Genomic DNA, 41785 nt, shown 5'->3' on the forward strand with positions numbered 1-41785 from the left:
ACGGCCTTTTATATGTTTAGATTGTATTTTGGAATATTCTGGGGTAAAGACAGAAGCTATGAGCATGCGCCCAAGGAATCCCCCTTATCCATGACATTTCCTTTAATAGTACTTGCAGTGTTAAGTGCAGTGGCTGGATTTATGCCATTTAGTGAATATGTAACAGCCGATAAGGCAGGTTTCCAGGCCCATTTAAATTATCCGTTGGCAGCTGTTGCTACTTCAGTAGGTCTTTTAGGTATTTCTTTAGCATGGGTGTTCTATAAAAAGGAAAACACCTTGCCCGATGTTTATGCTAAAATTTTTGGGCCATTTTATAAATGGGCAAGCGATAAATTCTATTTCGATGAAATTTATCTGTTCATCACCAAAAAGATAATTTTTAAGTACATATCGGCACCCATAGCCAAGTTCGATAAGAAATATGTAGATGGGACTATGGAAGGTATTGGGAACAAAACCGTATTGGTTTCAAAAACAATTAAAGGCATGCAATCGGGGAAAGTTCAGGATTATGCTTTTGGATTTATTGCCGGTGTTGTGGTGTTGGTAATAGTAGGTATTTATTTATGGTCAAACTAAACAATTAATATGGATACTTTATCACTATTTATAATCATACCGTTACTAACCGTTTTAGCTCTAGTTTTTACAAAAGCACTGAAACAGGCTAGGATAGTAGCCATGGTAGGAAGCATTGTCCAGCTCGCTATGGCAATACGTTTGGTATTTGCCTATTTTAAGGAACGAGCCATAAACGATAGTATTATGCTCTTTACTAAGGATGTGGTTTGGTTTAAGCCATTCAACATACATTATAGTGTTGGAGTCGACGGTATTTCGGTAGCTTTATTATTGCTTACGGCTATTGTGGTATTGGCCGGTGTTTTTATTTCTTGGAAAATGTACAACCTGCCTAAGGAGTTTTTCATTTCGTTAATTGTGCTTTCCATTGGTGTTTATGGGTTTTTTATTTCAATAGACCTGTTTACTATGTTTGTATTCTTTGAAATAGCTGTGATACCCATGTATCTGTTAATTGGTATTTGGGGCTCTGGTCCAAGGGAATATTCAGCAATGAAATTAACCTTAATGTTAATGGGCGCCTCGGCGGTATTACTGGTTGGGATTTTAGGGATTTATTTTAATTCCAATGCCGATGGTGGAGCGTTAACATTTAATATATTGGAAATAGCAAAGGTTGATATTCCTTTTGAAGTCCAGAAGTTATTCTTTCCATTAACCTTTATTGGGTTTGCTGTTATTGGAGCCTTATTTCCTTTTCATACTTGGTCGCCAGACGGTCATGCCTCTGCACCTACAGCCGTGTCGATGTTGCATGCTGGCGTGCTTATGAAATTAGGTGGCTACGGCGTGTTTAGGGTAGCCATGTATTTATTGCCAGAGGGCGCATTGCATTGGTCGTGGTTCTTTATCATATTATCTGTTATAGGAGTGGTTTATGGTGCTTTTAGTGCGATCAAGCAAACCGATTTAAAGTATATCAATGCTTATTCATCGGTAAGCCATTTGGGCTTGGTATTGTTTGCACTATTAATGTTGAATAAAACGGCATGGAACGGTGCCATATTGCAATCATTATCCCATGGGTTTATGACAGCCTTATTCTTTGCGCTAATAGGGATGATATACGAAAGGACACATACGCGGGATATTTCAAAATTAGGAGGCCTCTTAAAAGTGATCCCCTTTATTTCAGTCATTTATGTTATTGCAGGATTAGCCTCTTTAGGATTGCCAGGTTTTAGTGGTTTTGTCGCCGAAATGAACATTTTTGTCGGGGCGTTTCAGGAAGATGATATGTTTATGCGTATAGCCACCGTACTATCCATTTCTGTAATTGTAATCACGGCGGTTTATATCTTACGGGTCGTTGGTATTATGCTTATGGGACCCATAAGAAATGAAGCTTACCTCAAATTGGAACGGGTGACCTGGTATGAGAAATTCGGCATTTTATTATTGTTAGTGCCCATTGTAGGTATTGGTGTGGCACCTCTTTGGTTAAGCGATATGATTATAGATAGTTTACAACCCTTCATTCAAGGTTTGTTATAACCATAAAACATTAAGACTATGAATTTGAGCAGTTTTTTAATAATGAGACACGAGGTAATACTCTTGGCAGTTATTCTATTGCTTGTAATAGGTGAAATTTTTATTGCTCAACGCAAAAAAAACAGCATGGTGCATCTGGCCATATTTCTATTTGGAATACATACCCTAATAGGATTTTTAGCCATTGACTTCGGGAGTATCTTTGGGGGTATGTTTCACACTAATGCGTTAATTCAATTCTTTAAAAATATAATCAACATAGGCGTTTTTATTTTGCTTTTGCAATCGGGCGATTGGTTGCAGGAAAGAATCGTTCAAGAAAATAAAGGGTCTGAATTTTTTATATTGTTATTTTCATCGCTTTTAGGAATGTATTTTATGGTTTCTTCTGGTGATTTTTTAATGTTTTATCTGGGTTTGGAATTATCAACACTGCCTATCGCGGCTTTAGCGGCATACGAAACTTCTAAACGTAAATCCAGTGAATCTGGAATTAAGTTTATTTTATCGGCAGCATTGGCATCGGGTGTGGCATTATTTGGTATATCCATGTTATATGCTACTTCGGGATCTATTTATTTTGCAGATATTATTGGAGGTGGTGTGACAGAGCCAAACCACCTCACCATTTTAGGGTTTGTTTTGTTTTTTGCAGGGTTGGCATTTAAGATTTCGCTGGTACCCTTTCATTTTTGGACCGCCGATGTGTATGAAGGAGCCCCGATTAGCATTACATCTTATTTATCAGTAATTTCTAAAGGCGCTGCTGTTTTTATATTAATGATTTTGTTGTTTACCGTTGCAAAATCGTTAATGGGTATTTGGGAACATATCGTTTATGTGTTGGCCATTCTTACCATGTTTGTTGGTAATTTATTTGCATTAAGGCAGCAAAACATGAAACGCTTTTTAGCCTTTTCGTCGATTGCCCAAGCTGGATTTATATTACTTGGCCTTACAACGGGAAACCAATTGGGTGTTGCTACGGTAGTTTATTTTATACTTATTTATATGTTTTCTAACCTGGCGGCATTTGGAGTTGTACAAGCCATATCCTTAAAAACAGGCAAGGAAAACATGAAGGATTATGAAGGTTTATATAGAACCAACCCTAATTTAAGTTTGGTTATGATGCTAGCCTTGTTTTCTTTGGCAGGAATCCCTCCGGTAGCTGGTTTCTTTGGTAAGTTTTTCTTGTTTACCGCAGCGGCAAGCAAAGGGTATTATTTGTTGGTGTTTCTAGCGGTTGTTAACGTTACCATTTCGTTATATTATTACTTATTGGTAGTAAGGGCTATGTTTTTGCGAGAAAATGATCTGGCAATTCCTTATTTTAAAAGTAATTTGTATATGAAAATAGGGCTTTTAATGACAGCAGTAGGTATTTTGGTTATAGGTTTGTTTAGCCCTATATATGATTATATTTATGAATTAAGTAATCTATATTAGAATATTATGGCATTAACGGGAAAACATACATTTGGCAGTATTGATGATACCAGGGTTACTTTTGTTGAAAAGGGCGTGAGTGCCGAACGTAAAACATTTTTAAAAAAATTGTTGGAGCATAATGGGTTTGAAGTCCTTATTCAGGAAGATAAAAGGAAGACAGAAGAAGACCCCCAGCGCTATACCGTAGCAGTAACCGATATGGTTTTTAACCCTACCATTTGGGTGTTCCAACGTAAACTGGAAACCTTCGATGGCCAAAAAGTTACGCGTGGCTATTGGGAACAGGAAACAGAGGATGCCAAGCCTCAATATTGGAATAACGGTAGCAGTAACCCCAAATAATATTAACCTGTGTCTGTTTCAAAGATGCAGTTTATCAAGTAGTTAATAAATGATATCACAAATCAGCAGTCATTCCGAACGTGTCACACTGAGCGCAGTCGAAGTGAGGTACGAGGAGGAATCTCATAATAATGGGATTTACCTACGTTGAACCTTTCGGTTTCTCGTCATTCGCTTCTCTCTTTCAGGCAATAACAAACATCTAATATTAGCCGTTTTAATTATTTTAAACACTCAATAAATAATACAACCCTGGTTTTATTGGTTGTTTCAATAAGAAATGCAGTAACTAATTATTCCACAGTAAAGCATTTCATTTTTTACTTTATTAATACATTTTTACAGATTTATTTTTAATTTTTATAAATCCTATTAATTCTATAGGAATTATATTGTTATTAAAAAATAATAAAGTTATTTTTGCCCAAACACTAAAAAACGATTAATTGTAAAATGAGCGATATTACAATAAAAGTAACGGATAGGGATGGTAATAAACATGAGGTTTTAGCTCCTACAGATATGGCAATGAATTTGATGGAAGTCGTGCGGTCTTACGAACTGGCTCCAGAAGGCACTATTGGTATTTGTGGCGGTATGGCCATGTGTGCATCCTGTCAATGTTATGTGTTAAGTAATAACAATATACAGGAAATGAGTGATGATGAAGAGGCCATGTTAGCAGAAGCTTTTAATGTACAAAAAAACAGTCGTTTGGGCTGTCAAATACAAATAACACCAGAAATGGAAGGCCTTGAGGTAGCGTTGGCTCCTGAAGATTAAAAGGTTAATTAGTTAAGTTAGGTTTTTGAAGCGTAAAGGAGTAAATTGATGTGAAAAAGAAAAATTATTCAGTTTCCTTTTTCACATCAGTTTTATTTAAACGCATTCAGCCCCGTTATGTCCAAGCCTGTAATTAGTAAATGGATGTCATGTGTGCCTTCATAAGTAATAACACTTTCAAGGTTCATAGAATGGCGCATAATACTGTATTCGCCAGTAATGCCCATGCCTCCTAACATCTGCCTGGCTTCCCTGGCGATCTTAATGGCCATGTCCACATTATTGCGTTTGGCCATGGATATCTGTGCTGAGGTTGCTTTGCCCTCATTTCGAAGGGTTCCCAATCTCCAGGTAAGCAGTTGTGCCTTGGTGATTTCGGTTATCATTTCGGCAAGTTTCTTTTGTTGCAATTGGAACTGTCCAATAGGTTTTCCAAATTGTATACGTTCTTTGCTGTAACGCAATGCGGTATCATAACAGTCCATTGCTGCTCCAATGGCCCCCCAGGCAATACCATAACGCGCAGAATCCAAACAACCCAATGGTGCACCTAGCCCCGATTTGTTAGGCAATAGGTTTTCCTTGGGAACCTTTACATTATCAAAGATAAGTTCTCCCGTTGCCGATGCACGAAGCGACCATTTATTATGGGTTTCAGGTGTTGAAAAGCCTTCCATGCCACGCTCTACAATAAGCCCATGTATACGGCCTTCTTCATTTTTTGCCCATACTACTGCCAGTTGGGCAAAAGGTGCATTACTAATCCACATTTTGGCGCCATTTAGCAAGTAGTGGTCACCCATATCCTTAAAATTGGTAACCATACCACTAGGATTACTGCCATAATCTGGCTCGGTCAAACCAAAGCAGCCCATCCACTCGCCGCTGGCTAACTTAGGTAAATATTTTTGGCGTTGGGCCTCATTGCCATATTTCCAGATAGGATACATAACCAAAGACGATTGTACCGATGCTGTACTGCGAATACCGGAATCTCCCCGCTCTATTTCCTGCATAATCAGTCCATAGGAAATCTGGTCCAGTCCAGCACCACCGTATTCCATTGGGATGTAGGGACCAAAAGCACCTATTTCAGCCAACCCCTCTATAATTTGCATAGGGAATTCGGCCTTTTGGGCATAATCTTCAATAATAGGGGATACTTCCCGTTTTACCCATTCACGGGCGGCGTCCCTAACTAGCTTGTGTTCTTCTGTTAAAAGCTCGTCTAAGTTATAGTAATCTGGTGCTTCAAATAAATCTGGTTTCATTCCTTATGAAGTATTTTGTAATTACATAATTGTAAAATTATGTGCTATTTTATTGTTGAAAATGTAATAATTAGTCAAATTTAAATAAATCAACTGATAAATTTCAAAATATAAATCATTATTTAAATGATGTAAGATAAGGCGGTTTGATATGCTACAATATAGTGTTAGTTTATTTTAAATAAGACTGGAAATTAAGAGTTTAATCTTTTTCATTGAAAAGAATTAAACAACAAAATTAACTTGAGTAGTTATATTTGGAATAAAGTCAGTGTGTTATAAGTGAAAAAAGATTTCTAGCTAAGTTACAATAGCTATAATCTATATAAATTTATAACTTTTGTTCATACATTTTTTAATTTTTTTGTATAAACATTATAACATTATATACTAAAGTATAAGAAGTTAATTATAACTGGTTATTTTGAACAACTTTAAATTCTGATAAGAAGTTAGGAGTTTCAATAGGGGAATACCTGTTAAATAAACGTATAATAAGTAGAGGGTAACAAGAACAGAACGAATTTACCGTGCTAAATGTACTCTTTTCAATATGAGTATTTAAAGGAATAACTTTATTGATTTACATTTGGTTAGATTGAAGTTTTACGCAACTAAAATTTAATGTAATAAAAAATAAGACGCATGCATATTTATAGGATTATAAACCTTTGCTTTTTTATCTTTCTTTTTTTTACATCTTGTAAGGATGAAAAAATAAATTTCAATACCCAAGTACGTCCTATACTTAATAAGAAGTGTATTAGTTGCCATGGAGGCGTTAAACAATCTGGAGGGTTTGGTTTGGTATTTAGGGAGAATGCTTTAGCTGAAACAGTTAATGGTAAGATAGGAGTTGTTCCTGGTCATCCTGAAAAGAGTGAAATGATTAGAAGAATCAACCATAAGGATCCAGAAATGCGTATGCCTCTTGAAGGAGAACCGTTAAGTAAAGAAGAGATAAATATACTTACCAAATGGATTGAACAAGGAGCAGAATGGCAAGAGCATTGGGCTTATTTAAAGCCACAAGAACCAGAAGTAACTACAGATAATTTGGATTGGGGAGTAAACGAAATAGATTATTTTGTTTATAATGGCATGGAAGCGCATGATTTGTCTCCTAACAAACAGGCCAATCCTAACGATTTGGTGCGTCGCCTGTATTTGGATTTAATTGGGGTGCCTCCAACGACCAAACAGGCAAAAACTTTTGTTAGCGATCCTTCCGATAAAGCTTATGAAGCATTGGTAGACACCCTTTTGCAATCGCCCAAATACGGTGAGCATTGGGCCAGTATGTGGTTGGATTTAGCTAGGTATGCCGACTCCAAAGGCTATGAAGCCGACAGGGCCAGGGAAATATGGAAGTATCGCGATTGGGTTATCAAAGCATTTAATGAAGATAAACCTTTCGATCAATTTACCATTGAACAATTAGCAGGTGATTTATTGCCCAACCCTACCGAAGATCAATATATAGCAACGGCATTTCATAGAAATACATTGAATAATGGAGAAGGTGGTACCGATAATGAAGAGTACAGAATATCTTCAGTAATAGATCGTGTTAATACCACGTGGGAAGTATGGCAATCTACAACAATGGCTTGTGTGCAATGCCATAGTCATCCGTACGACCCTATAAAGCATAAAGAATATTATACGTCTTTTGCCTTTTTTAATAATACCGCCGATTGGGATGTGCCTGCTGAACATCCTATATACAGGGAGTTTGACAGTTTAAGTACAACCCAATTAGATGATGTTAAACAATGGATTACCAAAGTATCCTCAGAATCCGAAGCAAATGAATGGGAAGCCTTTCTTCGGATTCAGGAACCTAAAGTGCGTCCAGAGGATTTCGCTGAAACAGTACATACTACGCATTACAACAGATCCAATCAAGATTATATGGAGGTCTATGAGGGAGCATATATTAAACTTCAAAATGTAAACCTGAGTAATATCGACAGGGTCTATGTGAATTATAGGCAATACATGAACGACAAAGGAAAGTTGTTAATTAAAAAGGATAGCCTTAATGGAACTCTTATAGGGGAAACGGTATTGAGCAAGTCCAATGGTTTTAGGAATGAGCCGGTTATGCTTAAAACGAATGAAGAAACTGCTGACCTGTACTTTCAATTTACAAGTAATAATAAAGATTATCTGTGCTTTTTGGATGGGTTTTTATTCTCTGAAAAGCTGCCGATCGAAGATAAAGAAGAAGCTTCCGAAGTCTATCATAAAATAGATGATTTGCTAAATTCAGGGTTTAAGCATTCAACCCCAGTAATGGTTGAAAAACCAAAAGACTTTGGCAGATTAACCCAAGTGTTCGACAGGGGTAACTGGTTGGTGTTGGGGGATACCGTTCAAACCGATATTCCAAAGTTATTTAATGTAAATAACAGGCAGTTTAAAAGTAGATTGGATTTGGCTGAATGGTTGGTGAGTGAAGATAATTATCTCACAGGACGAGTGATTGCCAATCGCTTTTGGGCCAAATTATTTGGAAAAGGGATTGTACTTACTTCAGAAGATTTTGGAACCCTAGGGGAGAAGCCTACACATCCTGAATTACTCGATTGGCTGGCTTTACGATTTTCAAAAGATTGGAATTGGAGCATGAAAACATTAATACGGCATATAGTGCTTTCTGCAACCTATAAACAAAGTGCTGTTATTACCGAGGAGGCCAAGCAAATAGATCCGCATAATCAATGGTTGGCACGAAGTTCGAGAGTAAGATTATCGGCCGAACAAATAAGAGACCAGGCCCTAGCCGTATCTGGGTTATTAAGTGATAAAATGTACGGACCGAGTGTTATGCCCTATCAGCCAGAAGGTGTTTGGACGGTTGTATACAGTAATGATACCTGGAAAACAAGTCCCGGAGAAGATGCCTATCGAAGAGGTTTGTACACCTATTTAAGGCGGTCTAGTCCCTATCCTTCGTTTATAAGCTTTGATGCTTCCGAGAGAGAGACTTGTCTATCAAGACGTATTAATACCAATACCCCAATCCAAGCACTTGTGACCTTAAACGATCCGGTATATTTTGAAGCGGCCATGCATTTGGCGCAACAGATAGAAACAATTGAAGGAGATAATAAGCTTAAGGTCGAAACGGCTTATACCAAGGTGATGGGCAAAAAGATCACACCAGAGAAATTGGGAGTATTAGTAAAATTATTAGAAGATACCAAAACGTATTATCAGGAGAATAAAGAAGAAGCACATGAGTTAGTGAAATCCGATAATTTAGAATTGGCCTCACTTACAATCATGATGAATGTTTTAATGAACATGGATGAATTTATCGTAAAAAGCTAAACGGGTAACTATGGATTTATATAACGAATCACAAAAGAGAAAGTTAGAGTTTACAACTAGGCGACATTTCCTAAAGAAGTGCAGTACTGGTTTAGGCGGTATTGCATTGGCATCCTTAATGGGGCCACAATATATGTTTGGAAGTAATAATACCGTTGAAAGCTTTGATCCGGGAAGGCTTCCGCACTTCTTGCCTAAGGCAAAGCGGGTGATCTATTTGCATATGGCTGGGGCACCGTCGCAATTGGAATTATTTGACTATAAACCGGAATTACAAAAGCTTCATGGATTGGATTGCCCGCAGTCGCTCTTGGAAGGTAAGCGCTTTGCGTTTATCCAGGGTGTGCCCAAAATGTTAGGCCCTCAATTCAATTTTAAGCAGTACGGACAATCGGGAACCTATGTATCGGATGCTTTGCCCCATTTTAGTGAAATAGTTGACGATGTGGCGATCATAAAATCAATGCATACCGATGAATTTAATCACGCACCAGCACAGTTGTTATTGCAAACAGGAAGTGCACGGTCCGGAAGACCGAGTATTGGTGCTTGGGTCACTTATGGTTTAGGTTCGGAAAATGAAAACCTGCCAGGTTATATGGTTTTAGTTTCTGGAGGAAAAAATCCAAGTGCCGGGAAGAATGCCTGGGGAAGTGGGTTCTTGCCTTCCGAATACCAGGGGGTGCAGTGCCGTAATTCTGGAGATCCAATTCTTTACGTATCAAATCCTAATGGGATGAGTCGTGATATTAGAAAAAAATCATTGGAGGCCATTAACGAAATAAATAGGAGTGAATACAAGGAGTTTAATGACGATGAGACTCTGTCGCGTATTGCACAGTACGAGATGGCTTTTAAAATGCAAGTATCGGTGCCCGATGTGATGGATATTTCCAAAGAGCCCGAATATATTCGTGAGATGTATGGCGCCAAACAGGGTGAGGCTTCTTTTGCAAATAACTGTTTGCTGGCCCGAAGACTGGTAGAGCAGGGTGTACGCTTTGTTCAGTTGTACCATTGGGGTTGGGACATGCATGGCGATAGTAAAGCGACCTCTTTAAATGAAGGGTTAAAGACAAAATGTGGAGAAGTAGATCAGCCTATGGCAGCGCTTGTTAAAGATTTAAAGCAGCGTGGTCTTTTAGACGATACCTTAGTCGTTTGGGGAGGAGAGTTTGGAAGAACCCCAATGCGTGAAAACAGAGGTGGTCGTATAATGCCTTATTACGGAAGGGACCACCATACCGAAGCTTATAGTATCTGGATGGCCGGTGGTGGTGTTAAAGGCGGCATTTCCTATGGGGAAACGGACGAAATAGGATATTACGGTATCAAGGACAGAGTGCATATACACGATTTGCAAGCTACCATATTAAATCAATTGGGAATTAATCATGAAAAGTTTACTTATAATTTTCAAGGTAGGGATTTCAGGCTAACCGATGTACATGGTCATGTTGTTAAAGATCTACTTATATAATCTAAAGAAAGGATATCAATGAAGCAAACCAGGCGTCAGTTCATTACAACAGCGAGTGCAGCAGGAGCAGGCTTAGTTTTAAGTAGTATGAAATTACCTGAAAACGTAGCTCCAAAAAGAGGGTTTTCACTTAAAATATATGCAACCCGATGGGGATTTAATGGTTCCATGGATGCGTTTTGTAAAGCAGCTAAAAAGGAAGGCTACGATGGTATTGAAGATTGGTTTCCCAGTAATGAAGCAGGTGAGCAGGCGTTATATGAGGCATTGGATAAGTACAATTTAAGATTTGGGGCTTTAACCGGTAGTGGAGGAGCTAATTTTACTGCCCATAAAGAAAGTTACAAGGCTAATTTAACAAAGGTAATTTCCAGAAAGCCGGATTTTATAAATTGTCATGCTGGAAAAGACTTCTTTACTTTCGATGAGAGTAGGGAGCTTATGGAATTTGCCATTGAGGAATCCAAAGTTTCAGGCGTGCCCGTGTACCAGGAAACCCATCGTGGACGCATGTTATTTGCGCCCCATATTTGTGGTCACTTTATAGATGCTACTCCAGAACTCAAGTTAACCTTAGATATTTCGCATTGGTGTGTTGTGGCCGAAAGCTTGTTGGAAAACCAGAAAGAAACGGTAGAAAAAGCATTGAAGCGTACCAGCCATATCCATTCCAGAATTGGACACGAGGAAGGGCCTCAGGTTAGCGAGCCAAGAGCGCCAGAATGGCAAAGGGCTGTCGATGCGCATTATGCTTGGTGGGATAAAGTAGTAAACTATAAAAAAGAAGCGGGAGAACCCTTAACAATGACTACCGAGTTCGGGCCTGCAAACTATATGTGGACTATGCCGTATACGCGTCAGCCACTAGCCGATCAATGGGCTATTAATGTGCATATGATGCAGGAATGGCGTAAAAGGTATTTGTAAACTGGTTATAATCGAAAATAATTCCTCGAGGCTTTGCCTCGGGGTTTCCGTTGAAATAGTCATTCCCATTTGGTCACTGAGGATACTCGAAGTGATAATGGGAATCAAAATAAAATTTAATTCATGACATTTTTTTTAGAGTCAAATATCTATCAGTTTTTTGGAAGGTTTCACGCCATGTTGGTGCATTTGCCTATTGGTTTTATCATATTGGCTGTAGTTTTTGAGCTGCTTGCGTTAAAGAAAAAAATAGATTTAAACCGGGCCATTTCCTATGCGTTTTTAGCAGGGGCTTTATCTGGTTTTATTTCCATTATTTTGGGTTTAATGCTGGCTTCCGATGGCGGTTATAATGAGGCGACGTTGAATACCCATAAGTGGACAGGAATTACCATGACCCTCACGGCATTTCTGCTCTTTTTTATAAAACGAAAGCAGAATACCATATTATGGGCCAAGAAAAGTTATCCTTTGTTAATGGTCTTGGTGGTAACCTTGTTATTTGTAGCTGGGCATAATGGTGGGAATTTAACACACGGATCCGATTATTTGTTGGAACATGCCCCAAATCCTATTAGAACTTTAGTAGGGATGAAGCCCATTAGGGATCGTGTAACAGATTTGGATGAAGCATTGGTTTATGAAGATGTTATTCATCCTATTTTTGAGGCCAAATGCAATGTGTGCCATAATAGCGACAAAGCTAAAGGCGATTTGTTGTTAACCGATCCCGAGAGTATTATGAAAGGCGGTGAGAACGGCGAGGTAATTGCCACTGGTAATGCTAAGGAAAGTGAACTCTATAGACGGGTTACGTTGAGTCCTACACATAAAGAATTTATGCCAACCGAGGGACGAACGCCACTTACCAAAGAGGAAACGATGTTAATACAATGGTGGATTGATGAAGGTGCTCCTTTCGATAAAAAGGTTGTAGCACTTAATCTTACCGATCGTACCAAAGCCCACCTAAGGGATGTGGGTATCGGTTTAAAGCAGACCTTTATAGAAAGTCTGGATTTAGAAGTGGTTGATGATAACATTATTGAGGCTATTGAAGCAGAAGGTTTTAAAATAAAACCGATTACGGGAAACAGTACTTTACTGGAGGTTGCCTATTCGCCTTATAACAAAAGCCCTATAACGGCTGAAAAACTAGAGGTGCTTTTAAAAGCTAAAACCAATATTGTATGGCTTAATTTCTCTGATATAAGATTGCAGGAAGCACTGATTCCTAAATTAGGACAATTGGAAAATCTTGTAGAACTTAGAATTAATAATACCAATTTAACCGATGAAGGCGTAAAAGCATTAGCTTCCTTAAAGCATTTAGAATACCTTAATGTTTACGGAAACCCCATTACCGATGCTAGTGTTGAAAGTTTTCAGAAATTAACAAGTTTGCAAAAAATATACCTGTGGAAAACAGGTGTTTCTGAGACTGGTGTTCAGGAATTAAAGAATGCCTTAAACCATGTGAATGTTGTGCTTGGTCTATAGAATTCATAATTACATTTTTAAATAGAAGTCTTTTGTAAGATCTATATAATCTTGCGTGTATTGGTGCCTTTCAACCTCAATAGTCAATGTTTTGGTTTGAATGGCTTCTTTAAAAAATGAAAAGGCAATTAAGCTACGTTTAATTTTAGAAGAAGGGTTGCCCTTAACATGTAAAATACGGTTGGGGAAAAGCTTGTGTTTTGATGCTAGTGTGATAAACTGTTCCTCTTCTTTATAAGGAATAATAACAGAGAAAACCCCAGATCCTGAAAGTAATTTTGAAGTACTTTCAAGTAAATGTCCAAAAGGAAGAGCGTCTTGAAATCTGGCTAAATCCCGTTGATTGTTATTGGTTTTATAGTCTTCAGCATAAAAAGGCGGGTTACAAACAATAAGGTCGTATTGGTCCTCAATTTCATTAGTAAATTCTTCTAGAGAAGCATGGTAACAAAACAGGCGATCATTCCACGGCGATTGCTCAAAATTATCGACACACTGTTCGTAAGCACTGTCATCAATTTCAATGGCATCAATAACTTCGGCATGACTACGTTGTGCCAGAATGAGAGATATAATGCCAGTGCCAGCACCAATATCCAATATGGAAAAAGGGTTCTTTTCAATTGGTGACCAAGCACCCAAAAGGACACTGTCGGTACCAATTTTCATGGCACATTGGTCTTGTTTAACAGCAAAATTTTTAAAGACAAACGGTTTTTTGGACATCAAAAATAAATTTGGCCCAAAAGTATTGATAAATAGAAGGATTAAAAAAGTTAGGGGGCTTTATGTTTAAAATGTTGAAAAAATTGTTATTAAAGTATGTTAAATTTTATAATTTAAACATCTGTTTTAAGTTATATTTACGTAATTGTTAAAAAAAATAGGATGAAGCTTTCGGATAAGGTTGTAACCAAAATGAATAACTTGTTGATGTTGAACTATGAAGTTGAAAAGATGTACTTGGATGCTTTCGATATAGTTGAAGATGAAAGACTGAAAGTTTTTTTTAGGGAGCGTGCTTTTGAAAGAAACGAGTCTGCCAGAGCATTACGAGGACAAATTATTAAATTGGGATTTGAGCCCAAGAGTTTTGATCGCTTAAATAAGTTAAGTAACCGCTATTACATCATTTGGAAAAATATTAGGCCTTTGCTTAAGGAAGGTAATATACCAGAATTATTAGATCAAGTTTGTAGTGTTAAACAATGGAGCATGGATAATTATAATAGCTTACTACAGGAAATTAACTTGCCACTGTCTTTGTGTAAACTATTAGCGAGTCAAAGAGATTTATTACAATCCAATATGCATACCATTAAGGCCAGAGAAGCTTTGGTGATTTAGTTTAGGGAATTTCTTAATTTCCTTTCTATAAGTATAAATCGATTAACCCTTCCGGTGTTTCAACAAGAATGGTTTTATTGTCTCTGTCTACTTTTACAATAAATTCATCGTTCATAGGAATTAAGATTTCGGTGCCATTGCTGTCAATTTCAAAAAGCGCTTGAGCCGTTGAGTCGTTTATGCCTTTTATAATACCTACTTTGCCATAATTTTTATCGTTAATAGTAAAGCCGATAACTTCGTGAAAGTAAAACTTATTGCCTTCCAACTTAGGCAGTAACTCTAAGGGCAGGTATAGGTCACTTTTCATAATGGCATCGGCATCGGCTTCGGTATCAACATCTTCAAATTTTATACGAAGCAGTTCCGATTTATGTAATTGGGAATGTTCAATAAAAAAAGGAACAAGATTATTGCGCAGGTTTAAAAAAATAGCGTCTAAATGGTCGTAAAGCTCTGGTTGGTCTGTATCGAGTTTAGCCAATACTTCGCCTTTAAAGCTGTACTTTTTTACAATTTTGCCTAAATAAAAACAATCGTCTTTTTTCATTTTATGTCTGTTCGAGTGAAGTTGGGAACTATATAAATGTGTCAAATTTATTACATCTCGACTGTGCTCGATGTGACACTATTTAAATAAAAAAAACCCTGACGGTACCGTCAGGGTTAAAAGTATAAAAAATAATTTTTTTATTCTTCTTCGTTTGTAGCTTCAGCTTCAGCAGCAGGAGCTTCCTCTTCTTCAGCTTCTTCTTCAACAACTGGAGCAGCGGCAGCAATTCTAGCTTCGTTAACTGCTTTTTCAGCAGCTAAGGCTTCAGCTTTTGCTTTTGCTTCAGCTTCTGATAAACCATCAGCTTTCGCTTGAACTTTTGCTGCTTTTTCTTCTAACCAAGCATCGAACTTCGCTTGCGCTTGTTCTTCAGTAAGTGCGCCTTTTTTAACGCCACCTGCAAGGTGGTTTTTTAATAAAGCACCTTTGTAAGATAAAATGGCTTTAGCAGTATCTGTTGGTTGTGCACCATTTTGCAACCATTTTACAGCACCATCAACACTTAAGTCAATAGTTGCAGGGTTGGTGTTTGGATTGTAAGTACCTAATTTTTCTAGGTATTTACCATCTCTTTTTGATCGTGCATCTGCTGCTACGATCCAGTAAAAAGGTTTTCCTTTTTTACCGTGTCTTTGTAATCTAATCTTTACTGGCATAATAATTAATTAGTTGAGGTTCACGACCTCGGGTTATTAATAAGGGCGCAAAGATAGTGCATTTTTTTGATTTCCAGCGTAATGTTTTGATAAATTCTTAAGCGAACTCTTAGAATAGCAAGCAAACAGGACTAGGTAATTCAGTTTCGTGTAAATAGCTAAGTGTTCCGTTGGTCTTATCGATACTAAAAACAGTTATGTTATTGCTTTTTTGATTGGCGACCAACAAGAATTTTCCAGTGGGATCCAAAGAAAAGTTTCTAGGCCAATCCCCATGAACACTCATATTTTGTATTTTTTCTAACGTTCCGCTTATGGTATTCCGTTTAAAAACAACTATGGAATTTTCACCCCTGTTAGAACCATATACAAAGCGCTCGTCTTTAGAAAGATGAATGTCTGCACAATAGCTTTTACCTTTAAAATCATCGGCGAGGGTCGATATGGTGTCAATAAGCTCAAAGCCATCTGTTGTTTTTTTGGCTGCCGTAATAGTGGAAGAAAGTTCATTGATAATATAAAAATACTGACCATCCTTGGTCATGGAAAAATGTCTAGGGCCAGAGTTGGGCTGCATAGGAACGATCGATGGTGAGACCATTTCATACTTGCCATCTGAAAAACGATACTGGTAAACACCGTTTTTTCCTAAATCGGAAGCAAAAAGATCATCTTTTAAAAATTGAGCCGAATGTGCATGGGATACGATACTGTCTGTATTATGTTCAAGGACTTGAAAAGCATCATTAAGTACACCATTATCTTTAATTGTATATAATGAAAAATTGCCACCTGCATAATTAGAAACCACAGCTTTATCCCCAGCTTCATTTATGGCAATATGGCAAGGGCCAGCACCATGACTTCCAACAGTATTGAGGAGGGACAGCATGCCGTTGGATTCTACTTTGAAAGCAGATACTTTGCCAATTTTTATCTCATTAACGGCATATAGGTTTTTTCGGTCTGGAGAATACGATAAAAATGAAGGGTCTGTTATTTTTGCGACTAGCTGCAATTTGCCTAGCTCACCAGTTTCCGTATTAAATTGAAATTGGTAAATGCCTTCGCTGTCTCCAGAGGTGTAGGTGCCAACGTATAAAGGTACTGTTGGGTTTGAACAATTGATAAGGGACAGGGCCGCAAGGCATAAAAAAGCTAATTTAATCTTCATGGTTTTAAATTTGAAAGGTCATAAAAGTATTAAATAATTTCGACAGGAAGGGAACGATTCATAAACGGAATTTTATTGATCTGTAGAATAGATAAGGTAAGATAGGCTGTTTTGGTCCAAGATAAAAAAGCTATATTTAGTTTTTTAATCAAAATCAATTCTGTATGAAGTTCTTTGTTCAAGCCTTGTTAAGCACTACTGTACTTTTAATTATGTCATGCACCACAAAAGTAAAGCAGGAGGTGAAGGCCAACAAGCCAACAAATTTTGTTATCGTTTTTGTGGACGATATGGGCTATGGTGATGTTGGTTGTTATGGAGCAACAGGATTTACCACGCCCAATCTCGATAAAATGGCTGCAGAAGGGATGCGCTTCACTAATTTTTATGCAGCGCAACCTGTTTGCAGTGCATCCAGGGCAGGTATTTTAACTGGGTGCTATCCTAACCGAATAGGTATTTCGGGAGCTTTGTTCCCTCATAGTGATACGGGGTTGAATCCCAATGAAATAACCATAGCAGAAATGTTAAAAGCAAAGGGTTATGCTACTGGAATATTTGGTAAATGGCATTTGGGGCATCATAAAAAGTTTTTGCCTTTACAACACGGTTTCGATGAATATGTAGGTTTGCCCTATTCTAATGATATGTGGCCTATCGGGGTTGATGGAAAGCGACTACCAGCCGATAAAGGAACCGGGAGGCACCCAGATTTACCTTTAATCGAAGGCAATGAGGTTAAAGAATATATTACCACATTAGAAGGGCAGGACAAGTTAACAACGCTCTATACAGAAAAGGCTGTTGATTTTATTAATCGTCATGCCAATGAACCGTTCTTTGTATACCTACCACATAGCATGGGACATATTCCTTTGGGGGTGTCAGATAAATTTAGAGGGAAAAGCGAACAAGGGATGTATGGTGATGTTATGATGGAAATTGACTGGAGTGTGGGTGAAATAGAAAAGGCGTTGCAAGCTAATGGTGTTTCAGAAAATACGGTTTTTATTTTTACGACAGATAATGGGCCTTGGCTAAACTACGGAAATCATGCTGGTTCGGCTGGTGGTTTGCGAGAAGGTAAGACAACCAGTTGGGAAGGCGGACAACGTGTGCCCTTTATTGTTAAATGGCCAAAAGCAACACCGTCAGGAACTATTTGCAATCAGTTGGCTTGTGCCGTAGACATCCTACCTAGTTTTGCTAAAATTGCTGGAGCCCAATTGCCAGAACTTAAAATAGACGGTGTAGACATTACTGAACTTTGGGAAGGCAAAACAAATGTAAAGCCGCGTGAGGATATTCTTTTTTATTATGGCAAGAACAACCTTAATGGGGTGCGTAAAGGGAATTGGAAATTGGTTTTACCCCATACATGGCGTTCGTATAATACAAAACCCGGAAAAGACGGATATGGAGGCCCCAGAGTACAAATGAAAGTCGAAACACCAGAACTCTATAATATGATGCGTGACCCAGGGGAGCAATACAACGTTATTGATTATCACCCTGAAAAAGTTGAAGAGCTCATGCAGGTGGTTGAAGCGGCCCGCATAGAGTTAGGAGATCTTAATGTAGGAGTTGCATCTGGTGCCGGGACAAGGGAGATTGGCAGGAAATAACAGATCCTTATAGACGACTTAAAAACGAAGCACAATTATTGCATGTTTTATTTAAACTGAAACACTTAGGAGCAATAAAAGAGGTGCTATAAAGCGATATGGTTAGAGATAATCGTATCTATGTTAAATGAGCCATACTGTGTTTTGGAGTGAATTAGTTTTTTCATGACCAGATTGGTCAAAGTTTCAACCTTTGTATTGTGAGCTGCCTTTGAATGGTTATAGAGGTAGGCTTTTATTTTATGTTTTACTTCAGTTTTTAGTTCAATTAGTAAGTTTCTTAAAGGTGCCTTTTGAAGCCATTGTTCAAATGCTAAGATTTCTTCATTAATAATAATGTTTATGGTGTCTATTGCTGCTAGTCTATTGTTTTTGTTTTTTTCTAGCTCACTTGAAATGGTGTCTATATCATGATAAATTATATTTTGGGATTGGATTTTCGTTTGGTCCATGTTACAAGGAACAGCCAAATCGATAAGAAGTAATTTCTTTGTTGGGTTTGCAACTTCTTTAATGAGATGTCTAGAGTTACTTACCGCACTAATGATGATGTCAAAACCGTTAAAGTTATTCGAAACAATGTTATCCCAAGCATAGGTTTTGCAATTATTTTTATTGGCCAATAACAGTGCTTTTTCATTGCTTCGGTTGCTAATGTAAATGTTCGTAAATTTAAATTTGTTATTATACTTAAACAGCTGTTTAACAATATTGCCTGCTCCAATGAATAATATTTTTTTAGATTTTAAAGATTCCATGTTGTAGGTGTCTTTAATAGTCTTTAAGGATTTATAAGCTACCGAAGTGGTGCCGTCCCTAAAGTTGGTTTCATTGCTTATTCGTTTATGGGCCTTAAACACAGTTTGGAGTGTACGTTCCAAAACAGACCCTTGTAATTTATATTGCATTGCATACTGATAGGCCTTTTTTATTTGATGTATGATTTCTGCATCACCAACCACCATAGATTCCAGGCCAGATGAAACATGTAAAAGATGCTTAATTGTTGGTTTGGTTTTATTGCTGCTAATAAAGACATCTTGAGTCGATTTTGGGCAACCTTTAAAATCAATAAAAGCATTGAGTATTTCTGTAGTTGAGGTATTTGTGGATTCAAAATATATTTCGGTTCTATTGCAAGTGGCCAAAATTAATAAGCCTGTTACATCAGAAAAGTATTTGCAGATTAACTTGACCAAATCTTCTTTTTCTTTTTCTGAAACATGGAATTGCTCCCGTTGGGAAACAGATGCTGTTTTATGGGAAATCCCAATAAACTTAAACGTTTTATCTCTAGTGTTTTTCATTTCAGGAATTTGAAAGTTTTTAATTTCCATAAGGAGAAGAATTGTGTTTACTATAATTTATTAGTTTTTGTTAAGGATGAATTAATACATATTAACTTAAATATCTTAAATTGATTAAACCAATACCTACTAATTTTAAACCTTTTGTAATAACAGCCAAACTCAGGTAAAGTAAAATTTGTATTGTTGCAATATAATATCTAAACAGCTTTAATTCAATGACATATGTCATGTTTAATAAGCCCGGTTTACATGTGGGTTTTAAAGGTGCTAAATTGCTTCCAACTTTTAAATTAAACAGCATATTGAAGCGAACCATTTTATTTGACCAGTGTTTTCATATAATTAATTAAAAGCCATCTGTCTTCTTCTTCTGTTATTTTCTTTTCAAAACTGGGCATATCATCTCTGCCCAATACACTTTTATAGTATAGGCTACCATCAGTTTCCTTTTTAAATGAATCCTCTGCAAAATCTGGAACAGGAGTGTCCACACTAGAAGCTTTTGTGCCATCTCCTCTTCCTTTTTTGCCATGGCATGATTTACAATGTTTAGTGTAAAGAATACGCCCTATGTTTTCATCATCATTGACATTTAAATAGGGGTTTTCCATGTTTTGATATTTTTTGGGTACTACCCAGGGTTTTTCTTGGTTAGGGACGGCCATAGACATTAATATTAATACCAGACTTCCTGTGAATAGCAAAACGGTAATAAATAAAGACTTTGTTTTCATGATTATAGTATTTTGTTTAGTATGATTTTGAATTTATGATTTCTATTTTGCTTATTTTAAAGAACATATAAATGATATAGAAAATAATAAACCAAATAGAAAAAATTAATGCACTAATTATAAGTATAAGTGGGATAGGAGCATTTGCTGCGGCGGCCCACAAAGATCTTTTTTCTTGAAATTGATCTGGTGGTAGTGAGGGAACTCCCCATTTTTTTATGGTTTCAATAGTTAGGTCGTTATAAAGATCGGAATCAATTACTTTAACCAAAATGGTGACATTGCCTTCGGAATCGCCAGGAAGGTCATTAGGAAACTCAATTTTTACCGTGCCATTTTCATCGGTTGCATTAAATATGTCTCCAATTGGTAAATTGCTAAAGGATCTCTTTACATAAAAATAAAGTTCAAGATCTTCAATTGGTTCATTGTTGCTATTGGTTGCTGTAGCTACAATAAATTTAGAATCTGTATCGGCAACAAAGTCGAGCGCTATTTTTGCATCTTCCATACTTTCATCTTCCTGACCTAAAACCATATGAAAGTTGAAAAAAATAAATAGTAGCGACCATGATATTTTTAAAATCCAAATGATATTAATAATCGTTGTTTTCATTTTTGAAAATTTAGAATTGGATGACGTTTCGAAACATGTTCATGCTTTTGAATTGGTATAATGGGGAATAGTTTAATAAGAACTGTAATAATTAATAAGAACCAAGCAAATGAAGCAAGTGTAATAGTCCATTCTTCCCAAGTAGGGTTATAGTGCAAGTAAGATTCATCTACACCTTGTATTGGTAAATAAGGATGCTGTAATGATGGAATAACTATTAAAAATCGTTTAAACCAAGCTCCTAAGATTATAAATGTAGAAATTATGCTTATAGGTAACGACCTGCGCATGCCTTTAAAAAGTAATAATACAATTGGTAATACGAGACCACCTAACTGGACAAACCAATACATTGGAGCATATTTGCCTACAAACAATTCAGTGATATGTTCTCCTTCAACACCAACCATTTTGAATGCAGGCCCTAGATATTCGTTAATGTTAAAATATAAATACACTAATGACAGTAAAACCAAAAGTTTGCCCATTTTATCAAAATGGGATTCTGTGATATAAGCATTAAGATTTATGAACTTCCTTATAAAGTACATAGCTATTATAATGGCAGCGGCACCGGCCATAAATGCACCCGAAACGAAGTAAGGTCCTAAATTGGTGCTGTCCCATCCTGGGCGCCAGGTGGTTGCGAATAGCCATGATGTAACGGTGTGTATGGCAAATGCCACAGGAAGTACCGAAATGGCCAAAATTTTAGTCACTTTTTGAAGCATGGCCACTTGCTTTGGGTCATTGTGCCAATTAATAGCCATAATTCGGTATAGCTTTTTTTTCCATTTAGGAACCGCTGTTAATCGGTCGCGACAAAGGGCAACATCAGGAAGTAGCGACGTGTATAGTAATATTAAACTTATCACCAAGTAGGTAGAAATAATGATGACATCCCATATAATAGGCGATTGAATTCTTAAATATTTAATAACATAAAAGAATCTATCTGGTCTTCCCATGTCAACAATTATGATTACAATGGCACATATAATGGCCGATACGGCAATGATTTCAGAAATTCTTGTAAGGGGTTTTGACCACTCATTTTTATTGAGCTTTAAAATGGAACTAAATAAAGAGCCTACTAGGCTAATTGCAACAAAGAACACAAAATTAGATATGTAAATGCCCCATGAAGTATAATCTCTCATTGCAGTAACTATCAATCCGTATTTTAACTGTCGATAATAGCCATACGTTCCTATTAGGATGACAAGAATTAAAAAGCCTACCCATAGTTTATAACTCAGAGAGGTTTTTAAAATATGTCTTAACAGATCTTTTTCTCTTCTGTCGTTAAACTCTTGTTTATGTTCGCCTTGCTTGCTCATGACGTTTTGTTTTCAGAATTTTCTTTTTCAAAAGGGAATAGTCGGTCAACAGGCGGTAAATAATAAACCCGGGGTTTTGTTCCAAGTTCTTCCATGTATCGGTAACCGGCTTTATCTCTTAAAAGGGTACTTAACCTAACTGTTTCTTCCCCATTTGTTACAGCGTCTTCAAGTTCATTTCCAAAATAAATGACACCATTGGGGCATGCAGAAACACAATGGGGTAGCTTATCTTGACGAAGCATATCAGGACAAAAATCACATTTAGCAACGGTGCCATGTTTGCTGGGAAGGCTGGTTTCGGGCGAATAAGGAATATCTAGTTTGCCTTCAGGAGGATTTCCCCAATTGAATACCCTTGCAGAATAAGGACAGGCAGCCATGCAAAAGCGGCAACCTATACAACGTTCATTGTCAATGAGCACAATGCCATCTGTACGTTTAAAAGTGGCGCCAACGGGACAAACTTTTACACATGGGGGGTTATCACACTGGAAGCATTTTTTTGGCATCCAATAAGGTGAGGATTCTTCATTGTCTTGCATTTCAAGAACCTTTATATAAGGCCTGTCTGGAGTTAGGTTATGATGTTTGTCACAGGCTTGAACACATTTTCTGGCATTCTTACATTTACTTAAGTCTACAACCATTACAAATTTTTTACCAGGAATACCCTTTCGGGCTTCTTTTGGAGGGGCCCCATGATACAAATGCTCCATAGCTTCAATTTCTGAATTTGGCACTTGAACAAGTTTGCCATCGGGAGTTAATAAGGTTGTTTTCTCAGTCGATTTGTTCTTGCAAGATGAAAGTGAACTAAACGCTAAACCTGATGCCGCAAGAATGCTTCCGGTAGATATTTTTTTTAAAAACCCTCTTCTAGAGTCTGTTTTGTGTTCATTGTCTTCCATGATTCATGTAATTAATTAAACTAATAGCCATCTAGATTACTAAATATAACATCTAAAAGTCTAATATTTAATGACATATGTCATGTTTGACTTTTTAGGATTTTGATGGTTGTTATTAATGTGTTGTTTGAAAAAAGTACGACTACAAAAAAAACCGAACGGTAGGTTCGGTTTTTTAAAAATCTAAGAAAAAATAGTTATTCGGCTAAGGTTCTCATGTAATTTACTATGAGCCATCTGTCTTCATCGTCTGGCATTTTTTTTGTGAACTCAGGCATGTCATCTTTTCCAAATGATGTTTTATAAAATAAAGTTCCGTCTGTTTGTTCTTGGTATTCTTCACTGGAAAAGTCTCCCAAATCACCAGTCATTTCAGTTGCTTTAGGTCCATCGCCATACCCTTCTTTGCCATGGCAAGATTTACAATGTTTGTTGTATAACGATTTACCAATGGCTAGATCCTCTTCAGGGTCGGTTGGGTTTTCCATTTTAACATATTTTTCAGGAACCTTCCAATCGTCCTGGAAAACTGATGTGAAAGAATATAAACTAAATAAAAAAATGCCTATAAGTGTTAATGTTTTTAATGTTTTCATAATTCAAAAATTAAGATTTAGATATTTTAAATAAGTTGACAAATAAATATATAATGATGCCCCATATCCCAATAATTATCAGATTAGGAAATAGTAATAAAAACAATGGTGTTTTATTTCTTGGTGACCACATAGTTCTGTCATCAAATGTAGTGTCCTCTATTATTGGAGTGCCAAATGGTGCATGTGCCAGTGCTTTTACGGTTCCGTATTCGTCACTATCGCTCAATACAACTTCAATAATCAAATTCCCATCAATGCCGGGGATGTCATTGTTGACAGCTACAGTAATTGATCCGTTTTCATCGGTCATATTAAATTCTTTGCCAATTTTTAAAGATTTAAATAACCTTTGCACTTGTACATTAAGTAATTGATCACTTAATACGCTATCTTTTTCAGTCTCTTTAAGTGTGGCGCTTATGTAATTGATACTGTCTTTGGTTTTTAATTTTGTTTTAATGGAGGCATCTTTAAAGCTAATGCTTTTGGAGGCTTTTTTATATGCATCACTCCCTTTAAATGTAACCACAAAATGATAAGTGCTGGTCGTGTCTGATTTAATTGTGCTGAAATCCTTCAAAACAAATTTGCATTCTCCGTGCATATCGGTTTTTGTGGTCCCTAATTTTATTTTTTCGTTATCTAATTCATTAAAAATGGTTAAATCAATATTAGGAACATCAATATTTTCCCGATTTACTCTTGAAAATGCTTTTATGTTGAAAAAGGATACACTATCCATAATTTTAGTGTAATCTATTTTTAGTCTTACAGCATTTTTTTCGGCGGTTTGTGCATAAATGGAATGTAGCCCGGAAGCGGTTATAAAGATTGTGGTAAATACCAGAAAAGCAAAAGGATATTTTAGCATATTTCTCATGATTCTGTATTTTTCTTAATGCTTGGTATGTTGTTTTCGTCTGCAGTTCTTTGAATTGGGATCACGGGTAAATAACGAACGAATAATGTAATAATTAATAAAGCCATAGCTAAAGTAGCAATGGTGATTATCCACTCATGAGCACTGGGAAAATAATGATGCCAAGATTCAGGAACGCCTTCTATAGGTAAAAATGGATGCAAAAGCGTAGGGATGACAATTATATAGCGTTTCCACCAGGAACCAATAACCACCATTAATCCCACAAAAAACATAGGTAAAGGCTTTCTTCCTTTATTGAATAATAAAATAACTAGGGGTAACAATAGACCAATAATTTGGGCAAACCAAAATAAGGGAGCCCATTCACCAAAAACCAAGGAATTTAAATGGATGTCTTCTTCAACAGGAGCTGTGAATATGGGGATTAAATACTCATTGATATTAAAATAAAGGTAGGTTAGGCAAGCTAGAGCCAAAAATTTACCCAGTTTATCAAAATGATAGTCTGTAATATAATTGTTTAAACCTCGCACCTTTCTGATAATAAAAACCATAGTGACCAATGCTCCTAAGCCAGCAACAAATGCTCCTGAAATAAAATAAGCTCCCATATTGGTGCTGTCCCATCCTATTCTATAAGTGGTAGAAAATAACCATGCATCGATGGTTTGTAATATAATACTAACAGGGATAATTAATACGGCTATAATTTTAATGGATTTTTCTTGTATCGCTTTTTGGCTTTCACTTCCAGTCCAGTTTAAAGAAAGTTTTCCGTACCATTTACTAAATTTTGGTTTTGTCTTTTTATAGAAAGTTTTAAGTATTGCCAAATCGGGTAATAGCGGAAAATATAATAACAGAAAACTTAGTGCTATAGTTGTTGGAATAATAATAACATCCCAAGTAATAGGAGATTGTAGTCTTGCATGGATAAATAGATTTAGCAATCTGTCTGGACGTCCCATATCTATCATAATGGTTAAGCCGGCCATTACAATAGATGTAAACGTTATGATTTCTGCGATTCTAACTAAAGGGGTTCTCCAGGAGTTGTTTGTTAATCTTAAAATAGCTACGGTAACAGACCCTACAAAACTTGTCGCCACAAAAAAGACAAAGTTTGAAATATAGATGCCCCAGAGGGCATAATCTCGCATGTTTGTAACGACCTGCCCAGTTCTTACTTGATCGATATATGCGATTAACCCAAGTACAATAACAATAATTAAAAAAATAACCCAAATTGTACCCCGGTTGCCAAATTTTCGGGGTGCTAAATTGTCCAGAAGGGTGTTATGATTTTTCATAATTATTCAGGCTTTTCAACAGATTTGGGCTTTTCAACCGATTCAAATTCGCTGTAGTTTTCCAAGCCTTTATCAAAATCGACCAATCTATTTACTGGAGGTAAATAGTAAACGCTGGGAGCGGTGCCCAATTCTTCCAATAACCTATAACCTGCTTTATCCTTAAGTAGTTTGGTAAGACGCAATGTTTCCTCTCCATTGGTTACTGTATCTTCATATTTATCCCCAAAGTAAAATACACCGTTTGGGCAAGCTGTTACACAATGAGGTAATTTGTTTTCATGAATTTGATGAGGGCAAAAGTCACATTTATCCGGAGTACCTTTTCTGCTGGGGACACCTGCGTATTCAATAGATGGATTTTCATGGCCCATATCCATCATATTAAGTGTAATTTCACTCATTTCACCTTGTTCCGGTTCGCTCCAATTAAAAACCCGTATGGAATAGGGGCAAGCCGCCATGCAAAAACGACAGCCTATACAACGTTCATTGTCAATTAACACCAATCCATCCCTTCTTTTAAATGTAGCATCGACAGGGCAAACCGTAACGCAAGCTGGTTGGTCGCAATGCATGCAAGTTCTTGGCATCCAGTACGGTGCTGTATCTTTAGATTCTTGCATTTTGTGAACCTTAAGCCAGGCATTTTCACCTGTAACATAGTGGTGTTTATTACACGCGCTTACACATTTTAAAGCATTCTTACATTTGGCCAAATCAATCACCATAACAAATTTACGATTGGGTATACCTTCGCGTACATTATATTTGGTGTCATGATGATCGGCATGTTTTACCGCGACTACATCCGAGGCGTCTACTTGAATTAATGAACCATCTGTAGTCATTAATTCTACCTTATCCTCGCTATTGGTTTTATTTGAAGCGTTTAATTTTTCTGAAAGGTGTGATAATCCAAGACCTCCAATAGCAGATACAAATCCTAACTTAAGGCCATTGTTGAGAAATTTACGTCTGGAGTTTTTTTTATTATGTTCCATAATAAATGAAGTTTCAGCTCTACTTTACTGGTGTTTTCCTAGCCATTTAAGAAAGGATCTATTAGATAAATCTTTCTTGATAATTTTTGATTTTTTTATCGTACTTATCTTAACCTTTACAACAGTGCCATCGGGTTTTAATAAGGTTTGGTATTCTTCTTCATCCTGGGTTTTAATGGAACTATTATATGGACTGCTTATTCCCAAAAAAGGCAACAATAAACTACCTCCAAAAATTGGTAAAAAGCCTCTTCTAGAAAGTTGATTTTTTCTCCCAGATTTCTTTTTCATCATATCTTAAAAATTATAGTTTCGGGTAATATTAAATCCAATTAAAGTCCCGCCATTAAGAAAATCGTTGGTGTTTTTCATATAATTTTGTTGAGGTAATATACCATTGAAGTTGGTTATAAAAATTTGAAACGTATGGGCCGACGTAGAAAATTCTGCGCCAAAACTAAACCCAGTAATGTTGTATTTGTTATCATTTAATTGGGTTATGGGCATACTAACATCGCATATTAGGGCCGTTTGGGAACTCACTTTATATCGTCCACCACAGGCTACGGAAAATCGGTCGTTTTCATCTCCAGTGTTTACGGCATTAAAATGAGATAAGCTTGGTGCGATTTGTAGCGAAAGCTTTGAATTAAACCTTTTGGCAATAATTAGCTGATGGAAGTAAGAATACCGGTCTTGTTTTTTTAAAAAGGGACCGTTGTCGGCATCAGGAGGTATATAGTCGCCATTAGGGTATTTCACGTCAAAAGACCGACCATCAATGGCTATGTTTCCATAATAACTCATGCTTACGGGCATACTTCCAGATCGTGTTTGATTTAATAAACCAACTTTTAAATTAAAGTCGCTCATTCTATTTTTTTTGGTAATACCATATCCTACGGTTACCCAATCTAAAATGGCATAAGACAAAGCAATTCTAATATTTGAATTTGCGCCATAAATTCCAGCTAATGAATTTTCCTCCTCTATAAGCCCAAACCTGTGTTGCATAATGACCTCTAAAGTGTTTTTATTGAATAGTACGTTAGAGGCATTATCAATTAGCGTAGCACTTTCAAAAGCAGGACGCGCAGGTTTTTCTACAATGGAGTCTTTAGCTTTTTTTTGCGAAAAACACATAACGGGAATAATTAACAAGACAAACAGTAATATTTTATACTTTTTCATTGTAACGTCTTTAGGGTTAGTTATTTTCGGCACCATCATCTATCCACTTTTTAATTAAAGCTATCGATTGAGCATCTACGTTTCTATGGCCGTTATCTGCCAATTGAGTGTATAGTTTGCTTGTACTGCTATTACCGGGATTAACATATCCTGAAGTTAAAGAGGCGTATTCGTTTCCAGGTGATAAATCTGGATTTTGCCCGGAAGGATTATGGCATTGCGTACAATTATATGTTACAAATATTGGTGCAATATCATCGGCAAAAGAAACTACCGTTCCAGGAGGGATAACCACATCATCTTGACCCACAGCTTCAGGAAACTCATCGTAATAGCATGAGAACATCAAAAGTGGCATGCTACTAAGGAGAACTATTTTTAATAGTTTTTTCATTTTTTTCATTTTAAATTTTTAACAATGAAGTATTCAAAACTTTTAATAAACTATTAATTAATTTTGTAGGGCTTCAATTGAATTTTTCAACAATGCCTCGGCATATATTGGATTGTGAATACCATTACTTTGATCTTCTTCCAAAGTCTTGTAATTCCAAATGGCTTGAGCATGGCTTACAGGGACTACAAGTGGGTTTGAGCTACTTGCATTTCCTCCATTACCGCCTTGTACGCTTCCGCTTTCAGAAATATATCCTTTAGTGACTAATAGGTCATGTAACGTTTGATAATTTGTCCATGCTGTAATTTGTTCTGGGATTGCTGTCATGTTGTTATGGCATTCAACACAAGTGTTTAAAGTTGGTTCCCAGGTGTGTGAACCATCAGTGCCATCGGTAGTTTCACCCATATGGCATGATGTACATGATGCGCCAGTTTTATGAGCTGCAGTTCCTCTGCCAGGATAACCAGTGGTACCGGCTATGTTGGCTCCCATGATACCTTCCAGCATTGTTGATTGTGGGCCGTGGTGTGGGCCAAATCGCCTACTTGTGATGGTAACATCGCCTGTTCCAGATGGAATAGGGTAGGAATTTCTTGGTTGGTGACAATTTATACAGGTATTGCTTAATCCTAAAGGATCTGCGTTACTAGTCATATCAAGAGAGACCATTGGGTCTATATATAAATTAATGGGATGAATATTCCTCAAGGCGTAGTCATTGCCATCATTTTCAAAATCAAAAGATCTATGACCTTTTTCGGGAGCATGGCAACCGGTACATGTTATATTATGTGACACTTGATAACCATCAAAATTTGCCGAAGGAATTTCGTTTCCATATTGGTCTAAAACAGGATCGTTGTTGGCATCAACCTCAATATACATTCCCGATAATAAATCTATATAACCTTCATTGTTATGGCATCGGGCGCACCTGCCACTCTCTCCTCTTGCCCAGGAAGTTCCGGTAGCATGGCCGGATAGAACATAAGCATCTTTTATTTCGTTTCTGTGTTCGCTGGCGTGGCAGTCAATACATTGTTGAACACCAACCCCATCGATCCCATCAACGCCATTAACCCCGTCAACCCCATCGATACCATCTTGACCTGGAATTGCGGTGTAATCACTTGTACATTGGAAAAACATTAAACTTGATGTAATTACTATCAAGTTAACGATGAGCTTTAAATTTTTCATGACGATATGTGTTAATGATAAGATTTATGGAAAATAAAAATTTAAGAGGCTTTAAACTATGATATATGTCAGGTTTTGGGTTTCTTTTATTTTAATATGGAATATTAATGCTTTGGGGTATAGTGCTTTATGTGAGAATTGGCTTGGACGTGCCAGAACATGGCGCGCTAAAAAGGTTACAAGTTATAACCTGTTTAAAACTCTTTATAACTTCATTGTTGAAAAGTATAAAATCTGTGTATTTTTATACACTTCGTTTTTGCTCTTAACGAATAAATAAACCAACAGATAGACAATTACTTATGTATTTAATTTTCGATACAGAAACTACCGGATTACCAAAACGATGGGACGCTCCAATTACCGATGTCGATAACTGGCCCAGATGTATACAAATAGCATGGCAATTACATGATGCTATGGGGAATTGTATCGATCATCAGGATTATTTGGTACAACCGGAAGGATTTAATATTCCTTACGATGCCGAAAAGATACATGGTATATCTACCGAATTGGCCCAAGAGCAAGGGGTGCCTTTAGCCGAAGTTTTAGAGAAGTTCAATGCCGTATTAGGAAAGGCCAAATTTATTGTGGGGCAAAACGTAAAGTTCGACCTTAATATTATGGGGGCAGAATTTGTGCGTGGTGATGTGGCCAACCCATTGCAGGAGCTCCCGGTATTGGATACCTGTACAGAACATACGGCCGAATTATGTAAAATTCCCGGAGGTCGTGGTGGTAAGTTCAAACTGCCTACCCTTACCGAATTGCACGAGTACTTATTTAGCGAGCCTTTTGCAGAAGCCCACAACGCCACGGCCGATGTTGAAGCAACCACACGTTGCTTTTTGGAGTTGGTACGTTTGGGGGAATACACTAAAGAAGCCTTGGATGTTGAACCGGATTATTTTGAAAAGTTTTCGGAAGCAAACCCCAATACCATTCAGCTTATTGGTTTAAAGCACATCAATTTAAAACAAGAGAGTGCTAAAATACGAGAGCGATTAAAGGAGGAGGAAGATACTGGAATTTCAAAGGAAGAAATCAAGCAGAATGTATCCGATTTAGCCGATGTCAATTTTGCGCATTTGCATAACCATTCGCAGTTTTCGGTGTTACAATCAACTATGAGCGTCTCCGATTTGGTGGAAGCGGCAGCAGAACATAATATGCCAGCTGTAGCTTTAACCGATCATGCTAATATGATGGGGGCTTTTCACTTCGTGAATGCTGTAAACAAGCAAAACAGTAGTATTAAATCTAGTATAGAAGAAGCCGAAGCCAAAGGGGAAACTTCTGAAAAAAAGCTTATAAAACCTATTGTAGGCTGTGAATTTTTTGTTTGTGAGAACCATCAAGATAAAACCAGAAAGGACAATGGCTATCAAATAGTGCTGTTGGCTAAAAATAAAAATGGGTACCATAATTTGGCAAAACTGTCATCACATGCTTTTGTGGATGGGTTTTACTATGTGCCTCGAATCGATAAAAAATTAATTCAACAGTATAAAGAAGACTTAATCGCACTTACAGGAAACCTATATGGTGAAGTTCCCAGTAAGGTGTTGAACGTAGGTGAAAACCAGGCCGAGGAAGCCCTGTTGTGGTGGAAAAATGAGTTTGGAGATGATTTGTATGTCGAATTGATGCGCCATAACCAAGAAGATGAAAATAGGGTTAACCCTACCTTAATTAGTTTGGCTAAAAAACATGATGTTAAGTTAGTTGCCACAAACAACACCTATTATCAAAGCCAAGACGATGCCAATGCGCACGATATTTTGCTTTGTGTTAAGGATGGCGAGAAACAAGCAACGCCTATAGGTCGAGGTCGGGGGTATCGTTACGGATTACCCAACCAAGAGTATTATTTCAAGTCTCAGGAAGAAATGAAACAATCGTTTCGGGATGTTCCTGAAGCCATTTTTAATGTTCAGGATATAGTCGATAAGGTAGAAGCCTATCAATTGGCACGTGATGTCTTGTTACCGGCATTTGATATTCCTGATGAATTTAAACATGAAGAAGATTTAGTTGATGGTGGCAAACGCGGGGAAAATGCCTATTTGCGTCACCTGACTTACGAAGGGGCCAAGAAGCGTTACGGCGAGGATTTGTCGGATGAGGTAAAAGAACGTCTCGACTTTGAATTGAGCGTTATTGAAAATACGGGGTATCCGGGTTATTTTTTGATTGTAGAGGACTTTATACGTGAAGCCCGAAATATGGACGTGTCGGTAGGGCCCGGGCGTGGATCTGCGGCGGGCTCGGTAGTGGCCTATTGTCTTTGGATTACCAATATAGATCCTTTAAAGTACGATCTGCTTTTTGAGCGTTTCTTAAATCCAGATCGTGTTAGTATGCCCGATATCGATATCGATTTTGATGACGAAGGCAGAAGCCGCGTTATGGATTATGTAATCGAAAAATACGGGGCCAATCAGGTAGCGCAGATTATAACCTATGGTACCATGGCCGCCAAATCGTCCATTCGAGATACGGCACGTGTACTGGATTTGCCATTATTTGATGCCGATAGGATTGCTAAGCTTATACCCAACATGTCTAAACTGAATAAGATATTTGGTTTAGATGAAAAAGCACTGTCACAAAAATTCCGAGCTGAAGAATTGGAAAAAGTGAATGAGCTTTTAAATATTGCTGAAGGCGCAGGGTTGGAGTCTGAAACTGTGAACCTTGCAAGAGTTTTAGAGGGTTCGGTGCGTAATACGGGCATCCATGCCTGCGGGGTTATAATCACGCCAGACGATATTACCAAATTCGTGCCAGTGTCTACCGCAAAGGATTCCGATTTATACGTGACCCAGTTCGATAACTCTGTGGTAGAATCGGCGGGGTTGTTAAAAATGGATTTCCTTGGCTTAAAAACCTTGACCTTAATTAAGGACACGGTTAAAATTGTAAAAGCCAAGCATGACATCCTGCTAGATCCCGAAAATTTCCCGTTGGATGATGAAGAAACCTATGCCTTGTTCCAGCGTGGTGAAACGGTTGGGGTGTTCCAATACGAATCCCCTGGAATGCAAAAACACCTTCGCGATTTAAAGCCTACGGTCTTTGAGGATTTAATTGCGATGAATGCGCTCTACCGTCCGGGGCCAATGGAATACATTCCTAGTTTCGTACGTAGAAAGCATGGCGATGAAGAGATAGAATACGATTTGCCGGCTATGGAAGAATACCTTAAGGAGACTTATGGTATTACGGTTTACCAGGAGCAGGTGATGTTGCTGTCCCAAAAGCTGGCCGATTTCACCAAAGGTGAAGCCGATGTCCTGCGAAAGGCTATGGGTAAAAAGCAAATTGCCGTACTAGATAAAATGAAGCCCAAATTTATTGAGCAGGCCAGTGCCAATGGCCATGATGCCAAAGTACTGGAAAAGGTATGGAAGGATTGGGAAGCTTTTGCGAGTTATGCCTTTAACAAATCACATTCTACCTGTTATGCATGGATAGCTTACCAAACGGCCTATTTAAAAGCCCATTATCCGGCAGAGTATATGGCGGCGGTACTCTCCAATAACATGAACGACATCAAGCAGGTGACCTTTTTTATGGAGGAATGTAAACGTATGAAGTTAAACGTTCTTGGGCCAGATGTTAATGAATCGTATTATAAATTTTCGGTAAACCAGGACAATGCGGTACGTTTTGGAATGGGAGCCATAAAAGGTGTGGGGCATGGTGCTGTAAAGACTATTGTTGAGAATAGAAAAGAAGATGGCCATTATAAGTCTATTTTCGATTTGGCCAAGCGTATCGATTTGCGTGCAGCCAATAAAAAGGCTTTCGAAAATTTGGCTTTGGCAGGCGGGTTCGATTGCTTTAGCGATACCCATCGTGCACAATATTTCCATGATGATGGTGACGGTATTACCTTCTTGGAAAAAGCTATTAAATATGGCGCCAAGCACCAGGAGAATGAAAATTCGGCACAGGTGAGTTTGTTTGGAGAGGCTTCAGGTGTTGAAATAGCTGAGCCCGAAGTGCCACCTTGCGAAGAGTGGGGCACTATGGAAAAGCTTGGTAAAGAGCGTGAGGTTGTAGGGATTTATATTTCTGGGCATCCCTTGGATGATTTCAAGACCGAAATGAACACCTTTTGTAATGCTACGGTGGCTATGTTTAATAATTTAGAGCCTTATGTTAACCGCGAATTGGTATTTGGTGGCGTGGTTACCGATGTGCAGCACCGGGTAAGCAAGCAAGGTAAAGGATGGGCATTGTTTACCATTGAAGATTATACCGATAGTTATGAGTTTAGGATTTTTGGTGAAGAATACTTGAAGTTTAGACATTTCTTAATGAATAATAACTTTGTGTTTGTTAAGACTTTTGTACGTGAAGGTTGGGTGAACAAAGACACTGGTAAGAAAAGCGATCCCAGGTTGCAGTTTAATAATTTCCAGTTGTTGCACGATGTTATGGAACAGTATGCCAAAAAGCTTTCCATACAAGTTGATATTAACGATTTAAAGGAAGAAAATATAATAGCCTTAAATGAACTGCTAAAAATGCATCCTGGCAATCAAGCCTTAAACTTCTTGGTTTACGATACCAAGGAAAAAATAAAATTGACCATGCCCAGTAGAAAGCAGAAGGTTAAGGTTTGTCAGGAATTGTTAAACGCTTTGACGGAGCAACACGTGCATTTTAAGTTGAATTAAGCTTAGGTGTTTTCGAACTCGGGACAATCGATACGTATTTCGGAATTTAAAAGTTTTTTTTCCAATAAATTACAGAAATGTGTATTGTCATTTTTTTGATAAAATTTGCAGGCATAACAAGTACGTTGCACCGTTAAAACACCAATTTTATTAAGTTTAAAAATAAGTTGACTAAGTGCTTTAAAAGTTTGCTCTAAGTTGTCTTGTTCTATGGTGTCGATCTGTTCTTTTATAGGGTAGGCAAAGTTTTCGGTTTCAGAAATTATATTTTTCCCCGTATCTGTTAACTGAATGGCATAACTACGGCTGTCTGATGAGGAATACTCTTTTTTAATCAATTTCTTGTTATGCAATACCTTAACGGCATCGCTTATGGTGGGTTTGGTGAGGTTAAATTCCTTAGCTAATTGGCTTACGTTACATAATTTAATGTTATGGTAGTTTATAAAAATGAGTATTTGTATTTGTATGGGGCTTAACCCCAATTGTTTTGCCTTTTCCCAAAGCAAGACCTTAAAAGCTTCAGAAATACGTTCCAGCCCTGAAACAATCTTGCTGGATAGGTTTGCTTGTTGGTGCTCTGGATTAAACATGCTATCGCCCATAAAAAAGCCTATTGATTAATTAACCAATAGGCAAAGTTAGTGATCCTAATTAAACTAATGGCAATTCTCCAATTCAATAATTGAAAACCTTTTATGTTTTAGATCCTGCAATACAGTATCTGTAGCGCGTTCTATATGGCAAAAATTACATGCTTTTATTGAAATGTTCTCTGTTTTAAACCGTTTATTTTCTAGATAGGTTTTACCAAAATTTAAAATGATTAGCTCGTCATTTAATGTGCTTGGTACTAGAATATCAAAATGCATTAATTTACCATCGGTTCTTTTAACATATGTATCCCATACTGAAACTGTCATAATTATAGGTTTTAGATTAAAAAGGACTTTGGAATGCTTGTATTACCCTTTAACAGCTTCTATTGAAGCACCAAAGTTAATGTGTAAGACATTGCCGTTAGGGGTGACCAAAGCAGGAACCGATTTTACGCCCACTTGTTCCGCTTCTGGAATTCTAGAGGCATCTTCGCCAAAGTGTACAATTTCTACGTGTTCGGTGCCTATTAGCTCTACAATGTCTTGTTCTGCACTAACACAAACAGGACAACCGGCATGATAAAAAATGGATTTACTCATAATACTATATTTAAATGTTAATTAATGAGGCAAATATAGTAAGGAATCCTAACAAAAAAAATAATTTTGATATTTTATTTAAAAATTCTAGTTTGTAATGTTTGGATGGTTTTCAATAAAGGTCCTAAATGCGCAAGGGATGGAACGATGTGTTTGAGCTCCTTGAAAAGAGCGAGTAGTGACAGCCCGTCCCTTGGGTGCGCCCAAAAAAAATAGAATTGACCATGCCCAGTAGAAAGTAGAAGGTTATGGTTTGTAAGGAATTGTTAAACGCTTTGAAAGCGCAACACGTGCATTTTAAGTTGAATTAGGCCTTATTATCTAAATAAGTGTTCAAACTGCTTAGTTTGTCGTCCCAGAATTGCTCGTAGAATTTCAGCCATTTGTTTACTTCTTGAAGTGCTTTGGGGTTGGCGGTACAATAGCGCTCCCTGCCGTTAATGTTTATATGGATGAGTCCGGCGTCTTCTAGGGTTTTAATGTGTTTGGTGACCCCCTGTCGGGTCATATCAAACTGATTTGAAATTTGGGAAATGGAAAGTGCCGATGCAGCGATAACCAAGGCGTGAAAAATATCACGCCTTGTGGGATCTGCTATGGCTTTAAATAGCTTGGTGATTTTATCCTGCATGGATTTCGGTTTTTAGGTATGCCAATAGTTCCTTAATACAATTGTTCCAGCCGCCGTTAAAACTCTCGAACATTTTAATGGCAGTTTCTCCTTGATAGTTAGATATGCCCGAGTGTTCCAATAGTAGTTTTGTGCCATTTGGGGTAGTCTCCAGTTTCCATTTTACGGTAGTCTCCACCTTGGTATCTGCGACAATCCACGTGTAAACCAGTGTATAGGGATTGGCTTCCTTAACTTCTCCGCTAATGGTTGTGCATCCTTTTTCGTTAGGTTCTGAGGTAAATGTGTACTTATAGCCTTTCTCGGCCTTAAAGTCGGCTTTAATGAACCAAGTGGAAATCTCTTCTGCCTTAGAAATGGCATTCCATACTTTGTCTATGGGATGGTTGAAAAGGGCTTCTTTTGTAATGACATCGTTCATAATTGTTTCGTTTTTTTGATTAATATGCAACTTTACAGTTGCTAATTTAGGGTAAATATTTTTAATACGCAACTTTTTGGTTGCTTTTACTTGAGTGACTTCTTGCGCAAAGGATAGGAACGGCATCCTTTATGCGCAGTAAATAAGGTTTAGGATTGTTACGTTTTAATATATATGATGTAATAGAGGAGTATGAACCAAGCTCGGGACTGTTTCGCATAAAGATATAGTGGATAGCCTGGTTTATGCGCCAAAAAAACATGAATAAAGCAATGCAATCTAGCTATAAGCAAAACAAATTGTTACTTTGTAAGCTTTAGAGTTTTTTTTGACTAATTTTGTGAAATTAAAATAAAGTAAGAATAAAATAAAAATATTATGGCATTAGAAATTACAGATGCAACGTTTGAAGAAACGGTTTTGAAAAGTGATAAACCTGTTTTAGTGGATTTTTGGGCTGCTTGGTGTGGGCCTTGTAGAATGGTTGGACCAATTATTGAGCAAATTAGCGATGAATATGATGGTAAAGCTGTTGTAGGTAAAGTAGATGTTGATGCCAACCAAGAGTTTGCTGCTAAGTACGGTGTTCGTAACATTCCTACGGTACTAGTGTTTCAAAACGGGGAAGTTGTTGGAAGACAAGTGGGCGTAGCTCCTAAAAATGCTTATACAGATGCGATAGATTCGCTTCTATAATTTATATAGAAAAAGAAAATGGAAAAGGTTTGCCGTTTTGGCAAACCTTTTTTTATTTTAGATGAATTGAAACATCCCAAGCTAAAAATTTTGGCATATAGCTGAATGCTTTATGGATGTTACAAGCCTGTGCTGGCCGCAGTTGAAGTATAACCATTTAAGCCAGCCTGAAAGAAGGGCTGGCAACACATATAAATACACGAAAATTTAAAACATATGAGTAAAAAGTCGAAAGTACAAGATGTAATAGATAGCAAGTTTATTGAAGAGCGTAAAGTGTTTTTATGGGGACAGGTAGATGATGACTCGGCAAAACATGTTATAGATAGATTGTTATACCTCGATGCTATTGAAACTAAGGATATTCATTTATATATTAACAGTCCGGGGGGGTATGTTACCTCGGGATTTGCTATTTACGATTGTATACGATCGCTAAAGAGTGATGTGTCTACTATTTGTACAGGCTTAGCCGCCTCTATGGGGTCTATATTATTATCGGTAGGGACTAAAGGAAAACGTTTTATACAGCCCCATGCCCGTGTTATGATACACCAACCTAGTGGAGGCGCACGCGGACAAGCCAGCGATATTGAAATTACGGCCCAGGAGATCTTAAAAACAAAAGAGATAAGCGCCAAAATTTTGGCCGAAAATTGCGGGCAGGATTTTGATAAGGTCCTAAAGGATTTTAACCGGGACCATTGGATGGGTGCAGAAGAATCGGTGGCGTATGGTATTGTTGATTCGGTTGTTTAAAAGTTTATAAATTTAATTGGTGGAACTTCAACACGAACTTAATAAAGCCGAAGGGTTTAAAAACTTGGAGCTGCTTGCCAAGCAAGTGGTAGAGGGGTTTATTGCCGGGATGCATAAAAGTCCGTTTCACGGGTTTTCTGCCGAGTTTGCCGAGCATAAAATATACAACAGGGGAGAGAGTACGCGCCATATCGATTGGAAGCTGTTTGCTAAAACCGATAAGTTGTACACCAAACGTTATGACGATGAAACGAATTTGCGATGCCATATTATTTTGGATAATAGCAGTTCGATGCACTACCCAAAAACCGATTCGCTTGCTATTGATAATTTAAATAAGATAGGTTTTTCGGTATTGGCCGCCGCAGCGTTGATGCAAATTTTAAAGAAACAACGCGATGCTGTGGGCTTGAGTATTTATAGTGATGCGTATGATTATTATGCGCCAGAGAAAGGCAGCGAGCGCCACCATCAAATGTTGTTAAACCATTTAAGTGAAGCGGTTATTTCTAAAGCGCTTAACAAGCAAACCGAAACCTATAGGTATCTACATGAAATAGCCGAAAAGATACATCGGCGTTCCATGATATTTTTGTTTACCGATATGTTTCAAACGTCTGAAGATGATACGCGGTTATTTGAAGCCTTAAGGCATTTAAAATACAATAAGCATGAAGTGATACTGTTCCATGTATTTGATAAAGCTAAGGAGCTGCAATTTGATTTTGATAACAATCCCAAGCGTTATATAGATGTGGAAACAGGTGAGCATATTAATTTATATGCCGATACCATTAAGGAAAGTTATAGTCAATCGGTAAGTGCCTATTTTGAAGCGTTACGCTTAAAATGTGCACAGTACAAGATAAAATATGTGGAAGCAGATATAAATAAAGATTTTAATAACATCTTGACAACGTACTTGATAGAGCGCCAAAAGTTCGCGTAACAAAATTATTGGATAAAAAACTTTAAAAAAGATTTGACATATTGAAAAAGGCGTGTATATTTGCATCCGCAATAACGCAACGGTCTGGTAGTTCAGTTGGTTAGAATATCTGCCTGTCACGCAGGGGGTCGCGGGTTCGAGTCCCGTCCAGACCGCTTAGTAAAAGCACAAATAGAAGCAAAACCTCACTAAATATATGATTTAGTGGGGTTTTGTCGTTTTTGAGCAAATAGTTAAAAGAATATTTTTTAACTTTAAAAGTTCACAAATCGTCAACAGTCATTTTTTAATCGTCAACAGTTTTCGATTTAACCCAATAATTGATATCCCACATAGTTGATTTGACTTTCGTTTAAAAGAATGTTTAACAATCTAACAACGACAGCTATGCGTGCCTCAACAACATTTTCAGTACTTTTTTGGATATATGCTAAACGAGCCAAAAGTAATCAGACCAATATTTATGTTCGAATTACAGTAAATGGCAAAAAAAGTAACATTAGTTTAAAGCAAATCGTAGATGTAAATGCTTGGGATGCCAAAAACCAAAAAATGAAAGGTTCAGGTGCAGCTTCCAGAAAGTTGAACTTAGAGTTAGCAAAGATTAAGTCAGACCTCCATCGATGCTATCAAGACTTAAAGCAGGAATTAAGACTTCCTTCGGCCGAACTTGTTAAGGCAAGGTATTTAGGAGAGGATAAGAGAATATATACCCTTAGAGATATTTTTGAGTACCATAACCAAACAATGGCCCATAAATTATCTAAAGGTACAATGGGTAAATTTGAAACTACCCAAAAATATGTTTTCGTTTACGTTTCTGAAAAGTATAAAACCTCTGATATGTATCTTCAAAACTTGGACTACAAATTTATTATAGGATTTGAAAGCTTTCTTGGTTCATATCGGTCTAGGCCGAGTCAAGGTGAGATTAGCAATAATGTAGCCATGAAGCATATTCAGAGATTAAAAAAAATGGTTACGCTTGCATATCATTTAGAATGGATTGAGCGAGATCCATTTGTTAAGTTTAAACTTAAGTTTGAAAAAAAAGAACGAGAGTTTCTTTCTAAAGAAGAACTCCAACGAGTTTTGGGTTTTAATTCTACTATTGGGCGATTAACAGTGGTTAAAGATTTATTTATATTCAGTTGTTATACAGGATTGTCGTATATAGACATTATAGAACTTTCAAGTGATAATATTGTAATAGGAATTGATGGAAATCAATGGATCATGGCAGTAAGAACTAAAACAAAGATTCCTATAAAAATTCCTTTACTGCCTAAAGCAAATGACCTTATAAAGAAATATAAAAGTCATGCAAGAACCCGAAATTCGGGAAAATTGATGCCTAAGATATCAAATCAAAAGTTGAATAGCTATTTAAAGGAGATTGCTGATTCTTGTGGTATAAAAAAGCATCTCACATTTCATATGGCCCGGCATACATTTGCCACTACTGTAACCCTTAGTAATGGCGTTCCAATAGAGACCGTATCAAAGCTTTTAGGACACACCAAGTTATCGACTACTCAGATTTATGCACGGGTTATTGAGACGAAAATTAGTGAGGATATTCAAAACCTATTAAACAGGTTTGAGAGTAAAGAACAACTTGAGGGCAAACAAACCAAAACCAATATTTTTTAGGCCTAAAAAAGTCCCTTTCAATATGCTCCTCACAGATTAACGGGAGCATATTGAAAGGGGCTGTTATATTTGATATAATAAAGTAATCGATTAGGGATAGGAATAATTAGGCAAGAGAAAATAAGAGAGCCCACGCGTTGTATATGCTGTTCGCATTTAGTGAGTGCGGTTATCCACCTCACCTTATGGGTGTACAAGCACCCTCATGACCAAATCGGTCAGTCTATAATAAGTTCAATACCGGCTTTTTCGGCCTTGTATTTTATTTTGGACATTAAATCATAATAGCTCCAGTTTCTCAGTACAAACATCTCTTCCTTTGCTATGCCTGCCTTGTCCTCATGGTTTAATAAAATAAGTGTTCCAGCTTGATGTTTGATGCAAAAATCGATCAATCTCCTACTGTACACATGAAGGCGATGTGACACATAATTGCTTTCTGCTTTGCGAAGCCTTTCTACGGCCTTTAGTTTACGCTTTTGCCCTTTTCCTGACTTGGAATAGGTTGCCCCAACCTGTGCCCTTTTAAGGGCTGTCTGAATGGCCAACCTTCTATATAGGAACTCTTCCCTTGTGCCAATGGTAAGCCTTGCTTTATCGGTTTTTACCACTATGGGATATTCAAGTGACAGGTGGAAAATTCGGTTAAAGTGAACCACCCGTGCCGGATGAAAGTGAGCAGTGTAAATAAAGTGCCAAAAATCGTTTCATTTGAGTGTTAAAATTAGTGATTCTTTTTTAATTTTTTTCTCATGGATTC

The 41785-nt window shown here is 37.4% G+C and carries 39 protein-coding genes, 1 tRNA gene and 1 pseudogene (1 of these 41 cut by a window edge); 17 read left to right on the forward strand and 24 right to left on the reverse strand.

Going from position 1 to position 41785, the window contains the following annotated elements:
- The 5 genes from nuoL to MR062_RS09805 all read left to right on the forward strand — a co-directional run.
- Window positions 1–582 carry the 3' portion of an NADH-quinone oxidoreductase subunit L gene (nuoL, locus tag MR062_RS09785; RefSeq protein WP_242203977.1) on the forward strand. 1338 nt of this gene lie to the left of the window's left edge, so the window shows 582 of its 1920 coding nt (coding positions 1339–1920); its start codon lies beyond the left edge, outside the window; it ends in the stop codon at window positions 580–582.
- Window positions 583–591: 9 nt separating this feature from the next.
- On the forward strand, window positions 592–2079 hold the full coding sequence (locus MR062_RS09790; RefSeq protein WP_242203978.1) for a complex I subunit 4 family protein: 1488 nt from the start codon (window positions 592–594) through the stop codon (window positions 2077–2079).
- 42 nt (window positions 2080–2121) lie between these two features.
- Window positions 2122–3528, forward strand: a complete 1407-nt coding sequence (locus MR062_RS09795) for an NADH-quinone oxidoreductase subunit N (RefSeq protein ID WP_242203979.1) — start codon at window positions 2122–2124, stop codon at window positions 3526–3528.
- Window positions 3529–3534: 6 nt separating this feature from the next.
- Window positions 3535–3873 carry a hypothetical protein gene (locus MR062_RS09800; protein WP_242203980.1) on the forward strand — a complete coding sequence of 113 codons (339 nt, stop codon included), beginning with the start codon at window positions 3535–3537 and terminating at the stop codon, window positions 3871–3873.
- Between the two features lie 453 nt (window positions 3874–4326).
- The gene (locus tag MR062_RS09805; RefSeq protein WP_242203981.1) at window positions 4327–4656 is read left to right on the forward strand and encodes a 2Fe-2S iron-sulfur cluster-binding family protein; all 330 of its coding nucleotides are present in this window, start codon (window positions 4327–4329) and stop codon (window positions 4654–4656) included.
- A 92-nt stretch (window positions 4657–4748) separates the two neighbouring features.
- On the opposite strand, the gene MR062_RS09810 is transcribed toward MR062_RS09805, so the two are convergent.
- Window positions 4749–5927 carry an acyl-CoA dehydrogenase family protein gene (locus MR062_RS09810; protein ID WP_242203982.1) on the reverse strand — a complete coding sequence of 393 codons (1179 nt, stop codon included), beginning with the start codon at window positions 5925–5927 and terminating at the stop codon, window positions 4749–4751.
- Window positions 5928–6572: 645 nt separating this feature from the next.
- On the opposite strand from MR062_RS09810, the gene MR062_RS09815 reads away from it, so the two are divergent.
- The 4 genes from MR062_RS09815 (at window position 6573) to MR062_RS09830 (ending at window position 13173) form a co-directional block, all read left to right on the forward strand.
- On the forward strand, window positions 6573–9266 hold the full coding sequence (locus MR062_RS09815) for a DUF1553 domain-containing protein (RefSeq protein ID WP_242203983.1): 2694 nt from the start codon (window positions 6573–6575) through the stop codon (window positions 9264–9266).
- 10 nt (window positions 9267–9276) lie between these two features.
- Window positions 9277–10746, forward strand: coding sequence for a DUF1501 domain-containing protein (locus MR062_RS09820; RefSeq protein WP_242203984.1), 1470 nt, complete (start codon window positions 9277–9279; stop codon window positions 10744–10746).
- Window positions 10747–10764: 18 nt separating this feature from the next.
- A complete protein-coding gene (locus tag MR062_RS09825) occupies window positions 10765–11673 on the forward strand; it encodes a sugar phosphate isomerase/epimerase family protein (protein WP_242203985.1) in 909 nt (302 codons plus the stop codon).
- A gap of 123 nt (window positions 11674–11796) precedes the next feature.
- Entirely contained in the window at window positions 11797–13173 is a 1377-nt protein-coding gene (locus MR062_RS09830; protein WP_242203986.1) for a DUF2231 domain-containing protein, read from the forward strand.
- 9 nt (window positions 13174–13182) lie between these two features.
- Here MR062_RS09830 and MR062_RS09835 read toward each other — a convergent pair whose 3' ends face one another.
- On the reverse strand, window positions 13183–13899 hold the full coding sequence (locus tag MR062_RS09835; protein WP_242203987.1) for a tRNA1(Val) (adenine(37)-N6)-methyltransferase: 717 nt from the start codon (window positions 13897–13899) through the stop codon (window positions 13183–13185).
- 162 nt (window positions 13900–14061) lie between these two features.
- Between MR062_RS09835 and MR062_RS09840 the strand changes: the two genes are divergently transcribed.
- Window positions 14062–14520, forward strand: coding sequence for a DUF2383 domain-containing protein (locus MR062_RS09840; protein WP_242203988.1), 459 nt, complete (start codon window positions 14062–14064; stop codon window positions 14518–14520).
- 25 nt (window positions 14521–14545) lie between these two features.
- On the opposite strand, the gene rimM is transcribed toward MR062_RS09840, so the two are convergent.
- From rimM to MR062_RS09855, 3 genes are all read right to left on the reverse strand, one after another.
- On the reverse strand, window positions 14546–15070 hold the full coding sequence (gene rimM / locus MR062_RS09845) for a ribosome maturation factor RimM (protein ID WP_242203989.1): 525 nt from the start codon (window positions 15068–15070) through the stop codon (window positions 14546–14548).
- Between the two features lie 140 nt (window positions 15071–15210).
- Complete coding sequence (locus MR062_RS09850; protein ID WP_242203990.1) at window positions 15211–15729, reverse strand: 30S ribosomal protein S16; 519 nt, start codon at window positions 15727–15729, stop codon at window positions 15211–15213.
- Between the two features lie 109 nt (window positions 15730–15838).
- Window positions 15839–16903: a lactonase family protein gene (locus MR062_RS09855; protein WP_242203991.1), complete on the reverse strand. Its 1065-nt coding sequence runs from the start codon at window positions 16901–16903 to the stop codon at window positions 15839–15841.
- A gap of 164 nt (window positions 16904–17067) precedes the next feature.
- On the opposite strand from MR062_RS09855, the gene MR062_RS09860 reads away from it, so the two are divergent.
- A complete protein-coding gene (locus tag MR062_RS09860) occupies window positions 17068–18528 on the forward strand; it encodes a sulfatase family protein (protein ID WP_242203992.1) in 1461 nt (486 codons plus the stop codon).
- An 86-nt stretch (window positions 18529–18614) separates the two neighbouring features.
- Here MR062_RS09860 and hemA read toward each other — a convergent pair whose 3' ends face one another.
- The 13 genes from hemA to MR062_RS09925 all read right to left on the reverse strand — a co-directional run bounded on the left by hemA (window position 18615) and on the right by MR062_RS09925 (window position 30026).
- On the reverse strand, window positions 18615–19865 hold the full coding sequence (hemA, locus tag MR062_RS09865) for a glutamyl-tRNA reductase (RefSeq protein ID WP_242203993.1): 1251 nt from the start codon (window positions 19863–19865) through the stop codon (window positions 18615–18617).
- Window positions 19866–20155: 290 nt separating this feature from the next.
- Window positions 20156–20572, reverse strand: coding sequence for a c-type cytochrome (locus tag MR062_RS09870; protein ID WP_242203994.1), 417 nt, complete (start codon window positions 20570–20572; stop codon window positions 20156–20158).
- Window positions 20573–20588: 16 nt separating this feature from the next.
- Window positions 20589–21188 (reverse strand): hypothetical protein, encoded by a 600-nt coding sequence (locus tag MR062_RS09875; RefSeq protein ID WP_242203995.1) that lies wholly within the window; start codon window positions 21186–21188, stop codon window positions 20589–20591.
- Entirely contained in the window at window positions 21185–22528 is a 1344-nt protein-coding gene (gene nrfD / locus MR062_RS09880) for an NrfD/PsrC family molybdoenzyme membrane anchor subunit (RefSeq protein WP_242203996.1), read from the reverse strand. The genes MR062_RS09875 and nrfD (MR062_RS09880) overlap by 4 nt, the downstream gene beginning before the upstream one ends.
- Window positions 22525–23439, reverse strand: a complete 915-nt coding sequence (locus tag MR062_RS09885) for a 4Fe-4S dicluster domain-containing protein (protein ID WP_242203997.1) — start codon at window positions 23437–23439, stop codon at window positions 22525–22527. Before MR062_RS09885 ends, nrfD (MR062_RS09880) begins: the two co-directional genes overlap by 4 nt.
- Window positions 23440–23636: 197 nt before the next feature.
- A complete protein-coding gene (locus tag MR062_RS09890) occupies window positions 23637–24035 on the reverse strand; it encodes a c-type cytochrome (RefSeq protein WP_242203998.1) in 399 nt (132 codons plus the stop codon).
- Window positions 24036–24045: 10 nt separating this feature from the next.
- Window positions 24046–24918, reverse strand: a complete 873-nt coding sequence (locus tag MR062_RS09895; RefSeq protein WP_242203999.1) for a hypothetical protein — start codon at window positions 24916–24918, stop codon at window positions 24046–24048.
- On the reverse strand, window positions 24915–26231 hold the full coding sequence (gene nrfD, locus MR062_RS09900; RefSeq protein WP_242204000.1) for an NrfD/PsrC family molybdoenzyme membrane anchor subunit: 1317 nt from the start codon (window positions 26229–26231) through the stop codon (window positions 24915–24917). The genes MR062_RS09895 and nrfD (MR062_RS09900) overlap by 4 nt, the downstream gene beginning before the upstream one ends.
- 2 nt (window positions 26232–26233) lie before the next feature.
- Window positions 26234–27235 carry a 4Fe-4S dicluster domain-containing protein gene (locus MR062_RS09905; RefSeq protein WP_242204001.1) on the reverse strand — a complete coding sequence of 334 codons (1002 nt, stop codon included), beginning with the start codon at window positions 27233–27235 and terminating at the stop codon, window positions 26234–26236.
- A 24-nt stretch (window positions 27236–27259) separates the two neighbouring features.
- The gene (locus MR062_RS09910) at window positions 27260–27529 is read right to left on the reverse strand and encodes a hypothetical protein (protein WP_242204002.1); all 270 of its coding nucleotides are present in this window, start codon (window positions 27527–27529) and stop codon (window positions 27260–27262) included.
- A 3-nt stretch (window positions 27530–27532) separates the two neighbouring features.
- Window positions 27533–28426 carry a DUF5777 family beta-barrel protein gene (locus MR062_RS09915; protein WP_242204003.1) on the reverse strand — a complete coding sequence of 298 codons (894 nt, stop codon included), beginning with the start codon at window positions 28424–28426 and terminating at the stop codon, window positions 27533–27535.
- Between the two features lie 16 nt (window positions 28427–28442).
- Window positions 28443–28820 carry a hypothetical protein gene (locus MR062_RS09920; protein WP_242204004.1) on the reverse strand — a complete coding sequence of 126 codons (378 nt, stop codon included), beginning with the start codon at window positions 28818–28820 and terminating at the stop codon, window positions 28443–28445.
- A gap of 57 nt (window positions 28821–28877) precedes the next feature.
- Window positions 28878–30026, reverse strand: a complete 1149-nt coding sequence (locus MR062_RS09925; RefSeq protein ID WP_242204005.1) for a hypothetical protein — start codon at window positions 30024–30026, stop codon at window positions 28878–28880.
- Between the two features lie 302 nt (window positions 30027–30328).
- Between MR062_RS09925 and dnaE the strand changes: the two genes are divergently transcribed.
- Window positions 30329–34717 (forward strand): DNA polymerase III subunit alpha, encoded by a 4389-nt coding sequence (gene dnaE / locus MR062_RS09930; protein WP_242204006.1) that lies wholly within the window; start codon window positions 30329–30331, stop codon window positions 34715–34717.
- 2 nt (window positions 34718–34719) lie between these two features.
- On the opposite strand, the gene MR062_RS09935 is transcribed toward dnaE, so the two are convergent.
- The 5 genes from MR062_RS09935 to MR062_RS09955 all read right to left on the reverse strand — a co-directional run bounded on the left by MR062_RS09935 (window position 34720) and on the right by MR062_RS09955 (window position 37094).
- A complete protein-coding gene (locus MR062_RS09935) occupies window positions 34720–35322 on the reverse strand; it encodes a MarR family winged helix-turn-helix transcriptional regulator (RefSeq protein ID WP_242204007.1) in 603 nt (200 codons plus the stop codon).
- Between the two features lie 54 nt (window positions 35323–35376).
- On the reverse strand, window positions 35377–35640 hold the full coding sequence (locus MR062_RS09940) for a DUF2024 family protein (protein ID WP_242204008.1): 264 nt from the start codon (window positions 35638–35640) through the stop codon (window positions 35377–35379).
- A gap of 42 nt (window positions 35641–35682) precedes the next feature.
- Window positions 35683–35916 (reverse strand): thioredoxin family protein, encoded by a 234-nt coding sequence (locus MR062_RS09945; protein ID WP_242204009.1) that lies wholly within the window; start codon window positions 35914–35916, stop codon window positions 35683–35685.
- A gap of 307 nt (window positions 35917–36223) precedes the next feature.
- Complete coding sequence (locus tag MR062_RS09950; RefSeq protein ID WP_242204010.1) at window positions 36224–36547, reverse strand: ArsR/SmtB family transcription factor; 324 nt, start codon at window positions 36545–36547, stop codon at window positions 36224–36226.
- A complete protein-coding gene (locus tag MR062_RS09955) occupies window positions 36537–37094 on the reverse strand; it encodes an SRPBCC family protein (protein WP_242204011.1) in 558 nt (185 codons plus the stop codon). Before MR062_RS09955 ends, MR062_RS09950 begins: the two co-directional genes overlap by 11 nt.
- Before the next feature lie 252 nt (window positions 37095–37346).
- Between MR062_RS09955 and trxA the strand changes: the two genes are divergently transcribed.
- The 5 genes from trxA to MR062_RS09980 all read left to right on the forward strand — a co-directional run bounded on the left by trxA (window position 37347) and on the right by MR062_RS09980 (window position 41025).
- On the forward strand, window positions 37347–37664 hold the full coding sequence (gene trxA / locus MR062_RS09960) for a thioredoxin (protein WP_167917628.1): 318 nt from the start codon (window positions 37347–37349) through the stop codon (window positions 37662–37664).
- 216 nt (window positions 37665–37880) lie between these two features.
- On the forward strand, window positions 37881–38423 hold the full coding sequence (locus MR062_RS09965; protein ID WP_242204012.1) for a ClpP family protease: 543 nt from the start codon (window positions 37881–37883) through the stop codon (window positions 38421–38423).
- 19 nt (window positions 38424–38442) lie between these two features.
- Window positions 38443–39372 (forward strand): DUF58 domain-containing protein, encoded by a 930-nt coding sequence (locus MR062_RS09970; RefSeq protein WP_242204013.1) that lies wholly within the window; start codon window positions 38443–38445, stop codon window positions 39370–39372.
- Window positions 39373–39453: 81 nt separating this feature from the next.
- Window positions 39454–39527, forward strand: a tRNA-Asp gene (locus tag MR062_RS09975).
- Between the two features lie 205 nt (window positions 39528–39732).
- Window positions 39733–41025 carry a site-specific integrase gene (locus MR062_RS09980; protein ID WP_242204014.1) on the forward strand — a complete coding sequence of 431 codons (1293 nt, stop codon included), beginning with the start codon at window positions 39733–39735 and terminating at the stop codon, window positions 41023–41025.
- A 218-nt stretch (window positions 41026–41243) separates the two neighbouring features.
- Here the strand turns inward: MR062_RS09980 and MR062_RS09985 are convergent.
- Window positions 41244–41657 (reverse strand): annotated as a pseudogene (locus tag MR062_RS09985) (hypothetical protein); the annotation flags it as partial.
- Between the last annotated feature and the right edge of the window lie 128 nt (window positions 41658–41785).

Source organism: Aestuariivivens insulae (assembly GCF_022662195.1).
Lineage (GTDB): Bacteria > Bacteroidota > Bacteroidia > Flavobacteriales > Flavobacteriaceae > Aestuariivivens > Aestuariivivens insulae.

Coding starts and splice junctions, on each gene's coding strand:
- rimM (WP_242203989.1), bottom strand. CDS start 15,070: ATGAAAAAAGACGATTGTTTTTATTTAGGCAAAATTGTAAAAAAGTAC.
- dnaE (WP_242204006.1), top strand. CDS start 30,329: ATGTATTTAATTTTCGATACAGAAACTACCGGATTACCAAAACGATGG.
- MR062_RS09825 (WP_242203985.1), top strand. CDS start 10,765: ATGAAGCAAACCAGGCGTCAGTTCATTACAACAGCGAGTGCAGCAGGA.
- MR062_RS09905 (WP_242204001.1), bottom strand. CDS start 27,235: ATGGAACATAATAAAAAAAACTCCAGACGTAAATTTCTCAACAATGGC.
- MR062_RS09935 (WP_242204007.1), bottom strand. CDS start 35,322: ATGGGCGATAGCATGTTTAATCCAGAGCACCAACAAGCAAACCTATCC.
- MR062_RS09810 (WP_242203982.1), bottom strand. CDS start 5,927: ATGAAACCAGATTTATTTGAAGCACCAGATTACTATAACTTAGACGAG.
- MR062_RS09805 (WP_242203981.1), top strand. CDS start 4,327: ATGAGCGATATTACAATAAAAGTAACGGATAGGGATGGTAATAAACAT.
- MR062_RS09945 (WP_242204009.1), bottom strand. CDS start 35,916: ATGAGTAAATCCATTTTTTATCATGCCGGTTGTCCTGTTTGTGTTAGT.
- MR062_RS09855 (WP_242203991.1), bottom strand. CDS start 16,903: ATGAAGATTAAATTAGCTTTTTTATGCCTTGCGGCCCTGTCCCTTATC.
- MR062_RS09790 (WP_242203978.1), top strand. CDS start 592: ATGGATACTTTATCACTATTTATAATCATACCGTTACTAACCGTTTTA.
- MR062_RS09830 (WP_242203986.1), top strand. CDS start 11,797: ATGACATTTTTTTTAGAGTCAAATATCTATCAGTTTTTTGGAAGGTTT.
- MR062_RS09870 (WP_242203994.1), bottom strand. CDS start 20,572: ATGAAAACAAAGTCTTTATTTATTACCGTTTTGCTATTCACAGGAAGT.
- MR062_RS09860 (WP_242203992.1), top strand. CDS start 17,068: ATGAAGTTCTTTGTTCAAGCCTTGTTAAGCACTACTGTACTTTTAATT.
- MR062_RS09965 (WP_242204012.1), top strand. CDS start 37,881: ATGAGTAAAAAGTCGAAAGTACAAGATGTAATAGATAGCAAGTTTATT.
- MR062_RS09950 (WP_242204010.1), bottom strand. CDS start 36,547: ATGCAGGATAAAATCACCAAGCTATTTAAAGCCATAGCAGATCCCACA.
- nrfD (WP_242203996.1), bottom strand. CDS start 22,528: ATGAGCAAGCAAGGCGAACATAAACAAGAGTTTAACGACAGAAGAGAA.
- MR062_RS09795 (WP_242203979.1), top strand. CDS start 2,122: ATGAGACACGAGGTAATACTCTTGGCAGTTATTCTATTGCTTGTAATA.
- MR062_RS09885 (WP_242203997.1), bottom strand. CDS start 23,439: ATGGAAGACAATGAACACAAAACAGACTCTAGAAGAGGGTTTTTAAAA.
- MR062_RS09875 (WP_242203995.1), bottom strand. CDS start 21,188: ATGAAAACAACGATTATTAATATCATTTGGATTTTAAAAATATCATGG.
- MR062_RS09940 (WP_242204008.1), bottom strand. CDS start 35,640: ATGACAGTTTCAGTATGGGATACATATGTTAAAAGAACCGATGGTAAA.
- MR062_RS09820 (WP_242203984.1), top strand. CDS start 9,277: ATGGATTTATATAACGAATCACAAAAGAGAAAGTTAGAGTTTACAACT.
- MR062_RS09895 (WP_242203999.1), bottom strand. CDS start 24,918: ATGAGAAATATGCTAAAATATCCTTTTGCTTTTCTGGTATTTACCACA.
- MR062_RS09915 (WP_242204003.1), bottom strand. CDS start 28,426: ATGAAAAAGTATAAAATATTACTGTTTGTCTTGTTAATTATTCCCGTT.
- MR062_RS09920 (WP_242204004.1), bottom strand. CDS start 28,820: ATGAAAAAACTATTAAAAATAGTTCTCCTTAGTAGCATGCCACTTTTG.
- MR062_RS09800 (WP_242203980.1), top strand. CDS start 3,535: ATGGCATTAACGGGAAAACATACATTTGGCAGTATTGATGATACCAGG.
- nrfD (WP_242204000.1), bottom strand. CDS start 26,231: ATGAAAAATCATAACACCCTTCTGGACAATTTAGCACCCCGAAAATTT.
- MR062_RS09910 (WP_242204002.1), bottom strand. CDS start 27,529: ATGATGAAAAAGAAATCTGGGAGAAAAAATCAACTTTCTAGAAGAGGC.
- MR062_RS09980 (WP_242204014.1), top strand. CDS start 39,733: ATGTTTAACAATCTAACAACGACAGCTATGCGTGCCTCAACAACATTT.
- MR062_RS09925 (WP_242204005.1), bottom strand. CDS start 30,026: ATGAAAAATTTAAAGCTCATCGTTAACTTGATAGTAATTACATCAAGT.
- MR062_RS09850 (WP_242203990.1), bottom strand. CDS start 15,729: ATGCCAGTAAAGATTAGATTACAAAGACACGGTAAAAAAGGAAAACCT.
- trxA (WP_167917628.1), top strand. CDS start 37,347: ATGGCATTAGAAATTACAGATGCAACGTTTGAAGAAACGGTTTTGAAA.
- hemA (WP_242203993.1), bottom strand. CDS start 19,865: ATGGAAATTAAAAACTTTCAAATTCCTGAAATGAAAAACACTAGAGAT.
- MR062_RS09835 (WP_242203987.1), bottom strand. CDS start 13,899: ATGTCCAAAAAACCGTTTGTCTTTAAAAATTTTGCTGTTAAACAAGAC.
- MR062_RS09890 (WP_242203998.1), bottom strand. CDS start 24,035: ATGAAAACATTAAAAACATTAACACTTATAGGCATTTTTTTATTTAGT.
- MR062_RS09815 (WP_242203983.1), top strand. CDS start 6,573: ATGCATATTTATAGGATTATAAACCTTTGCTTTTTTATCTTTCTTTTT.
- MR062_RS09955 (WP_242204011.1), bottom strand. CDS start 37,094: ATGCCGTTCCTATCCTTTGCGCAAGAAGTCACTCAAGTAAAAGCAACC.
- MR062_RS09840 (WP_242203988.1), top strand. CDS start 14,062: ATGAAGCTTTCGGATAAGGTTGTAACCAAAATGAATAACTTGTTGATG.